57 protein-coding genes and 1 pseudogene (2 of these 58 cut by a window edge) are annotated in these 56269 nt (G+C 58.0%); 29 read left to right on the top strand and 29 right to left on the bottom strand.

The features are described 5' to 3' along the window. On the top strand, nucleotides 1–645 hold the 3' portion of the coding sequence (locus tag ACTRWH_RS09165; RefSeq protein WP_036209601.1) for an alpha/beta hydrolase. 249 nt of this gene lie to the left of the window's left edge; only the last 645 of its 894 coding nucleotides appear in the window; its start codon lies off the left edge, out of view; the stop codon is at nucleotides 643–645. Here ACTRWH_RS09165 and ACTRWH_RS09160 read toward each other — a convergent pair. Genes ACTRWH_RS09160 through ACTRWH_RS09145 form a run of 4 tightly spaced genes read right to left on the bottom strand, consistent with a single transcriptional unit; the run spans nucleotide 620 to nucleotide 4682 of the window. After that, nucleotides 620–910: a GIY-YIG nuclease family protein gene (locus ACTRWH_RS09160; RefSeq protein ID WP_126811949.1), complete on the bottom strand. Its 291-nt coding sequence runs from the start codon at nucleotides 908–910 to the stop codon at nucleotides 620–622. The genes ACTRWH_RS09165 and ACTRWH_RS09160 overlap by 26 nt on opposite strands. Next, nucleotides 907–1812: an EamA family transporter gene (locus ACTRWH_RS09155; RefSeq protein WP_462826303.1), complete on the bottom strand. Its 906-nt coding sequence runs from the start codon at nucleotides 1810–1812 to the stop codon at nucleotides 907–909. Before ACTRWH_RS09155 ends, ACTRWH_RS09160 begins: the two co-directional genes overlap by 4 nt. Continuing rightward, a complete protein-coding gene (locus tag ACTRWH_RS09150) occupies nucleotides 1805–3190 on the bottom strand; it encodes a sigma-54-dependent transcriptional regulator (protein ID WP_091640904.1) in 1386 nt (461 codons plus the stop codon). The genes ACTRWH_RS09155 and ACTRWH_RS09150 overlap by 8 nt, the downstream gene beginning before the upstream one ends. Then, complete coding sequence (locus ACTRWH_RS09145; RefSeq protein WP_226909943.1) at nucleotides 3180–4682, bottom strand: ATP-binding protein; 1503 nt, start codon at nucleotides 4680–4682, stop codon at nucleotides 3180–3182. Before ACTRWH_RS09145 ends, ACTRWH_RS09150 begins: the two co-directional genes overlap by 11 nt. A 241-nt stretch (nucleotides 4683–4923) precedes the next feature. Here ACTRWH_RS09145 and ACTRWH_RS09140 point away from each other — a divergent pair, with 241 nt between their 5' ends. Next, nucleotides 4924–5322, top strand: coding sequence for a DUF4168 domain-containing protein (locus ACTRWH_RS09140; RefSeq protein ID WP_036209594.1), 399 nt, complete (start codon nucleotides 4924–4926; stop codon nucleotides 5320–5322). Nucleotides 5323–5463: 141 nt separating this feature from the next. Then, nucleotides 5464–6555 carry a TRAP transporter substrate-binding protein gene (locus ACTRWH_RS09135; RefSeq protein WP_075197067.1) on the top strand — a complete coding sequence of 364 codons (1092 nt, stop codon included), beginning with the start codon at nucleotides 5464–5466 and terminating at the stop codon, nucleotides 6553–6555. Nucleotides 6556–6557: 2 nt separating this feature from the next. Here ACTRWH_RS09135 and ACTRWH_RS09130 read toward each other — a convergent pair whose 3' ends face one another. After that, complete coding sequence (locus ACTRWH_RS09130; protein WP_136633733.1) at nucleotides 6558–7400, bottom strand: 23S rRNA (adenine(2030)-N(6))-methyltransferase RlmJ; 843 nt, start codon at nucleotides 7398–7400, stop codon at nucleotides 6558–6560. A 187-nt stretch (nucleotides 7401–7587) separates the two neighbouring features. Here ACTRWH_RS09130 and ACTRWH_RS09125 point away from each other — a divergent pair, with 187 nt between their 5' ends. From ACTRWH_RS09125 to ACTRWH_RS09105, 5 genes are all read left to right on the top strand, one after another. Beyond that, nucleotides 7588–8916 (top strand): imelysin family protein, encoded by a 1329-nt coding sequence (locus tag ACTRWH_RS09125; RefSeq protein WP_462826302.1) that lies wholly within the window; start codon nucleotides 7588–7590, stop codon nucleotides 8914–8916. Nucleotides 8917–8971: 55 nt separating this feature from the next. After that, the gene (locus ACTRWH_RS09120; RefSeq protein WP_075197064.1) at nucleotides 8972–10390 is read left to right on the top strand and encodes a di-heme oxidoreductase family protein; all 1419 of its coding nucleotides are present in this window, start codon (nucleotides 8972–8974) and stop codon (nucleotides 10388–10390) included. A gap of 9 nt (nucleotides 10391–10399) precedes the next feature. Then, nucleotides 10400–11443, top strand: a complete 1044-nt coding sequence (locus ACTRWH_RS09115) for an imelysin family protein (RefSeq protein WP_075197063.1) — start codon at nucleotides 10400–10402, stop codon at nucleotides 11441–11443. After that, entirely contained in the window at nucleotides 11443–12564 is a 1122-nt protein-coding gene (locus ACTRWH_RS09110; protein WP_075197062.1) for a DUF1513 domain-containing protein, read from the top strand. Before ACTRWH_RS09115 ends, ACTRWH_RS09110 begins: the two co-directional genes overlap by 1 nt. An 85-nt stretch (nucleotides 12565–12649) precedes the next feature. Next, nucleotides 12650–13966 carry an MFS transporter gene (locus ACTRWH_RS09105; protein ID WP_075197061.1) on the top strand — a complete coding sequence of 439 codons (1317 nt, stop codon included), beginning with the start codon at nucleotides 12650–12652 and terminating at the stop codon, nucleotides 13964–13966. On the opposite strand, the gene ACTRWH_RS09100 is transcribed toward ACTRWH_RS09105, so the two are convergent. From ACTRWH_RS09100 to ACTRWH_RS09075, 6 genes are all read right to left on the bottom strand, one after another. After that, nucleotides 13960–14331 carry a DUF4870 family protein gene (locus ACTRWH_RS09100; RefSeq protein ID WP_075197060.1) on the bottom strand — a complete coding sequence of 124 codons (372 nt, stop codon included), beginning with the start codon at nucleotides 14329–14331 and terminating at the stop codon, nucleotides 13960–13962. The genes ACTRWH_RS09105 and ACTRWH_RS09100 overlap by 7 nt on opposite strands. 65 nt (nucleotides 14332–14396) lie before the next feature. Beyond that, nucleotides 14397–16037, bottom strand: a complete 1641-nt coding sequence (locus ACTRWH_RS09095) for a methyl-accepting chemotaxis protein (protein WP_085679710.1) — start codon at nucleotides 16035–16037, stop codon at nucleotides 14397–14399. A 234-nt stretch (nucleotides 16038–16271) separates the two neighbouring features. After that, the gene (locus ACTRWH_RS09090; protein WP_462826301.1) at nucleotides 16272–18302 is read right to left on the bottom strand and encodes an alkaline phosphatase PhoX; all 2031 of its coding nucleotides are present in this window, start codon (nucleotides 18300–18302) and stop codon (nucleotides 16272–16274) included. A gap of 152 nt (nucleotides 18303–18454) precedes the next feature. Then, a complete protein-coding gene (locus ACTRWH_RS09085) occupies nucleotides 18455–18757 on the bottom strand; it encodes a hypothetical protein (protein WP_007154470.1) in 303 nt (100 codons plus the stop codon). Nucleotides 18758–18891: 134 nt separating this feature from the next. Then, complete coding sequence (locus tag ACTRWH_RS09080) at nucleotides 18892–19152, bottom strand: hypothetical protein (RefSeq protein ID WP_041332374.1); 261 nt, start codon at nucleotides 19150–19152, stop codon at nucleotides 18892–18894. A 111-nt stretch (nucleotides 19153–19263) separates the two neighbouring features. Then, a complete protein-coding gene (locus tag ACTRWH_RS09075; RefSeq protein WP_036209548.1) occupies nucleotides 19264–21066 on the bottom strand; it encodes an acyl-CoA dehydrogenase in 1803 nt (600 codons plus the stop codon). A 193-nt stretch (nucleotides 21067–21259) separates the two neighbouring features. Between ACTRWH_RS09075 and ACTRWH_RS09070 the strand changes: the two genes are divergently transcribed. Then, entirely contained in the window at nucleotides 21260–22255 is a 996-nt protein-coding gene (locus tag ACTRWH_RS09070) for a helix-turn-helix domain-containing protein (RefSeq protein WP_462826300.1), read from the top strand. A gap of 114 nt (nucleotides 22256–22369) precedes the next feature. Continuing rightward, on the top strand, nucleotides 22370–22534 hold the full coding sequence (locus tag ACTRWH_RS09065; RefSeq protein WP_007154474.1) for a hypothetical protein: 165 nt from the start codon (nucleotides 22370–22372) through the stop codon (nucleotides 22532–22534). Between the two features lie 89 nt (nucleotides 22535–22623). Here the strand turns inward: ACTRWH_RS09065 and ACTRWH_RS09060 are convergent, their stop codons facing one another. Beyond that, nucleotides 22624–24678, bottom strand: coding sequence for an FAD-dependent oxidoreductase (locus ACTRWH_RS09060; protein ID WP_462826299.1), 2055 nt, complete (start codon nucleotides 24676–24678; stop codon nucleotides 22624–22626). 114 nt (nucleotides 24679–24792) lie between these two features. Here ACTRWH_RS09060 and ACTRWH_RS09055 point away from each other — a divergent pair, with 114 nt between their 5' ends. The 9 genes from ACTRWH_RS09055 (at nucleotide 24793) to ACTRWH_RS09015 (ending at nucleotide 33922) form a co-directional block, all read left to right on the top strand. Further along, nucleotides 24793–25605, top strand: coding sequence for a crotonase/enoyl-CoA hydratase family protein (locus ACTRWH_RS09055; RefSeq protein ID WP_075197056.1), 813 nt, complete (start codon nucleotides 24793–24795; stop codon nucleotides 25603–25605). Nucleotides 25606–25914: 309 nt separating this feature from the next. After that, nucleotides 25915–28722: a monovalent cation/H+ antiporter subunit A gene (locus tag ACTRWH_RS09050; protein WP_085679695.1), complete on the top strand. Its 2808-nt coding sequence runs from the start codon at nucleotides 25915–25917 to the stop codon at nucleotides 28720–28722. After that, nucleotides 28722–29093, top strand: a complete 372-nt coding sequence (locus ACTRWH_RS09045; protein WP_075197054.1) for a Na+/H+ antiporter subunit C — start codon at nucleotides 28722–28724, stop codon at nucleotides 29091–29093. Before ACTRWH_RS09050 ends, ACTRWH_RS09045 begins: the two co-directional genes overlap by 1 nt. Continuing rightward, complete coding sequence (locus ACTRWH_RS09040; RefSeq protein WP_075197053.1) at nucleotides 29090–30607, top strand: monovalent cation/H+ antiporter subunit D; 1518 nt, start codon at nucleotides 29090–29092, stop codon at nucleotides 30605–30607. Before ACTRWH_RS09045 ends, ACTRWH_RS09040 begins: the two co-directional genes overlap by 4 nt. Further along, entirely contained in the window at nucleotides 30607–31095 is a 489-nt protein-coding gene (locus ACTRWH_RS09035) for a Na+/H+ antiporter subunit E (protein WP_075197052.1), read from the top strand. The genes ACTRWH_RS09040 and ACTRWH_RS09035 overlap by 1 nt, the downstream gene beginning before the upstream one ends. Further along, on the top strand, nucleotides 31092–31361 hold the full coding sequence (locus tag ACTRWH_RS09030) for a K+/H+ antiporter subunit F (RefSeq protein WP_075197051.1): 270 nt from the start codon (nucleotides 31092–31094) through the stop codon (nucleotides 31359–31361). The genes ACTRWH_RS09035 and ACTRWH_RS09030 overlap by 4 nt, the downstream gene beginning before the upstream one ends. 39 nt (nucleotides 31362–31400) lie before the next feature. After that, entirely contained in the window at nucleotides 31401–31733 is a 333-nt protein-coding gene (locus ACTRWH_RS09025; RefSeq protein WP_075197050.1) for a Na+/H+ antiporter subunit G, read from the top strand. 72 nt (nucleotides 31734–31805) lie between these two features. Beyond that, entirely contained in the window at nucleotides 31806–32087 is a 282-nt protein-coding gene (gene ppnP, locus ACTRWH_RS09020; protein ID WP_007154483.1) for a pyrimidine/purine nucleoside phosphorylase, read from the top strand. A 185-nt stretch (nucleotides 32088–32272) separates the two neighbouring features. Next, nucleotides 32273–33922, top strand: coding sequence for a fatty acid--CoA ligase (locus tag ACTRWH_RS09015; RefSeq protein ID WP_075197049.1), 1650 nt, complete (start codon nucleotides 32273–32275; stop codon nucleotides 33920–33922). Here ACTRWH_RS09015 and ACTRWH_RS09010 read toward each other — a convergent pair. The 6 genes from ACTRWH_RS09010 to ACTRWH_RS08985 form a co-directional block, all read right to left on the bottom strand. Beyond that, nucleotides 33919–35172: a D-amino acid dehydrogenase gene (locus tag ACTRWH_RS09010; RefSeq protein WP_075197048.1), complete on the bottom strand. Its 1254-nt coding sequence runs from the start codon at nucleotides 35170–35172 to the stop codon at nucleotides 33919–33921. The genes ACTRWH_RS09015 and ACTRWH_RS09010 overlap by 4 nt on opposite strands. A 60-nt stretch (nucleotides 35173–35232) precedes the next feature. Continuing rightward, a complete protein-coding gene (locus ACTRWH_RS09005) occupies nucleotides 35233–35586 on the bottom strand; it encodes a translation initiation factor Sui1 (protein ID WP_036209515.1) in 354 nt (117 codons plus the stop codon). 37 nt (nucleotides 35587–35623) lie between these two features. Further along, nucleotides 35624–36148 carry a DUF4136 domain-containing protein gene (locus ACTRWH_RS09000; protein ID WP_075197047.1) on the bottom strand — a complete coding sequence of 175 codons (525 nt, stop codon included), beginning with the start codon at nucleotides 36146–36148 and terminating at the stop codon, nucleotides 35624–35626. A 78-nt stretch (nucleotides 36149–36226) separates the two neighbouring features. After that, nucleotides 36227–36832 (bottom strand): YigZ family protein, encoded by a 606-nt coding sequence (locus tag ACTRWH_RS08995; protein WP_075197046.1) that lies wholly within the window; start codon nucleotides 36830–36832, stop codon nucleotides 36227–36229. Between the two features lie 58 nt (nucleotides 36833–36890). Beyond that, nucleotides 36891–38213, bottom strand: a complete 1323-nt coding sequence (locus ACTRWH_RS08990; RefSeq protein ID WP_075197045.1) for a sensor histidine kinase — start codon at nucleotides 38211–38213, stop codon at nucleotides 36891–36893. After that, nucleotides 38210–38896, bottom strand: a complete 687-nt coding sequence (locus ACTRWH_RS08985; RefSeq protein ID WP_075197044.1) for a response regulator transcription factor — start codon at nucleotides 38894–38896, stop codon at nucleotides 38210–38212. Before ACTRWH_RS08985 ends, ACTRWH_RS08990 begins: the two co-directional genes overlap by 4 nt. Nucleotides 38897–39085: 189 nt before the next feature. Between ACTRWH_RS08985 and ACTRWH_RS08980 the strand changes: the two genes are divergently transcribed. Genes ACTRWH_RS08980 through ACTRWH_RS08970 form a run of 3 tightly spaced genes read left to right on the top strand, consistent with a single transcriptional unit; the run spans nucleotide 39086 to nucleotide 41365 of the window. After that, complete coding sequence (locus ACTRWH_RS08980; protein WP_075197043.1) at nucleotides 39086–39445, top strand: hypothetical protein; 360 nt, start codon at nucleotides 39086–39088, stop codon at nucleotides 39443–39445. Between the two features lie 55 nt (nucleotides 39446–39500). Continuing rightward, the gene (locus ACTRWH_RS08975; protein ID WP_075197042.1) at nucleotides 39501–40670 is read left to right on the top strand and encodes a GNAT family N-acetyltransferase; all 1170 of its coding nucleotides are present in this window, start codon (nucleotides 39501–39503) and stop codon (nucleotides 40668–40670) included. 41 nt (nucleotides 40671–40711) lie between these two features. Then, nucleotides 40712–41365 carry a hypothetical protein gene (locus ACTRWH_RS08970; RefSeq protein ID WP_036209499.1) on the top strand — a complete coding sequence of 218 codons (654 nt, stop codon included), beginning with the start codon at nucleotides 40712–40714 and terminating at the stop codon, nucleotides 41363–41365. Between the two features lie 38 nt (nucleotides 41366–41403). Here ACTRWH_RS08970 and ACTRWH_RS08965 read toward each other — a convergent pair whose 3' ends face one another. The 3 genes from ACTRWH_RS08965 to ACTRWH_RS08955 are packed head-to-tail and all read right to left on the bottom strand — an operon-like array spanning nucleotide 41404 to nucleotide 43566. Beyond that, the gene (locus ACTRWH_RS08965) at nucleotides 41404–42759 is read right to left on the bottom strand and encodes a nicotinate phosphoribosyltransferase (RefSeq protein ID WP_075197041.1); all 1356 of its coding nucleotides are present in this window, start codon (nucleotides 42757–42759) and stop codon (nucleotides 41404–41406) included. Beyond that, nucleotides 42753–43301 carry an isochorismatase family protein gene (locus tag ACTRWH_RS08960; protein ID WP_462826298.1) on the bottom strand — a complete coding sequence of 183 codons (549 nt, stop codon included), beginning with the start codon at nucleotides 43299–43301 and terminating at the stop codon, nucleotides 42753–42755. Before ACTRWH_RS08960 ends, ACTRWH_RS08965 begins: the two co-directional genes overlap by 7 nt. 49 nt (nucleotides 43302–43350) lie before the next feature. Continuing rightward, nucleotides 43351–43566: a dodecin gene (locus tag ACTRWH_RS08955; RefSeq protein ID WP_007154494.1), complete on the bottom strand. Its 216-nt coding sequence runs from the start codon at nucleotides 43564–43566 to the stop codon at nucleotides 43351–43353. Between the two features lie 193 nt (nucleotides 43567–43759). Here ACTRWH_RS08955 and ACTRWH_RS08950 point away from each other — a divergent pair, with 193 nt between their 5' ends. After that, complete coding sequence (locus ACTRWH_RS08950) at nucleotides 43760–44617, top strand: DUF3750 domain-containing protein (protein ID WP_075197075.1); 858 nt, start codon at nucleotides 43760–43762, stop codon at nucleotides 44615–44617. An 89-nt stretch (nucleotides 44618–44706) separates the two neighbouring features. On the opposite strand, the gene ACTRWH_RS08945 is transcribed toward ACTRWH_RS08950, so the two are convergent. From ACTRWH_RS08945 to ACTRWH_RS08935, 3 genes are read right to left on the bottom strand one after another with little or no spacing between them, the layout of a single operon-like run. Continuing rightward, entirely contained in the window at nucleotides 44707–45030 is a 324-nt protein-coding gene (locus ACTRWH_RS08945; protein WP_075197039.1) for an AzlD family protein, read from the bottom strand. After that, nucleotides 45027–45770, bottom strand: coding sequence for an AzlC family ABC transporter permease (locus ACTRWH_RS08940; protein ID WP_075197038.1), 744 nt, complete (start codon nucleotides 45768–45770; stop codon nucleotides 45027–45029). Before ACTRWH_RS08940 ends, ACTRWH_RS08945 begins: the two co-directional genes overlap by 4 nt. A 53-nt stretch (nucleotides 45771–45823) precedes the next feature. Continuing rightward, entirely contained in the window at nucleotides 45824–46678 is an 855-nt protein-coding gene (locus ACTRWH_RS08935) for an NAD-dependent protein deacetylase (protein WP_087148971.1), read from the bottom strand. 235 nt (nucleotides 46679–46913) lie between these two features. Between ACTRWH_RS08935 and ACTRWH_RS08930 the strand changes: the two genes are divergently transcribed. Continuing rightward, nucleotides 46914–47342 carry an organic hydroperoxide resistance protein gene (locus ACTRWH_RS08930; RefSeq protein WP_075197036.1) on the top strand — a complete coding sequence of 143 codons (429 nt, stop codon included), beginning with the start codon at nucleotides 46914–46916 and terminating at the stop codon, nucleotides 47340–47342. A gap of 61 nt (nucleotides 47343–47403) precedes the next feature. Here the strand turns inward: ACTRWH_RS08930 and ACTRWH_RS08925 are convergent, their stop codons facing one another. Together ACTRWH_RS08925 and ACTRWH_RS08920 are read right to left on the bottom strand one after the other, a co-directional pair. Beyond that, on the bottom strand, nucleotides 47404–48018 hold the full coding sequence (locus ACTRWH_RS08925; RefSeq protein WP_041332348.1) for a LysE family translocator: 615 nt from the start codon (nucleotides 48016–48018) through the stop codon (nucleotides 47404–47406). Nucleotides 48019–48148: 130 nt separating this feature from the next. After that, a complete protein-coding gene (locus ACTRWH_RS08920) occupies nucleotides 48149–48697 on the bottom strand; it encodes a DUF1415 domain-containing protein (RefSeq protein ID WP_428397622.1) in 549 nt (182 codons plus the stop codon). Nucleotides 48698–48862: 165 nt separating this feature from the next. On the opposite strand from ACTRWH_RS08920, the gene ACTRWH_RS08915 reads away from it, so the two are divergent. Beyond that, on the top strand, nucleotides 48863–49768 hold the full coding sequence (locus ACTRWH_RS08915; protein ID WP_428397620.1) for a haloalkane dehalogenase: 906 nt from the start codon (nucleotides 48863–48865) through the stop codon (nucleotides 49766–49768). Here ACTRWH_RS08915 and ACTRWH_RS08910 read toward each other — a convergent pair. Then, entirely contained in the window at nucleotides 49759–51345 is a 1587-nt protein-coding gene (locus ACTRWH_RS08910; RefSeq protein WP_036209478.1) for an ABC-F family ATPase, read from the bottom strand. The genes ACTRWH_RS08915 and ACTRWH_RS08910 overlap by 10 nt on opposite strands. A 186-nt stretch (nucleotides 51346–51531) precedes the next feature. Here ACTRWH_RS08910 and ACTRWH_RS08905 point away from each other — a divergent pair. From ACTRWH_RS08905 to ACTRWH_RS08895, 3 genes and pseudogenes are all read left to right on the top strand, one after another. Further along, nucleotides 51532–51816 (top strand): annotated as a pseudogene (locus ACTRWH_RS08905) (peptidylprolyl isomerase); the annotation flags it as partial. After that, nucleotides 51816–52772, top strand: coding sequence for a succinyl-CoA synthetase subunit beta (locus ACTRWH_RS08900; RefSeq protein ID WP_136633546.1), 957 nt, complete (start codon nucleotides 51816–51818; stop codon nucleotides 52770–52772). The pseudogene ACTRWH_RS08905 and the gene ACTRWH_RS08900, both read left to right, overlap by 1 nt. A gap of 91 nt (nucleotides 52773–52863) precedes the next feature. Further along, entirely contained in the window at nucleotides 52864–53643 is a 780-nt protein-coding gene (locus ACTRWH_RS08895) for a substrate-binding periplasmic protein (RefSeq protein WP_075197033.1), read from the top strand. Nucleotides 53644–53656: 13 nt separating this feature from the next. Here ACTRWH_RS08895 and ACTRWH_RS08890 read toward each other — a convergent pair whose 3' ends face one another. Both ACTRWH_RS08890 and ACTRWH_RS08885 read right to left on the bottom strand, forming a co-directional pair. Further along, nucleotides 53657–54835 carry a M24 family metallopeptidase gene (locus ACTRWH_RS08890; protein WP_136633336.1) on the bottom strand — a complete coding sequence of 393 codons (1179 nt, stop codon included), beginning with the start codon at nucleotides 54833–54835 and terminating at the stop codon, nucleotides 53657–53659. Nucleotides 54836–54909: 74 nt separating this feature from the next. After that, nucleotides 54910–55728 (bottom strand): DUF2059 domain-containing protein, encoded by an 819-nt coding sequence (locus tag ACTRWH_RS08885; protein ID WP_136633335.1) that lies wholly within the window; start codon nucleotides 55726–55728, stop codon nucleotides 54910–54912. 213 nt (nucleotides 55729–55941) lie between these two features. Between ACTRWH_RS08885 and ACTRWH_RS08880 the strand changes: the two genes are divergently transcribed. Further along, nucleotides 55942–56269 carry the 5' portion of a transglycosylase SLT domain-containing protein gene (locus tag ACTRWH_RS08880; RefSeq protein WP_075197031.1) on the top strand. It continues 326 nt past the right edge of the window, so 328 of the gene's 654 nt are visible here — the first part of the coding sequence; it begins with the start codon at nucleotides 55942–55944; its stop codon lies off the right edge, out of view.

Below are 56269 nucleotides of genomic sequence, written 5' to 3'. Positions count from 1 at the left end.
GGCTCGCCAAAAACACACAAGGGAATTACCGGCCACCTGTCGAAATTCAGTGGCGCGATGGTGGTTACTCCCGATTACCGATTGGCACCGGAGAACCCCTTCCCCGCGGCACTGGACGATGCTGAAATGGTTTACCGCGCCTTGCTGGACGAAGGGCATCCGCCTGCAACCCTATGCCTCGCGGGCGACTCAGCCGGCGGCGGACTCGCCGTAGCCCTGGCCATGCGCCTACGCGACAAAGGCCTGCCCTTGCCCTCGTCGCTGATGGTGCTGTCGCCCTGGACTGATCTTTCCCACCAGCACCTTTACGCGCCTGAATGCGAGCCGGTTCTACAGAAGCCGTGGATCGACAAGTCCGCGCGCCTGTACTGCGGCAACACACCACCGTCCGAGCCTCTCGTTTCACCCGTATTTGGCGACCTTTCCGGCCTTCCGCCGTTGCTGATACAGGTGGGCAGCCAGGAAATCCTGCTGAATGATGCCCGGCGCCTGGCGAACGCGGCCAGCCGTGACAGTGTCGATACACGCCTGGAAATCTATAACGGTCTCTGGCACGTTTTCCAGGTCCACGCGGGGCAACTGGACCGCGCCACCGAGGCCCTGCAAACCGCTGGCGCGTTTATACGCCAGCATCTGTCGAGTTGACCGGGAGGATAACCTCCCCACGAATCAGCGCTTCCTTCTGCCTGCGCGGCCATTGTTTGATCTGCCACTCAAGTTTCGACGCCGTCGCCCTGTCTGTCGTCTCGGCGGAAAATGCGAGCTCAAGGGGCCCTTTGCCCCTCAGGCTACGGGCCCCTTTTGGTGCACCGGCCTGGTGTTCGGCAAAGCGCCGCGCCACATCGGTTGTGATCCCCGTGTAAAGAGCCCCTTTGGCGGTCCGTACCATGTAGATGAACCACTGGCTCATACCGATGAAACCCTCGCCATTGTCTCCCGGGTTTTACGTTGCTGAATCCACAGCCCCGCAACGATCAACACCAGGCCAACGTATGTGGATGGCAGAATGATCTCGCCAAGAATGAAATAGATGAACACCAGCGACAGGAACGGTGAGATAAAGATGAGGTTACTCACCCTGGCGGTATTTTCCGCCTTCTTCATGGCGTAGGACCAGAGCACAAAGGCAATTCCCATTTCGAACACACCCACGTAGGTGGCCGCCAACAGGCCTGTTGTGGGGTTGAAATCGAAACCGTCCGTCACCCCGCAAATCACCATGATCACCGGAAGACCGCAGAGAAAATTCAGGAACAGACCGACCACCGGATCCCGGGTATCCCGAGTCGCGATAATCCAGTAGGACGCCCAGACCAGGGTGCTGCCGATGGCAAGGCCCACACCAAGAGGGTCGGAGAACGTTAACGACAACACATCGCCACGGGTTGCGATAACGACGACCCCGCTGTAGCAAATCAATCCGGCGATGATATCGGCACGCCGCAATCGCTGTCCCAGGAAGGGCACCGACAGGTAGGCCAACACCAGCGCCCAGGTGTAGTTCAGGGGTTGCGCCTCCTGGGCAGGCAGCCGGTCGAACGCACCAAACAGCAGGAAGTAGTACAGGCAGGGATTGATAAGCCCCATACCGAAAGACTGCAGATATTGGCGGCGCGACAGTTCAAAGACCAGGTGCCACCGTCGTTGTGCGACCAGAATAAGCGCCATCACTATTACCGACGCGGAACAGGCGACCACCAGCATCTGGACCGGGGTCAATTCCCGCAATGACAACTTGAACGCAGTGGCCACTGTTGACCAGAGCAATACCGTTCCAAGGCCGTAAAGCAGTGCCTGTTTCTGGTTAGTCATGAGCAGTGTCCTTTTCCGCATCAAGCCAGCGATAGAGCGTACGCCGGTTTACCCCGAGTATCTGGGCCGCACGGCGTTTATTGCCTTCCACCGCATCAATAACACGCACAACATAGTCCTGCTGGACCTGCTCCAACGTGGGCCAATCCGCCAGGTTTCCTGATGGCAGCACCGGCCGGCCCTCAGCAGACTCTGTCTGGCGCTTGCGGATACGGGCCGGCAGATGTTCCGGCAACACCACATCACCGTCGCAAAAGGTCACGGCCCGTTCAATCGCGCTGGCCAGTTCCCGGACATTGCCGGGAAACGGATAATCCGCCAACATTCGCGCAGCCACTTCGCCCAGCTGCAGGAATCCGCGCTGGTGACGCCGGGCGGAATCCCGCAGGAAATGCATGGCAAGCAGATCCACATCGTCATCCCGCTCCCTTAATGGCGGCACCATCAAGGTCAGGGTTTCCAGGCGATAGTAAAGGTCCTCGCGGAAGCCACCCTGTTCCACGGCCCTGACCAGGTCCTGATGGGTAGCCGCAATAACACGCACATTGACGGCCTCTTCGTGGTCAGAACCCACCGGCTTAATCGTGCCTTCCTGCAGCACACGCAACAATTTCGCCTGAAGAGCGAGCGGCATCTCGCCAATTTCGTCCAGCAGCAGCGTGCCTCCATCCGCTTCGGCAAACAGCCCCCTGCGGGCGGATTTTGCGCCGGTAAAAGCACCGGCTTCGTGGCCGAAAAACTCGCTTTCCATCAGCTCATGGGGTATGCCCGCGCAATTGACTGGTATAAACGGTCCTTGCCGGCGCTCGCTCTCGTCGTGAATGGCCCTGGCGACCAGTTCCTTGCCGGTGCCGCTCTCGCCACTGACCAGGACGGCCGCCTGGCTACGGGCCACCTGTCGTATTTCGTTCCTCAAACGCTCCATCGCCCGGCTCTCGCCCACCAGCCCCAGCGCACTGTCGCTTTCACTCTGGGATTTGTAACGTGCGAGTTCACTGGTCACCGCCGCATGGGCCAGCAGGCGCTTGATCTTCAAGCGAAGATGGTCGGTGGACAGTGGTTTGGTGAGGAAGTCATCGGCACCGGCCTTAAGCGCCTCTACCGCCTGGTCAACCGTGCCGAAGGCTGTGATGATGATAAAGGGAACCGAATGGCCTTCCGCCTGCAGCTTCCGTAGTATTGCCAGGCCGTCGCCGTCTGGCAATCGAAGGTCCGACACAATCAGGTCCGGGCGCCATTCCCGCAACCCATTGCAGCCTTCCTCAACGGTTGCAGCACTGCGTACCGCATAACCATCCACCTCAAGCTCCTCTGACAGAAGCGTCCGCAAACTGGCGTCGTCTTCCACCAGCATGATCAAAGCGGGCCTAGCTTTCATGATGGGCCTCCGTCGAGTCCACTCGTTTCTCATACACTGGCCAGAACGTTGACATCCGGCACCCGCCGTTCGCGTTCGTGCCAACCTCAATCCGACCACCATGTTCCTTGATTACACTGCCGACCACCGCAAGCCCCAGACCGGTTCCCTCACCCGCCGCACGGGTACTGAAAAAAGGCTCGAAAATCCGCTCCCGCAGCGAATCATCGATACCCGGGCCATCATCATCCACCCGCAACTCCCAGTATCCGTCGAGGGGAATAACAGACACGATCACCCGCGAGCGAGCCGCTTGGCACGCGTTGCGGACCAGGTTCAGGCAGGCCATTTCGAGACGGGTTGGCTCGGCCAGAACGCCGGCGCTGGCCTCCGGAATATCGGTACAGATCTCAACGCCATGGCACTTGGGCTCGTCGCATACCCGCGCGGTCAGATCGCGAGCCGTCGCCGCCAGGTCGGTTTCCCGGCGGGAGTCCGGCACATGGCGAAAACAATCGAGCAACTGCTGGATAATCAATGTCATCCGCTCGACCTGATGTTCGATATCCTTCAGGTGTCGTCGGTCGCTATCTGCCAGGTCGCCCCGCCCAAGGATATTGGCGCGACCCTGGATGACATTCAGCGGCGCACCCAGCTCATGGGCAACGCCACCGGCAACCCGCCCGATCATGGCGACCTTTTCCTGATACTTCAGCTTCTCTGACAGTTCCCGCTCGCGTTCAACGCTCTCCCGGATTTCATTTTCCGCAACCGCCATACGGGCGCCCATGTCTTGCAACCCCTCGTGGATCTGTCTCAGCTCCCTCGGCCCCGCGGGAGGTCCATCAATCTGCCAGCGGCCGGGGGCCATCCGCTCCATCAATTCCAACAGCCGGCTGACATGGCGACCGACGGCACCATAGTGCCCCAGAACAACCACCAGAATGACCATCAACGACACCACCGACCAGATACTGACGGCCCAGATTCGGCTTGATGCCACCAACTCATGGAAATCGCTACGCTTTCGGGTTACCTGAAGCAACCCCTGAATTCGACCGTCCGGGGCAACCAGCGGCGTGAATTGTGAGAAGACTGACACCCCGTCGACCCTACGAAACGCTCCGTCCAGCTTGCCACTGGCTATCGCGCGTTCGGCACTGTCGCTCCGCGTAACATCACTGTCCGCCACACCGAGGCTGGCGATCTGCTGCCCGTCTTCATCAAACACTGAGGCACCAAACACCCGGCCGATGCGGAAGATGGATTTCAGCGACTCCCCCAGAACAATTTCATCGCCATCGGACATGGCCTGGGACAATGGACCACTGACCGCCCGGGCCACAAGCTCCAGATCTTCCCGCAAACGGTCATTCAGATTACGCTCGACCGCACCGAGCCCCACATAAATGGCGACGCCGCTGAATACCATCAACGGTACAACCATGCTCAGCACCAAGGTCAGGCGCAGCGAGCGAAACATGTCCCGCGCTCTTGATACAGGCGTTTTCATAACGTGCTCCGACAAAGTGTCACACAGGTATGCCACATGTGACATTTAGCCACAACGCACATTACGCATAGGTAACGCTCATACATATCCAAATCACTGTTTTTTCTAGCTTTTCATAAAAATAAAAAGCTGGCACAGAGCTTGATTAAGCAACACCAACGTTCGAGGAATCGCATTCCTTTCAACGTCAGACTGCATTCGATGACACCGTGCAGTCCCTTCAACGCAAAAGGAGAACGCCATGAATAAACTTCTCATTTCACTGACCGCATCCCTGGCACTGCTGGCAGCAGGCCCCGTACTGGCACAGGAAAACCAGCAAAGTCCTGAAGCCACCAATCCCAACGGCGGATACAGTGATCCCGCCTCCGCCGGCACCCAGAAAACCAACTTTACCGACGCGGAACTGAAGCAGTTCGTTGAGGCCCAGGAAGGTATCAACAATATCCGTGATGAATACATGGAAAAAATCGAAGCGGCTGATTCCCAGAAAAAGGCCCAGGAACTGCAGATGGAAGCCAACGATGAAATGGTCACAGTGATTGAGGATTCCGGCATGGATATCCCCACCTACAATTCCATCGCCACCGCTTACAACAGTGAACCTCAGGTTCGGAATCGCGTTGATGCACTGATGTAAGCGGCTTCCCCACATTGGTTGCTTCAGGCCCTGCTATTGCAGGGCCTTTTTGATTCTGCAAACGAGGTCGCGATGGCCATAATCAACGTTGATTGTGGTATCTTGTCGGCATGATTTTGTAGAGACCAATGGAGACAAACCATGCGAAGATTCTGCCGCGGGCTAACCCCATTGCTCTTGACGGTTATGCTTGTCCTGGCAGGATGTTCAGACAGCCCCGCACCGGTGTCCAGCGGTGACAATGATGAGAAGCCATCCTACCCCGTTACCTGGCGCTTTGCCCTTGAGGAAATTGAAGGCAGCGTCCAACACCGTTATGCCCTTGAATTCAAGGACCGTATCGAGCGTATCTCTGATGGCAACATCCTCGTTGATGTTTTTCCCTATGGCTCTATTGGCACGTCACTCCAACTGACGGATCTGGCCCGGGAAGGCTCCGTCCATCTCGCTTTCGCCTCCCCCGGCCACCTGGCCAACGTTATTCCCGAGGTGGGCGTGTTCACCCTCCATTATCTGTTGTCTGATGACGAAGAGGTGAATCGTGGCGTCCTTGCCAGCGATGATTTGAAGCAACTGTTCCACGAGCCTTACGAGGAGCAGGGCCTCAAGCTTCATGGTTTCGTACCTGAGGGTTGGATGGTCTGGACCGCCAACAAGCCCTTGCGGAGCCCCGCGGACTTCGACGGACTCACTATCCGCACCATGACGTCGGACATCGCTGAAGAGACCTATAAAACCTATGGCGCGACAACCAGCCAGGTTCCTTTTTCGCAGGTCTACAGCGACCTTCAGTTACGCCGCATTGACGGGCAGGCCAACCCTGTTTTCGCCATTGAAGAGATGGGATTCTATGAAGTCCAGGGTGTGATGACGTTTGCCAGACCTGCCCAATTTGTCACCTCCGTGGTTTCCAATACGTCGTGGTTTGACGCCCTTCCCGAAGACCAGAAACTCTGGCTGGAAGATGCTATGGATGAGATCGCACCGCTGGCTTACGAGGTACAGGCTGAACTCAATGCAAGCCGTCTCGATACCATCAAGGAAAACAGCAGCATCCGTGTGGTTGAATTGACCGAGGAGGAGCGGGACCGCTTCCGTGAGGCCAGCCGGCCGGCCCGCAAGGCCTATATACGTATGGCTGGTGAGCGTGGAGCAGCCATCCTGGACCAACTCCTGACAATGGTCAGCACAACAGAGTCCGCAATACCAGCAACGGATACGACCGCCCAATAGCGCTATTCAGGCACCAGCCAGCTGCTGTTCGATGACAGGCCCAGACAGCGATCACCGGAAACCGTATCCATCATCTCCGCAAGCCGGGTGTCGAATCCCCAGGGCGGGTTCACCACCAGCACTCCGGACCCGGACATTCCACGTTGCGGGGCCCGGTTGAGTGCAACTTCGCTGCACAACACCTTGCGCACGGGCCCATCAGACACCGCATCCTTTAATCGCTTGTGGGGGAAACCCGCCAGAATCGGATACCAGATCAGATACACGCCATGACGGCATTTCTGCCACGCTCGCGCCAAGGTGTTCGCCACTTCTTCATAGTCGCTTTTGATCTCGTATGAAGGGTCCGTCAGCACCAGCAACCTTGGTTGCCTGGGCGGCAGATGGCGAAGCAACCCCTTTAATCCATCCTCCTGAAAGACCTTGACCCGGGAATGCCCGGCAGCCCACTGCCCCAGGGTTTCGCCTTCGGCGGGGTGCAACTCGAAGGCGGTCAGGGTGTCCTGCTCCCGCAGGTAACGGAGGAACCAGCGCGGCGACCCCGGATAGCTCGCCAATTGCCCGTCCTTCCCCTCCCCCGAGGCCAACCCAGCCAGGACGGCCTGCCAGTCGTCGGAATGCAGCTCGGCTCGAAGTGGCCAAACCTTCTGGATCCCTGCAGCGGCTTCACCGGTTTTAAGCGCCCTATCTCCCGCAAGATCGTAGCTGGCACTACCGGCATGAGTATCGAAGCAGGCGATAGCAGACGATTTGGCCTGCATCATCCTGACCGCAAGCGTTAAGGCAGCGTGCTTGTGAACATCGGCAAAATTACCGGCATGAAACGCGTGGAGGTAACTCAGCATTACGGACTCCTGACGAAAGGGGCACCATTAGGCTACAGCAGGAGCAGAGTTGGCAAACATTTCTAACTATCCCCAGCCAAGTCAACAAAATTGAAAATCATTCTCACATTCGTTGCAACCGCCCACCCGCTCTCTATAATGCGAATAACAATACGTTTTATTTAATTAACAGCGAAAGGACATCGAAATGGCCCTGCTCTCAAACGCATCACGCATTCCCCTGGCGTTCGCTATCTCCGCGACGCTACTGACGGCCTGCAGTAGCGGCGACGAAACCGCATCCACATCCTCGGCAGCCGAAGAGCCGGCGGCAGCAGAAGCCATCAGCAAATCCGATGTCGTGGAACACTACGCCGACCTGGCCCATGCAAACTTTGAAGACGCACTGACCGCCGCACAGTCCCTCGACAGCACAATAGACACCTTCCTGGAAAGCCCGACCGAAGAAAATCTGCAAAAGGCAAAACAGGCCTGGCTGGCTTCCCGGGTGCACTATCAGCAGACTGAGGTGTTCCGCTTTGGTAACGCCGTGGTTGATGACTGGGAAGGGCAACTGAATGCCTGGCCGCTGGACGAAGGCCTGATCGATTACGTAAAGGAAGACGGCTACCAGTACGAATTGGGCAACGAGGGCGCTACGGCAAACATTGTTGCCAGCACGGAAATCAATATTGGTGGCACGACGGTCGACGCTTCCAGCCTGACACCAGACCTGCTGGCGGAGCTGAACGAAATCGGAGGCTCGGAGGCCAACGTGGCCACCGGATACCATGCCATTGAATTCCTGCTGTGGGGCCAGGACCTGCACGGCTTCGATCGCGGCGCCGGACAGCGTCCTGCGACGGACTACGCCCAGGGCGAGGAGTGCACCCATGGCAATTGCGACCGCCGCGCCGCCTACCTGGATGCCGCGACCGATCTGTTGATCACCGATCTCGAATGGATGGTTGCACAATGGGCACCCGGCCAGGAAGACAACTACCGCTCCCAGCTGCTCGCCGAAGCACCGGACGCCGCCATCCAGAAAATGTTCTTCGGCATGGGCTCCCTGTCTCTGGGTGAGCTTGCCGGTGAGCGCATGAAAGTCGCCCTGGAAGCCAATTCCTACGAGGATGAGCACGACTGCTTCAGCGACAACACCCACAACTCCCATTACTACAACGGCCAGGGCGTGGCCAACATCTACTCCGGCAGCTACACCCGGATTGACGGTTCTGAACTGACCGGTCCTTCCCTGTCCGATCTGGTTGCCGAGCTCAACCCGGAACTGAACGAGACACTGAGCCAGCAGTTCGAAGAGTCGATGAGGGCGCTGCAAACCATGAAATCCAGTGCCGAAGCCGAGTCAGAGCCGATGAAATTCGATATGATGATCGCGCCAGGCAATGAGAAAGGCGCGGAGATCGTAAACGGCGCGATTATGGCGCTGGTGGCACAAACCGGTTCCATTGAACAGGCCGCCCGCGAACTGGGCATCGACTCGCTCAAGCCTGATGACGCCGGCCATACCTTCTAGCTTACCCACTAACTGGCTGACCCACTAAAAAGTAACGACATGTTGTAGAGAAACCATGCGCCAACGCCCCCTGCTACTGCTGACCTTGTTTTCGGGAGTGGCCGTAGCAGCGGCCTTCGCCATGGCTGCCGCCCAGGAACCTTATCCGATCCAGGCGACGGTCAAGACGGGGGGCGAAGGCACAGTGGATCAGTTCGATCACAATGCCTATTCCCTGCCCCAGGCTAACCTGTCCATGACCAGGCGCCTGGATTTCAGTGTCGGCAACAGTTTCTTCCGCAACCCCTGGGTCGAAGCCCCTGCCAGCACGGATGCCCGCGACGGACTGGGGCCACTGTTCAACACCAACTCCTGCCAGGGCTGTCACATAAAGGATGGCCGTGGACATCCTCCCGGCGCTGACGACAAACCTATATCGCTGTTCCTCCGCCTCGCCGTGCCAGCCGATCCCGAGCAGGATGCGGATATCCTGAAGACCCACGGATTCAAACCGGCCCCCGTGTACGGCAGCCAGTTGCAAACCGCCGCCCTGCCGGCCGCCAAACCTGAAGCCGATCTGGTGATCGACTGGGAATCGGTGACAGAGACGCTGTCGGACGGCACCGAAATAGAACTACGAAAACCGGTCTACCGGATCGAGAACCCTAACTATGGCCCACTCCCGGAAGACCTGTTGGTGTCTCCGCGGGTGGCTCCGCAGATGATCGGCATGGGTCTGCTGGAAGCCATACCGCTTGAAGACCTGCAAGCACTGGCGGATCCGGAGGATACGGACAACGACGGCCTCTCCGGCAAACTCAATCAAGTCTGGGACCTGGACAGCCAGCAAACCGTGCCGGGTCGATTCGGCTGGAAAGCTGCCGAACCAAACGTTCATCAGCAAAGCATGGGGGCGTTTGCTGGAGACATGGGGCTGACGTCCACCCTCAAACCGGCAACCGATTGTACGCCCGAGCAGAACTGTGGGCGCTTCGCCAACGGCGGCAGCCCCGAAGTGAGCGACAAGGTGAGCAACTTCGTGACCTTCTATGCCAAAAGCCTGGCAGTACCGGCACGCCGTGACCTGGACAATGTGTCCGTTCAACAAGGTGCGGAACTGTTCAATGAAACCGGCTGCGCCGGCTGTCATACACCAAGGCACACTACCGGCATCGCCCCGGACCGCCCGGACCTCAGCAACCAGACCATATGGCCCTATACCGATCTGCTCCTGCATGACATGGGTCCGGCGCTTGCCGATGGTCGGGATGAATTCCTGGCCAACGGCAACGAATGGCGGACACCCCCGCTCTGGGGAATCGGCCTGGCTCAACGGGTCAATCCGCAGTCCGGGTTCCTCCACGACGGGCGGGCGCGAACACTCGAAGAAGCCGTGCTCTGGCACGGGGGCGAGGCCGGGCCGGCAGCTGAACGTTACCGTCAGATGCCCGTCGAAGACCGGGAGGCACTCCTGGATTTCCTGAACTCTCTCTGAGGACACGCCATGCGACCATTAACGAAAGCCGTGGGTATTGCCGCGCTGATACTGGTTCCAATTGCTGGGATGGCTGCCAGCCAGACTGAAACGAACAGCAACGCGACACAACAATGGCACCAGGGAATTCTCGCAGGTTACCAGTCTCTGGCGGCCGAAGCGGGCGACTTGTCCGTTGCGGCTGTCGACTACTGCAGCGCGCCGGAACAGGCGGCACGCGATACCCTTGAGCAAGCCTGGCTGGACACCTTCCTGGCGTGGCAGCTTGTCCGTTTTGTGGATTTTGGCCCGGTGGAGAACGACAACCTTGCCTGGCAGTTCCAGTTCTGGCCCGACCCGAAAAACCTCATTGCCCGCAAAGCCAGCTACCTGCTGAACTCGGAAGACCCGATATCGGGTGAGGTCATCGCCGAGTCCGGCGTGGCCGTACAGGGTTTTCCCATGCTGGAGTACCTGTTGTACGACGAACCATTGAACGCCAGCGACAATGCCCTACCCGCGGAAAAGACCTGCGGCCTGCTGAGAGCGGTTGCCGGCCACATCGAAACCAATAGCCAGCAACTCCGTGATCAATGGCAGACGTTCCGCAAGGATTACCTGGCCACGGAACAATACCGCGACACCACCATCCGGGCCGGCATGGCGGCCCTGGAGATTCTGGAGGATCGCCGGCTTGCCCAGCCAATGGGGCTCCGTGGGAATGGCAAACGTTCTGTCTACGCCGCCGATGCCTGGCGTAGCGGCCGTAGCCTGAAGACCATGGAAGCAACCATCCATGGCCTGGAGCAGTCTTTCCTGCCGGGCCTGACACAGCTGCTAAAGGAAAGCGAACAACCGCAACTGGGTCCACGAATTGAAAACCAGTTCAAGGACGTTCTGGAGCACTTCCCGGAACTCCATCGCCCCATGACTGAGCTGCTTTCCAATGACGATGCCTTTTCCCTGCTCCAGGGCTTCTACGTTGACGTTTCCCAGTTAACCACTCTGATCAATGACCAGGCAGCGGTTGAACTCGGCGTCATTCGCGGCTTCAATTCCAGCGACGGCGACTGATGAGCAGCAACAGGCAACCCGGAGGTGCACTTATCAACCGCAGACAACTACTGAAAGCGGGGATGGCCGGAGGACTGGCAGCCACCCTGTCCGGCTGCAGTCTGCTGCCTCGAAAAGCGGATTACGCGCCAGATCAGTACGTCGGCGCCGTGGGACTGCCCGGGGGTAAGTTCGGCATTAGTGCCATCAACCGCAAAGGTCACCTCATATGGGAGTCACCGGTCGACACCCGTTGCCACAGCGGATGTGCACGCCCGGATGGCTCTCAGGTCATCTTCTTCGAACGCCGGCCCGGCTGGGCGTTTTACGGGTTCGACGCCCACAGCGGCAACAGGACACATCGCGTCAAAGCCGCTTCCGGGGAACACTTTGTCGGTCACGGAGTGTTCTCCCCCGACGGCCGCTGGCTCTATGTCACCGCCAGCCGCTACGAGCCGGGGCAAGGCATTATTGCCGTCTATGACGCGGAGCAGAATTATCAGCGGGTCGATACCTTTGAGCTTCAGGGCATTGGCCCCCATGAGCTGACACTGCATCCAGATGGGGAAACCCTGGTGATTGGCCTGGGCGGCATACTGACCCACCCGGACTACGATCGCCTCAAGCTGAACCTCGACACCATGGAACCCGCGCTGATCCTGATGAACCGCCGCAGCGGTCGGATTATTGGGCGGTTCAACCCTGCCCATCACCAGCAAAGCGCCCGTCATGTCAGTACCGGTTCGAACGGCCGGGTGTACGTTGCCTACCAGTACCAGGGGCCCCTTCACGAGTCCCCCGCCCTCATCGCGCGGCTGGAAGGCGGTGAGCTTCAGGAAATCCGATTCGAAGAGGATACCCAGGCAGCACTGGCCAACTACATCGCCAGCGTTGTTGCCCATCCCGAGAACGACCTTGTCGCTGCCGCGTCGCCAGTGGGCGGCACCGCCGTGGTGTTCAATGGCATCACTGGCGAACTGCTGGCCAGGGCGTCCATACCCGACTGCGCTGGCGTCCAGGCTTTGGCAGGAGGCGATTTCCTGATCTCCTCCGGACGCGGAAAACTGGTGCGCCTGGGGCAGGACAATCAGTCACGGCAAATCGCCGATCTGCCGGTCCAGTGGGACCACCACCTGGTCTGAATCACCCGCAACGCGGCCCTCCTGCCTTAAGGCAACTCGCCTTAGCTGGTATCCTTATGAGCCATTTGTTCAGGAGGACGGCAACTTGCCCGCCAGAAACAAGGACACCCTCGACCAGGTTTACAGCCTGATTGCCAACGAAGAAGACGCCCGGGTCTGCACGGACATCCCCGATGAAGCCTGCCGGGAGGTGCCACGCAACTTCTTCCTGATCCTCGGCAGCAATGTGCTGACCAAACTTGGTGACTTGCTGATCAGCCCCAAGACCGTGCTGGCCTGGCTTTTGAGCGCTATCGGAGCGCCTGCCCTGGTGGCCTGGCTGGTTCCGATCCGGGAGTCCGGCTCAATGATTCCGCAAATGGTGATCGGTGCCTGGGTCCGGCGCAAGCCTGTACGCAAATGGTTCTGGACCCTGGGAAGCTTTGGCCAGGCGGCCAGTGTTCTGGGCATGGCGGCGAGCGTCTGGTTCCTGGAGGGCTACGCCGCGGGCGCCGGCGTGGTGGGCGCATTGGTGCTGTTTTCCCTGGCCCGGGGGTTCTGCTCGGTGTCCATGAAGGACGTGCAGGGGAAATGCATCCCGAAGAAACGCCGAGGGCGGCTGTCTGGCCTGGCCTCCACCATCGGTGGGACCGCAACAGTCATCCTCACCGCCTTGCTGTTCTGGAACCGGGGTGACCCTGGCGTACTTTTCTACACCCTCCTGCTCCTGTTGGCTGCCTGCCTCTGGGTTATTGCCGGCTTTCTATTCGCCTCTGTTGATGAATACGAGGGCGAAACCGGCGGTGGCGGCAATGCGCTTGGGGACGCGTTCAAAAGCCTGTCCCTTCTCAGGGATGACGTGCCCTTCCGGCACTTCGTGATTACCCGCGCCCTGCTGTTGTGCTCAGCGCTGGCGTCGCCTTACTTTGTCGTGCTCGCCCAGAAAAACTCTGATACCGGGTGGCTTCTGGGCGTCTTTCTGCTGGCGAGCAGCCTCGCCAGTTCCATCAGCGCCAGCGTGTGGGGTTGGATGGCGGACGAGTCCAGCCGGCGGGTAATGATTCGCGGTGCCATTGTCGCCAGTGGCGCTTGCCTGACGGTGGGCCTGACCGCTTTGTTTGCCGGCGAAGCAACCTCCAGCATCTGGTTCTATCCCGCCGGGTTCTTCGTGCTGAGCATTGCGCATGCGGGGGTTCGACTGGGACGTAAAACGTATCTGGTCGATATGGCAGGCGGCAACAAACGCACCGACTATACCTCCGTGAGCAATACCGTTATTGGGGTGCTGTTACTGGCAACGGGCGGGCTGACAGCGCTGGTATCGATGATATCCGACGTGGCGGTGATACTGACGCTGGGCGCCATGGGGCTGGCCGGCGCCATCAGCGCCACCCGGTTAAGGGAAGTGACCGAGGATCAGTGAGGTTCCGGTGGCTTCCCGTCGTTCAACGCCAGGGCGCCTTTCACAATGCGGTAGATGATCCAGATGGAGATGCCCAGTAACACAAACCAGCCAATGATCAGTGGCGTCGTCACGATGCCAATCACCGTCCATAACAGCCCGATCCAGAAGGTTCGTATCTGCCAACGGAAATGAGGCTCTATCCAGGTGCTCTTTACGTCATCGAGCTTGACGTAATTGATGATCACACCCACCAGGCCGGTAATGCCACCGACAAAGAACGACAGCGCCTGCAGGATATAAACCAGCACCGCCAGGTTGCGGCCTGGCTCTTCACGTCGTGCTATGGGGTCTGCATTGGCGGGGATGTATTCGTGCTCGGACAAGTCACTCTCCTCTGGCTCCACACCCGCAGTGTATCACAGCAACAGGAGCCGGAAACCGCTGGAACTTAGCGGTTGTCCGGTTTGTAACCCAGGCGGAAGCCACCCCAGTGCTTGCCATTCACGTAGATCGGCACTGACAGGTCATGCATAACCTCGCCAGTATCCCGGCGGTAGGTCTGTAGCAGCATATTCTGGGTATGGCTGCCACACCGAGCACCGGTGCGGTCGTTAAACAGCCGTTTGCTGCGACTCTTTACCAGATCCACTTTCGGGTCGCCCGTTGGCGCATGGGCGAAATCACGGTTGTGGGTCGGCACATAGCCATCCGGCGCGGCGGCAATCGCGAAGACCATCGACGGGTGGGCCCCTTTCACCGCTTCCTGAACGGTGGGCAGTTGCTGATCGGTGAACCGATCAAAGCTGCTGGAATACTTCTGTGGATCGGTCTTGGGAATGGGGGTTCTTTGCTTATCAAACAGGGCGCTTTCTGCCAGTTGCCCATCGCGAACCGCTTTTTCAAAGAGCTTTCCAATCCGGTCCGCACCCTGCCGGGCCTGGTCGTAGAAGAAGCGGTGATAGCTTTCATCGCTGTTCAACGCAAATGCCGCGTTGGCCTCTTCCGCCAGTTCCATCAGTGTCGCTGCCTGCTGGGCAAGCGACGCAACGCTGGTATCGCTCTCGGTAATCTGATCCCGAACCGTTTCAATGGCCGACGATACCTGCTGCAGGCTCTGCTCGTTGTTCTGGTCAATCTCGGCAATGCGCGCCACCTGCTGCTGCACACGGTCAGACTGATCACGAATCTGATCAAGGCGCTCGCCAACGCTTTCAACTGACTCCAAGCCGGATTCAACGCTCTTGGCCAGGTCCTCGATCCGCGAAACAATCAGGGAGGTATCGGAACGTATTTCCTGCAGCGTTTCGGCCACCTCACCGGTTGCCTGCGCGGTTCGCCCGGCCAATTGCCTGACCTCGTCGGCAACCACCGCAAAGCCCCGCCCCTGGTCGCCGGCACGAGCGGCTTCAATTGCCGCGTTCAAGGCCAGCAGGTTGGTTTGTTCCGCGATGCCCTGAATGGTGGTGGTGACACCCTGGATCTTGTTGGATTTCTCGTTCAGTTCCTGAATTAATCTGAGGTTCTCGCTGGACTGCTCGTGCACGGCTCGCACGCTATTGATGGCAGAGGTCAGCGCATCACGGCCCTCAACGCTCACCTGACGGTTCTGCAGAGCCATGGTCGCAGCATCGGTGGCCTGCTGGGCGGATTCACGCACACTCTCGGTAATCTGACCCGCGTACTCCGCCATCTGTGCAGTTTCACTGACCTGTCGATCCAGGCGGTTTTTTAGTTGGTCGGCCGCGTGGGACACCTGGGCCGCAGAAATGGCACTTTTATCGGCACTGCCGGACAGGGTTTCCACCAGTGCCCGCCCTGCTTTGGCGTCCGCAAGGAGGCTTGCACACTGTTTGCCCAGCGGACTATCCGCTGGCAGCTTACCGGCGTTGAGCTGCTTGATGGAACGTTCAACCGGTTCCAGAACGCGTAACACCAGATACGCGGTGGCGACGACCAGGCCAATAACCACGCCCGCCACCAGCGACGCGCTATCCAACCCTATCAACGGCGCCACCAGGAAAGCCCCAAAGGCGACGACAACGGCGACTGACACCCCCACAACCAGAACAGGCCGACTGAGCAAACCCATATCCACCTCTTTATTTTCATTATTAGTGAATGCATCTTTTTTGACGATTACTCGTGAGAGTAAAGAATTGACCTTTACTTATAACTGCTACTTTAGTTGACCAATACTGGTTTTACGGCAGATCGATGAAAAACTGAAACAAAAAAGCCGTAACGCCGGAGACGTCCTGTTGGAAGAATCCGGCGTTACGGCTGGCTCTTGTCGGTGTGCGCCCGTGGCGCCTCTATCAGGCGATCAGGCGCCGATCACACCGCCATCGTCTTTGGTTACGATAACAGTGGCGTCGCGGGGACGGGACTCGGCCGCGTTCGGCCAGTTACCATCCGGGTGCTGGATGTTCACGAACATGGTCTTAACGTCCGGTGTGCTGACAACGCCAGTTACTTCACAACCTTGGGGCCCGACGAAGAAGCGCTTGATTTCGCGTGTCTCCGGATTGGCGGCCAGCATCATGTTGTTGAAGTACGGGTCAGCATCAGAGCCATCGGTCTGGATCCACAGCCGGCCATTGTAGTCAAACCAGAGGCCATCCGGGCTGTTGAAAATATTATCATCGTTCAGGGAGACGACGGCCTCACCATCGACAACAGTTTCCGTACCCTGCTCGCCGGCGAAGACAAAGATGTCCCAGTCAAAGCTGGTAGCCGTGTGATCGCTACCTTCTTCAGTCCAGCGAATGATGTGGCCGGTGGCATTGGGAGAGTTCGGGTTGGCGGCGTTGACGTCGTCGAACCCTGGCTGGCCCCGGTTCGAGTTGTTTGTCAGGGTGAAATAGACCTCGCCAGAGTTGGGATCAACAGCGCCCCATTCCGGGCGGTCCATCGTTGTAGCACCAGCGATATCGGCCGCGAGTCGCGTATTTAGCAAAACGTCAGCCTGATTCTCAAAACCATCAAACTGGATATCGCCGACCATGCTGCCTTCGACCGCAGCAACCTTGCTGGCGAAATCCGCGTCGTCCAGATCCAGCGCCAGCCAGTCACCAGAGCCATCCGCGTTAAAGCGGGCTACGTACAAGGTTCCCTCATCCAGCAGGTAGCCACCGGCCGTCGAGGCGTAGTATGGCTGAGACGACACAAACTTGTAGATATACTCGAAACGGGAGTCGTCACCGGAGTAGCACACCACCGGCTCACCTTCCTTCGCCGGCGCAAAGATGACGCCTTCGTGACCAAAGCGTCCCAACGCAGTACGTTTCTGGGGCTTGCTTTCCGGCGTAAACGGATCAATTTCAACCATGAAGCCGTAGGTGTTGGCTTCGTTGCGGTAGTCGTCAGTCGCAGCCGTTCCGGTCGTACTCACATTAAACCGTACATATTGGTCAGCCGCACTGTCTGCCAATTCCCAGTCGTACCGGCTGGAGCTGCCAACACCATGTCTGATCTGCTCGCGAGGTTGAGTTGCGTCGCTATTGGCAAAGTAGCCGTGCCAGTTCTCTTCCGCGGTCAGGTAGGTGCCCCAGGGCGTTAGGCCCATCGCGCAATTGTTCAGGGTACCGCGAGTTTCCGTCGCATTGGGGCTGTATGTTGTGACCAGCTTGCTATACCCACGTAACGGGCCACGGATGTCCATCTCGGTGCTGCCGGTAATACGACGATTGAATGGACTGCCGAAGACAACGTCCCAGGTACCGTTGGCGTCACGCTTGATGTGGACTAAAGACACACCATGGGCGGCAATTTCCTTGCGAACCTCATCGGCGGGGCGCACGCCACCATTATCACCGGCGTTGGTCGGCCCATTGGCATGGAGTGCAGACTGATTGATGTACTCATGGTTCATCACCAACAGGCCTTCCGTTGAGCTGTTGCCACCGGCCTTCTGGTCTATCGGGAAGAAATGGAGACCGTCGTGGTGCATTCCAACCTGCTGTTCCTGATCGGCACCGGTATTGGTGCCATCGGCTTTATACTCAGGATAAGAACCAGTGATCGGGGTTCCCCAGGGCAGAAAAGTGACCGAGGAATAACCCTCTGGAACAACTACTTCGTTAGCGCTCGATACGGCAACCGCATTGAAACCAAGATCCGTGTTGGCGGAACTTCCTCCTGTGGAGGAGCCGTTGTTATCGTCATCATCGCTGCCACAGCCGGCCAGGCCCAAGCCCATTACGCTGGCCAACGCGGCGCCAACAGAACCTTTCATAACAGTACGGCGCTGCATACGGGCCGCGAGGACCTGATGAAAGGGCGTGTTGCTTGAATGGTTGACTACGGGCTCGTAATTGGGATCCAGGTAGTTGGAATCCAGATCATGCTTTGCCATGGTCCTGCTCTCTCTCGGGTGGGTTATTGGTTTTCGAGAGAACAGTGTCGGTGGGTTAAGTGACAGATTTCAGACAGTAAAAAGACAGTTTCTTTAACAATTTCTTACAACCAAAAAAGCCTGCCCATAAAGGGCAGGCCACAGACGCAATCTTATTGCATGGAGTCGCCGGCTTCCTCAGCGGCTTCGCCCATTTCCTCACCGGTCTCTTCCATTGCTTCGCCAGTTTCTTCGGCGGCATCTCCAGCAGCGTCCTTGGTTTCGTCCCAGGCGCTGTCATTCTGGCCGGTGGCATCTTCGTAGGTCTCTTCGACCGCATCGCCAGCGTCATCCGCCATTTCCTCAACGTTGTCGCCGGCTTCCTCGAGATCGACGCCTTCGTTGTCATCCTGGCTGCAGGCCGCAAGGCCCAGCGTCATCAGCAGTGCCAGTGCGCTCAGTGTCAGCTTGTTCATAACTGTGTCCTTTCTTTGGCGTGTGAAAACAACAGCGACAAGTCTACGGCCGTGACGGAGCGGGCACAATTACTTGGGAATTACGTTTTTGTTAGCAGCGACAATAAGTTAGCGAAAGCAATAACCTGTAGCCATTAATTGGCTCCGGCTACGACCTTACCGTCCAGTGTCAGCACGTGATCAAGGCGAACCATGTGCCCCCGCCCAAGAAAAACAAACTCCTGGCCAGCGCGACTGAAGAGATCGCGGATGACATCGTGGGTCGTACAGATCTGACCGGCATCGTCGCGATAGACAATCTCGGCCAGTTTTGAAGAGGTCAGATACTCCCGGAGCAAACTGTGAATTTCACAGCGTACCGGGCGATAGGCATTGGAGGCGTGTCCCGACGTCATGGCAGCTTCTTCCCTGTGGATGCAGCAGGATAGGAAAGCGCCCCGGTACGCTGAAACCTGCGTTCCGGGGCCAGCCTACAGTCTGGTTTAGATTGTGTCAGTCCGCCAGTTTCAGAACCACTCCGACTTCATGTTCATGCAGGTGTCGTCCTGGTTGCGGAGCAGCACCAGATCCTGTGCCACAGTAGGCAACTCCCAATGGAAGAAGTACTGGGCGGCCTGCAGCTTGCCCTGGTAGAAGTTCCTTTCTTCGTCGCTGTTGGCAGAACCGAGGGCCTTGGCGGCGGCGTTGGCCTGACGCAGCCACATCCAGGATACGATGATATGTCCGAACAAGTGCAGGTAGCAGGACGCGTTGGCCAACACCCGGTCGGGATCCTCCGACATCAGGGATTTACCCAGACTCTGGGTCACTTTCACTGCTTGCTGCAGGGTTTCACTGAGGGACAGCGCCCATTGCTGGCACCGATCGGTGGTGGCGGCTTCCAGGTCCACCTGCATTTCCTGCATCAGCAACTGCAGGCCGTGGCTCTGATCCTGCCAGATCTTGCGCCCCAGCAGGTCCAGCGCCTGGATGCCGTTGGTGCCTTCGTGAATCGGGTTCAGGCGATTATCCCGCCAGCACTGCTCCACCGGGTATTCCCGGGTGTAACCGGCACCGCCATAGACCTGGATTGCCAGGTCGTTGGCCTTCGGGCCGAACTCGGATGGCCAGGCCTTGATGACTGGCGTTAGCAGGTCCAGCAACTTGCCGGCTTCCATCCGCTTCTGCTCGTCCGGATGGGTGTGCTGGTCGTCCATCAGGCGTGCGCCGTATAGGCACAGCGCCAGGCCACCTTCACTGTAGGCTTTCTGGGCCAGCAGCATGCGTCGCACATCGGCATGCTCAATGATGGGAACCTGGGGTGCCTCCGGGTTCTTTTCTGACGGCTTGCGGCCCTGCAGGCGGTCCTTGGCGTATTCCAGACTGTGCATGTAGCCACGATAACCAATCACGGCGGCGCCGAAGCCGACGCCCACACGGGCTTCGTTCATCATCTGGAACATGTACTTCAGGCCCTGGTGGGGCTCGCCCACCAGATAGCCATGGCAGGGTGCGTCGTCACCAAAACTGAGCGCCGTTGACGTGGTCCCGCGGTAGCCCAGCTTGTGAATCAGGCCGGCCAGGTTCACGCCGTTACGTTCAGTCGCGTTGCCTTCTTCATCCACGATGAATTTCGGCACGATAAACAGGGAGATGCCTTTTACGCCTGCCGGGGCGCCTTTGACCTTCGCCAGCACCATGTGAACGATGTTTTCGGTGAGGGACTGTTCGCCGCCGGAGATGTAGATCTTGGCGCCTTTGATCAGGTAATGACCGTCGTCAGTCGGCGTGGCCGAGGTGCGGATATCAGCCAGTGACGAGCCGGCGTGGGGCTCGGTCAGGGCCATTGTGCCGGTGAAGCGGCCGCTGAGCATGTGTGGCAGGAAGGTGCTTTTCTGCTGGTCGTTGCCGAACACGCGGATCAGGTTGGCGGCAGCGGTGGTGAGGAACGGGTAACCCGCAGTGCCCGGGTTAGCGGCGGTGAAGAAGCCGTTACACGCTGCCATGACAGATTCGGGGAGTTGCATGCCACCCAGTTCGTAGTCGTAGCGCCCGGCAATGAAGCCGGCATCGGCGTAGGCGTCAAAGGCTTCTTTGACCTGAGGCAGCATTTCCACCTGGCCGTCGACGAATTTTGGCTCGTCTTTGTCGGCGGCGCTGTTGTGGGTAGCGAATTTGTCACGGGCGATTTTGTCGGCGGTTTCGATGACGGCGTCGAAGGTGTCGCGGCTGTGTTCGCTAAAGCGCTCGCGTTCGCTGAGGCTTTCGGTGTCGAGTACTTCGTAGAGTTGGAACGCCAGGTCGCGGCGGTCAATCAGGGTGTCGGTCATTTCGGGTCTCCTGTTTATGGCGTATAGCCTCTCATACGGTTGTTTTTGTTGAAACCGGCGTTAATGACATAATCATGGTTAAAATTGCCACTTTTATTCCAGGTCTCCTTTTGTGAATGCGCGGCTTGTGGTGCTCGGCAGACGGGCACCAACCGGGAGACCCTCCCGGCTGGCACCCTGATTTGGAGGTGGTATGCGAACGGTTTCTGTTATTGGGTTTGATGGGGCGCTTGCCAGTGCGATTACGGGGGTTATCGACCTGTTTCGACTGGCGGGGGTAACCTGGGCACGCATCAACGATACGCCTCCGGATCAGCAGTTCACCACTCAATTGCTGACCAAGGGTGGTCGGCCCTGTCGGTGTATCAATGGGATAACATTGATGGCCGATGGGGACTGGCAGGACATTCCCACCGGTAATTCGCAGGCAGACCTGGTCATTGTACCCACGATTGGCGCGCCGATTGCGCAGGTTCTGGAGGCCAATCCCGGGTTGGTTGACTGGCTCGGCGGCTTTCGGGAGGCGCCAACCGGACAGGTCCGCTTGGCCAGTAACTGCACGGGGGCGTTTCTGCTGGCGGAGGCCGGGTTGCTGGACGGGCGGCAGGCAACGACGCACTGGGGGTTCAGCAACCAGTTCAGAAAACGCTTTCCCGGGGTAGACCTGCAGCCGGAAAAGCTGATTACAGTGGATGGGCACATTGCCTGTGCCGGCGGTGGTATGGCGTGGTGGGATCTGGGGGTGTATCTGGTGGAACGCTACGCCGGGGCGAAGGTGGCGCGTGAACTGGCGAAGGCGTTTGTTATTGATGCGGGGCGGACCAGCCAGGCGCCTTATGGAGCGCTACAGGCCCGGCGCTATCATTCCGATGCCGCGATTCTGAAACTGCAGGACTGGCTGGATGTGAACTACACCCGACCGGTGACGCTGCAAGCCCTTGCCGCATTCGCCGATCTAACGGAGCGTTCGCTGATTCGTCGGTTCAAAGCGGCAACCGGGGACACCCCCACCAGTTACCTGCAGATTCTGAGAATAGAGGCGGCCCGGCAGCATCTGGAGAATTCGCGGGTGGCGGTTGAAGAAGTCACGCGGCTGGTCGGTTATGAAGATGTCAGTTCGTTCAGCCGTCTGTTCAGGAAGCATACCGGCCTGGCGCCCGGCATTTATCGGGCGAGATTCGGAAGGTAACCCGAGCCTGAGCGCTTTTGGCCCGGGTTATGCTTAGTTTTCAATACAAGGCCAAAAGCCGAGGCAAAACGTAAAAATAACTGACACAGGCTACTCCCTGTGGAGGGTAATACCATGAACGCACCGCAAAAAAACCAGCAATGCGCACTGCTCAGTCGCCTTTACGACATGAAGCAGAAACAGCTACTTCAGGCCAGCCAGCAGGCCGATAGCCTTCGCTATCGGGTTTTGTCCGCCGAGGCAGACGCCATCAGCGAGGCTCTGAAAGCCATTCGGTAACCCGGGTCAGTCACCGTAACGATGACTGACGCCCAAACGGGTCACAAATGATCAAGATGATCACTTTATGACCAAAATTGTCCACCCGGTCAGATCCGGGCAGCCACTTCCGTCCCCTGCCGAATAGCACGCTTGGCGTCCAGCTCTTCGGCCACGTCCGCACCACCTATCAGGTGGGTCTGAATACCCCGATTGACCAAATCATCAAACAACGCCCTGAACGGTTCCTGACCTGCGCATATGATGACGTTGTCTACCGCCAGAACCTTACTCTCGGTGACCTTACCGTCCTTGTCGGACAGCGTGATATGCAGACCGTCATCATCAATTTTCTCGTAACTACACCCTCTCAGCATCTCAACGTCACGGTGCTTGAGGCTGTTGCGATGTACCCAGCCAGAGGTCTTGCCCAGACCACCGCCGACTTTGCTGGTTTTCCGCTGCATCAGGTAGATCTTGCGGGGTGACGATGTCGGCTTGCGCTCAGCCAGGCCGCCCGGCCCGTCGAATTGCGGATCAACGCCCCACTCAGCCTGCCAGTCTGCCATGCTGACCTGCTCTCCCTCGGGGTGATGACCGAATTCGTGAGTGAGGAACTCGCTGACATCGAAGCCGATACCACCGGCACCTATCACCGCTACTGACTGGCCTACGGCCTTGTTGTGGCGCAGAACATCGAGGTAACCGAGCACCTTCGGGTGGTCGATGCCATCAATTCTTGGCGTACGCGGTTTCACGCCCGTGGCGATGATCACGTCGTCAAAGCCCTGCCCTCCCAATACATCGGCATCCACGCGGGTATTGAGCTTCAGTTCAATACCCAGGATTTCGATCTGGCGCTGGTAGTAACGCAGCGTTTCATAGAACTCTTCCTTCCCGGGGATGCGCTTGGCGTAGTTGAACTGGCCGCCAACTTTGTCATCCGCTTCAAACAGCGTCACTTTGTGACCCCGCTTGGCGGCAGTGGTCGCGGCGGCCAAACCGGCAGGACCGGCTCCGACCACCGCCACGCGGCGGCTGACCGGAGCCACCGTCAGGACCAGTTCGGTTTCGTGACAGGCGCGCGGGTTCACCAGGCAGGACGCCCGTTTGAGCTGGAACACGTGATCCAGACAGGCCTGGTTGCAGGCAATACAGGTGTTAATTTCGTCGCTACGGTTCTGCTCGGCCTTGCGCACAAATTCCGAATCCGCCAGCAACGGTCGCGCCATGGACACCATATCGGCCTTGCCCGCCGCGAGGATTTCCTCGCCTTTCTCCGGGGTGTTGATGCGGTTGGTGGTGCACACGGGAATGTCCACTTCGCCGTAAAACTTGGCGGTCACATCCGCAAAACCGCCCCGTGGCACCGACGTCACGATCGTTGGCACTCGGGCTTCGTGCCAGCCGATACCGGTATTGATAATGGTGGCACCGGCTTTTTCGATGGCCTTGCCCAATTGCACCACCTGGTCCCAGGTCTGCCCGCCTTCTACAAGGTCCAGCATCGACAGGCGGTAAATGATAATGAACTCGGGGCCGACCGCTTCCCGCATGCGGCGAACGATCTCCACCGGCAACTGCATGCGGTTCTCGAACGGTCCGCCCCATTTGTCAGTACGCTTATTGGTTCTCTCACACAGGAACTGGTTAATGAAATACCCTTCCGACCCCATAACCTCAACGCCGTCATAACGGGCCAGTTTCGCCAGTTTCGCGGCGCTGACGAAGTCATCAATCTGCTTATCGACCCCCTTGGTGGAGAGCGCGCGAGCTTTGAACGGCGTAATCGGCGCCTTGGTGGCCGAGGCGGATACGCTGAACGGCTGGTAGCCATAGCGACCGGCATGAAGCAGTTGCAGGCAAATCTTGCCGCCAGCGTCATGAACTTCACTGGTGACATGACGGTGAAGCATGGCGGTGCCACGATGGTTCATGGTGGACGCCAGGGGCGAAAGCTGGCCGACAAAGTTGGGTGAAAAGCCCCCGGTAACCATCAACCCCACTCCGCCTTCCGCACGCTCGGCAAAATAACGGGCAAGCTTGTGGATGTTCCAGAACCGGTCTTCCAGGCCAGTATGCATGGAGCCCATAAGCACGCGGTTTTTCAACTCGGTGAAACCCAGGTCGAGGGGTTTCAGCAGGTTCGGGTAGGCTGCGGTCATGTTGTTTCTCTTTGATTGGTCGTCTGGTCGTCTCGTCTCATGCGGACGTTTTCATCAGGAGGCAACATGGTAGCATAGCGGCCTACGACTAACGTATGACATGGAACCCACACTATGAGCACACGCGATTCTGAACGGGTACTGATCACGATTGAGGACGGTATCGCCATCGTGACCCTGAACCGGCCGGATAAATACAACGGTCTGGACATGCCCATGTTCGAGGCGATCACCAGGGCGGCCAAAACCCTGAAGAAAGACCGCAGTGTGCGCGCCATCATACTGAACGGTGCCGGAGACGCTTTCTGCTCCGGGCTGGATGTGAAGACCGTGTCGAAGAATCCGGTGAATTTCCTCAAGCTGCTGGTCAAACCTGGCCGCAGGATCAGCAACCTTGCCCAGAATGTCGGTTATTTATGGCGGGATGTGCCGGCACCGGTAATTGCGGTTACCCATGGCTACTGTTTCGGTGGTGGTTTCCAGATTGCGCTGGGTGCCGACTTTCGGTTTTCCACCAGCGACTGCGAATTCTCCATCATGGAGAGCAAGTGGGGGCTGATCCCAGACATGAGCCTGACGGTGACCCTGCGGGAACTGGTGCCCATTGATCTGGCCAAGGAACTGACCATGACCGCGCGACGATTCGACGGCACGGAAGCAAAAGCCATGGGCCTGGTCAGCCGCGTTAGCGACGATCCCATGGCAGAAGCAATGAACTTCGCCCGCGAGCTGGCCGAGCGCTCGCCAGACGCCGTCGCCGCCAGCAAGCTGTTGTTCAACCGCAGCTGGAACGCCACCGACAGAACCGCACTGGACTGGGAAACAAAGCTGCAGAAGAAGGTACTCGGGCGGGCTAACCAGCGCATTGCCGTTGCCCGGAATTCCGGCTCTCCCGACAAACCCTACCAGGACCGCCGTGATTTCTGAACGCGGATAAATGGTCAGCGTACTTGACCTGCGTAGACGGCCACGTATCATCAGCCAGGGTAACTGATTATCGGAGCAACCATGACGACCGCAAGGTCCCTGGCTAATACACATCCCGGCTTTTCACCGGTCGCTGCTGATGCAAAGAAGCATCGCGGCAGCTTGCCCTACTTCCCGGATCCACCCCATCACTGCTGATATCCTGGCCACCATTCATATGGTTGCCCGTGCAAGCACGGACACCGGGGGCTAAACTCAGGCAACATTTGCTTCTCCATCCATAAAGAAGAAAGCCAACAAGAGGTTGCGATGTCGCTACCGCTGGTCGTTTTACTGCCGTTTCTGGGAGCCCTGGCGGCTCCGCTGTTCGCCCAGGGCGGACGCACGGCAATTGCTGTCATTTCCTGTGTCCCTGCCATCATTGGATTGGCGGCACTATACCCCCATTGGGCAATCCTGGCCGACGGCGGCATCGTGCAGCACACCACCGAGTGGCTGCCAGCCATCGGGCTGTCTTTCAGCTTTCGCCTGGACGGCCTATCGCTGCTTTTTACCCTGCTGATCCTGATTATCGGGCTATTGATCATCCTGTACGCCCGCTACTACCTGAAGCCCCACGAGAACGTCGGTAAGTTCTACGCGCTTCTGCTGTGCTTCAAAGGCTCCATGCTTGGTATCGTGTTGTCGAGCAACCTGTTGCTGATGATGGTTTTCTGGGAGTTGACCAGCCTGACATCGTTCCTGTTAATCAGCTTCTGGACTCACAAGAAAGACGCCCGCCGCGGGGCAAGGATGGCGCTGGCCGTTACCGGCGGTGGCGGCCTGGCACTGCTGGCAGGCATTCTGCTGATTGGCAACATCGTGGGCAGCTATGAGCTGGAGGACGTTCTCGCCGCCGGGGATCTGATCAAGAACCACAGCATGTACCCGGTGGCACTGACGCTGGTACTGCTGGGCGCGTTCACCAAGTCCGCACAGTTCCCGTTCCACTTCTGGCTACCCCACGCCATGCAGGCGCCGACACCTGTTTCGGCCTATCTGCATTCAGCCACCATGGTGAAAGCCGGCATTTTCCTGATGGCCCGGCTTTACCCGGCCCTCGCCGGCACCGAACAGTGGTTCTACATGGTGAGCTTTACCGGCATGGCCACGCTGCTGATTGGCGCCTATGTCGCTATGTTCAAGCATGATCTGAAAGGCCTCCTCGCTCATTCAACGGTCAGTCATCTTGGCCTGATCACCCTGCTGTTCGGTATGGGGACCCAGCTGGCTGCCGTCGCCGCGGTCTTTCACGTGATCAACCACGCAATATTCAAGGCGTCCCTGTTTATGGCCGCCGGCATTATTGACCATGAGACCGGCACCCGGGACATGCGCAGGATCAATGGCCTCTGGCGCTACATGCCTCATACCGCCACGCTGGCCATGGTGGCGGCAGCGTCGATGGCGGGTGTGCCGCTGCTCAATGGTTTCCTGAGCAAGGAGATGTTCTTCGCCGAAGCCCTGGAACTGAATCTTCCCGGCCTGTGGGCCTATCTGCCTCCGCTTATTGCAACGCTGGCCGGCATATTTGCCGTTGCCTACTCGGCGCGGTTCATCCACGACGTGTTTTTCAACGGTCGGCCCGTCAACCTGCCTATCTTTCCGCCCCATGAGCCGCCAAGGTACATGAAGATACCGGTCGAGATCCTGGTCTTCGCCTGCCTGATGGTTGGCATGTTCCCGGCGTTCTCCGTCGGCCCACTGCTCTATGCTGCAGCGTCTGCCACTCTGGGTGGCGACGTTCCCGAGTATCACTTGACGGTTGTTCACGGCTTTAACCTGCCGCTGCTGATGAGTTTCGTGGCCTTCTTCGGGGGCCTGTTGATGTATACCCAGCGCCAGCGGTTTTTCGATTTCCACGCCCGTTTCAAGGAAATTGATGAAAAAGCGGTCTTCGAGGCCATCGTTAGCCGAATTTCGGACACTGCCCATACCGTTACTGCCTACATCGAGAACGGCTCACTGCAGCGCTACGCCATGTTGCTGATCGTCAGTGTGATTGCGGTTGCCGTGCTCCCTCTCTGGGACCTGGGGATTGCCATTGGCAGCAATGGGCTCAGCCCGGTGGACTGGCCCACGCTTATCGGTGTTGCCATCCTGGTGGTTGCGGCCCTGGGTACGGCGGCAGTGCATCGTGACCGGTTCTTTGCGCTGGTTTTGCTCAGCGTCGTCGGGCTTCTTGTTGCCCTCGGCTTTGCCCGCTTCTCAGCTCCGGATCTGGCGATGACGCAGTTGTCGGTTGAAGTGGTAACGATTGTCCTGCTGATGCTGGCGCTGTACTACATGCCGTCCTGGACGCCAATCGAGACGCCGAAAGGCCGCCGCATCAGGGATATTCTGATCGCTGGCGCGGCTGGTATCGGTATGACACTCATTACTCTGGCCATGCTGACACAGCCGTTTACGTCCATTTCGGAGTTTTTCCTCGAGAACAGCAAACCCGGCGGCGGTGGCACCAACGTGGTCAACGTCATTCTTGTGGACTTCCGTGGCTTCGATACCCTCGGTGAGATCACGGTTCTGGGCATTGCGGCACTGGGCATTTACGCAATGCTGCGCAATGTCGACCTGACCCCGCCTCCGGGTGACGGCCAGGGCCATCCCTGGACGCGGGATGCGTACCCGATGATGCTGCAGCAGATTGCCAGGCCGATGCTGCCATTGGCCCTGATGATCTCCGCCTATATATTCCTGCGCGGCCACAACATGCCGGGTGGCGGCTTCATCGCCGGATTGATCACTGCGGTGGCGTTGATCCTGCAATACATTGCCAGCGGGATGTCCTGGACCCAGGGCCGTATTTCAATCCGCTACCACAACGTCATCGGCCTGGGGCTGCTGTTTGCACTGATCGCCGGGGCTGGCAGTTTCGCATTCGGCTATCCGTTCCTCACATCCACGTTCGACTACGTTTACTGGCCTGTGGTTGGAAAGTTCGAGGTCGCCTCGGCGCTGATCTTCGATCTCGGCGTCTATCTGACCGTCATCGGAGCCACACTGCTGGCACTGACCAGCGTTGGTCGCCTGTCGCCCCATTCGGCCATCAAGAGTACCAACTATAAGGAGGGCTCATAATGGAGCTTGCATTCGCGGTGGTCATCGGGGCTTTGACTGCCTCCGGGGTTTACCTGATGCTCAGAGCCCGCACCTTTCCCGTTGTGGTGGGCCTGACCATGTTGTCTTATGGCGTTAACCTGTTCCTGTTCTCGTCAGGACGGCTGGCGACCGGTGGCCAGCCCATCATCGGCAGCGCGGAAACCTATTCCGACCCCCTGCCCCAGGCACTGGTGCTGACCGCCATTGTGATCGGTTTCGCCATGACCGCCTTCGTCGTTGTGCTGTCGTTGCGCAGTCTTGCCGACAACAACGACGACCATGTCAACGGCCGCGTTCCAGAACAGGACAGCACTGTGCAAAAGCAGGAGCAGGAGGGCGCCAACACATGAACCACTGGCTGACTGCTCCCATACTGATTCCGCTGATCGGCGGCATATTGCAGGCTTTTATGGGATACGCGCCCATCGCCTTGAGGCGGACGCTCGCCATTGCCACCACAGTGCTGATGCTCGTTGCTGCGATCGTCCTTCTTGTTCTCGCCGACGACGGTAGTTATCGCCTCTATGCCTTTGGTAACTGGCAACCACCATTCGGTATCGTTTTGGTGCTGGACCGGCTCGCGGCTCTGATGCTCGTCATGACCGCGGTGCTGGCGCTGTTTTGTCACATTTATGCCATCGGTGGTACCGACGAGAGCAGCCGTCAGTTCCACGGGCTGTTCCTTTTTCAGCTACTTGGCCTGAACATCGCCTTCCTCACGGGTGATCTGTTCAATCTCTTCGTTGCGTTCGAGGTTCTGCTGATTGCCTCCTATGGCTTACTGATGCATGGCGAAGGCACCAGCCGAACCGTTCCTGGCCTGCATTACGTGGTTCTGAATCTCGCGGGCTCTGCCGTCTTCCTGATCGCCGTCGGCATGATTTACAGCGTAACGGGAACGCTCAACATGGCAGACCTGGCGGTCAAGATTCCGCAGGTGGCCGAAGAGAACCTTCCCCTGGTGAAAGCCGGCGGCATGATGTTGCTGGTGGTTTTTGGCCTGAAAGCCGCCATCCTGCCGCTCTGCTTCTGGTTACCCGGCGCCTATTCCAACGCCACAGCGCCAGTCGCAGCCTTGTTTGCGGTCATGACCAAGGTGGGTATCTACGCCATTATCCGCGTCTTCACCCTGATCTTTGGCAACCAGGCAGGTGAGCTGTCGGGCCTGGGTATGGACTGGCTCTTCCCATTGGCGCTGATCACTCTGACCATGGGCGTCATCGGGGCCCTGGGTGCCGCGAGCCTGAGGAAACTGATTGCCTGGCAGGTGATTATCTCTGTCGGGACGCTGCTTGCCGCCATTTCGTTTGGCACGGTGGCCGGCACATCCGCTGCATTGTTCTACCTCCTCAACACCACCTGGGTGGCCGGTGGCCTGTTCCTGGTGGCCGATCTCGTTGATGGCCAACGTGGCAGCGCCCAGGACAAAATTGTCACTGCGCCACGGATCGCCAACCGCACCTTCCTGAGTGTGCTATTCCTGATGGGGGCGGTGGCTGCCGTGGGCCTGCCGCCCCTCAGTGGATTTTTTGCCAAGTTGCTGATTCTCAAGTCGGCAGTGACCGAGTCGGATGTTGCCTGGCTTTGGAGCGTGTTGCTGATTGGCAGCTTTTTCACGCTGATCGCCTACAGCCGCGCAGGCAGTATCGTGTTCTGGCGCAACGTGGAAGGTCATATTGAAGAACCTCAAAAGCTGACACCATCCCTGTCTGTATCGGCCAGCGCGTTGATTTCTCTGAGTATCGTGATGGTCATCCTGGCAGGGCCAATCAGCCGCTACGCCGAAGATACGGCGGCACAGCTCCATGACACCAGTGCCTACACAGAAATCCTGAGCAAACCCATGGTTGGGGAGGAAAAGTAATGCTTGACCGCCTGAGCTTTCCACAGCCATACCTCAGCCTCATCCTGTTTACCGTCTGGCAGTTCCTGAGTGACGGCGTTTCTGGCGCCAGTGTTGTCATGGGGCTGGTCCTGGCCTGGATGATTCCACAATTGACCCGCGGCTTCTGGCCGGACCCTCCCTTCTTCGCGCGTCCCTGGAAGCTGCCGCCGTATCTGGTCCTTGTCCTCTACGATATCCTGGTGTCCAGCGTTTCCGTCGCCCGCCTGATACTCAGCGGCCGCGAACCCAAACCGATACTGGTCTCCTATCCCCTGGAGTTGACGCACCCCCTGGCCATTTCCATGCTGGCCAGCACCATTTCCCTGACACCGGGAACAGTCAGCGCCGATGTCAGTGACGACAGAACGTTGCTGCTAATCCATGCTCTTGACGCCGAGAGCGACGACGAGGTGATCAACGCGATCCGCACCCGCTACGAGGCACGCCTGAAGGAGATGTTTCAATGATTACCATCGCGCTGTACGTCACCATTGCCATGGTTGTCCTGGCGGCGGTACTGAATGTCTATCGACTGATCAAAGGGCCAGATGCGCCGGATCGGGTACTGGCGCTGGACACCCTGTACATCAATGCTATCGCGCTGATTGTCCTGCTCGGAATAACGCTGGGTACACGCCTGTATCTTGAAGCCGCATTGCTGATCGCCGTGATGGGCTTCGTCGGTACCGTGGCGATGGCCAAATACCTGAAGCGCGGCAGCGTGATTGAATAACCTACAAGGCAAGCATCCTGTGACCAGAGGTTCCCCGTTATGAGTCCCATTGCCGAATACGCCATTGCACTGTTACTGATCGTCGGTGGTTTTTTCACCCTGGTCGGCGCCATTGGCCTGGCTCGACTACCTGACTTCTACACACGCCTGCATGGCCCAACGAAGGCCACCACCGTGGGCGTAGGCGCCATTGTGTTGGGCTCAGTCATCTACTTCAGCAGCAAAGGAGAAGGTATAGGCATTGCCGAAGTGCTCATCACCGTGTTCCTTTTCCTGACCGCTCCAGTGAGCGCCAACATTCTGGCAAAGGCGGCGATGCATATCGGCGTGTCCACAACCGACAACACACGTGGAAATACCTGGGACCAGTAACGGCAAATTTGTCATTGGAGTTGCACAAAATTCCCGTATAGTAGGCTCCCACAATTTTGAGGAGCGTATCCCATGCTGAAAGTTAACGAGTATTTCGACGGCAAGGCCAAATCCATCGCCTTCCAGACCTCCAGTCTTCCGGCTACCGTGGGGGTGATCAGCCCGGGCGAGTATGAGTTTGGTACCAGCAAGAAAGAAACCATGACGGTGATCAGTGGCGTATTGACCGTTCTCCTGCCTGGCATGGAAGAATGGATGACCTACGGTTCCGGCGAGTTTTTTGAAGTGGCGGGACAGGCCAGCTTCAAGGCCCGGACTGACATCGACACGGCCTACCTCTGCACTTACGAATAGTTTCTCGCGAATAACCTCTCGCGAACACCCCATCGAGAGCGCAGACCGGGACCAGCGGGCCATTTAAATCCCGCTGCACCGGATCTGCGCTTTTTTATCGCCTAAAGGTTTCCGTAAGCCAGAAACTGTGTCAGATTTACCCCTCTTCTCGTTATAAATTAAACAATTGAGAGAGGCACCGAACCATGGCACAGACCCGCATCCTGAAGCCGGCAGACAACGCTCACCAATACCCACTGCTGATCAAACAACTGCTTCTTTCCGGCCCCCGGTACTCTCCCGACCAGGAAATCGTCTACGCCAACCGCAGCAAGTACACCTATACCGACCTGGTTGAACGTATCAACCGACTGGCCAACGCCCTCACCGACGCGGGTGTCAAACCGGGCGATACCGTTGCTGTGATGGACTGGGATACGCCCCGGTACCTGGAATGCTTCTTTGCCATCCCGATGATTGGCGCCGTGCTGCATACGGTGAACGTACGCCTGTCGCCCGAGCAGATCGTCTACACCATGAACCATGCAGAAGACGACCTGGTGATGGTCCACGATGACTTCCTGCCCATCCTGGAAGGTGTGAAGGACGAGATTAAAACAGTCAAACACTACATCCAACTGAGTGACGAGGCACAAGCGAAAACCACATCACTGCCATCACTCGGCGAATACGAACAACTGCTTGCCAAGGCCGGTACAACGTTCGACTTCCCGGACTTCGACGAAAACAGCATTGCCACCACCTTCTACACCACCGGCACCACCGGGAATCCAAAGGGTGTTTTCTTCAGTCACCGCCAGCTCGTTCTCCATACGCTGGCCATGACCGGCTCTTTGTCTGCGTATGATGAGATGCCGCTACTGAGGTCCTCGTCCGTTTACATGCCCGTGACCCCCATGTTCCATGTACACGCCTGGGGCGTGCCCTACGCGGCCACCATGTTGGGCATAAAACAGGTCTACCCCGGACGCTATGAACCGGAACTGCTGGTAGACCTCCTCAAGGAGCACAAGGTGACCTTCTCCCACTGTGTGCCGACGGTCATGCAGATGATGATGGCAACCGAATCCATCAAGACGGCCGACCTCAGCAACTGGCACGTACTGATCGGTGGCAGCGCCCTTACGCGCGGCCTATGTGACGCCGGGGCGAAGCTGGGCGTATCCATGTACACGGGGTACGGCATGTCGGAAACCTGCCCGCTTCTCAGCACCACTCACCTGACAGCAGAGGATCTGGAACTGCCCCTGGAGCAGCAGACCTCCAAGCGCATCAAGACCGGTATTGCCGTGCCCATGGTGGAACTGGAAATCGTGAATCCGGAGGGCGAACCGGTCCCCCACGACGGCGAGGCCAAGGGCGAAGTGGTTGCCCGGGCACCGTGGCTGACCCAGAGTTACTTCAAGGAGCCGGAGAAAGGCGAGGAGCTCTGGCAAGGTGGCTGGCTGCACACGGGGGATGTGGCAAGCCTGGAAACAGACAACACACTGTTGATCAAGGACCGCATCAAAGATGTCATCAAAACCGGCGGTGAATGGCTGTCCTCCCTGGATCTGGAAAACCTGATCAGTCAGCATCCAGCCGTCGCCGGTGCAGCGGTGGTGGGTGTGCCCGACGAGAAATGGGGCGAACGGCCCCACGCACTGGTTACCCTGAAGCCGGGAGAGGAAGCGTCACTGGACGATATCCAGAACCACCTGAAGCAGTTCGTGGATTCCGGTGAGATCAATAAGTGGGCCATTCCGAACCAGATTGATTTCGTCGACGACATACCGAAAACCAGCGTTGGCAAGATCAACAAGAAACTGATTCGGGATCAGTTGCAGGAACACTAAAGCCCGGTAAACGCAAAATCCACATCGGGGGTGCGACCAGCCACAATGTCCGCCAAAGCGGCCGCGGAACCACAGGAATGTGTCCACCCCAACGTGCCGTGGCCGGTGTTCAGGTAGAGGTTGCCGAAGTGGCTCTTTCCGATGTAGGGCACATTGGAGGGGGTCGCCGGGCGCAATCCGGCCCAGAACTCGGCCCTTTCCCAGTGCCCCGCATCGGGCATCAACTCTGCGGTGCGCCGGACGATCGTTCGGCAGCGGGTCAGGTTCAGTGCCCGGTTGTAGCCGCTCAGTTCCGCGGTGCCTGCGACCCGTATGCGGTCGCCCAGTCTTGAGTACACCAGCTTGTATTCATCGTCGGTAAGGCTGACGTTGAAGGCAGCGGCCTCACTCTTCACCGGCACCGTAATGGAGTAGCCTTTCGCTGGGTAAATGTTCAGAGTCAGGCCCAGTTTTCGAGCAAGAATAGCGCTGAAGCTACCCAGGCACAGCACGTAGTTGTCGGCACGAAGGATCTGGTGGCGACCTTCACGTATAACATTGACTCCGAGAACACGATCCTGGGTGTTCTCGAACCCCAGGATCTCGCTGTTGTAGAGGAACTCCACACCGGCTTCCTCAGCCTTTTTCGCCAGGGACTGAGTGAATCGACGGGCATCACCGGATTCATCTTCCGCGGTGTACGTGGCGCCGGCAATCCGGTCTTTAACTGGAGCCAAGGCGGGTTCCAGTTCGACGGCCCTGTTGGTGTCAATCACCTGACGATCACACCCCAGTTCTCGCATCATGCGGGCCGGCCTCAGGGCCAATTCGAATTCCTCAGGATTGGTGTAGAAATGCAGGATGCCTCTCTCGAGGTGGTCGTATTCAATGCCGATGTCCTGGCGCAACGCTTGTAAATGAGCGCGGCTGTAGATCCCCAGATTCACGATCTGCCGAAGGTTGTAAGCCGCCCGGGAAGCAGTGCACTGCTTCAGGAAAGCCATCGCCCAGCGCCACTGGACCGGGTCCAGGCGGGGACGAAAAAGCAGCGGTGCATCGGACCGGACCAGCCATTTAAGTAGCTTCAAGGGGGCAGAAGGTTTGGCCCAGGGCTCGGCGTGGGATACCGATATCTGGCCGCCGTTGGCATAACTGGTTTCGGTGCCTGCCTGATTTTGCCGGTCCACTACCGTCACATCATATCCCTGCTGCCTCAGGAACCATGCGCTTGTAACACCAACAACACCTGCACCCAGCACCAGTACGTGCATCCATTTTCTCCGGTTGAACAAGTTCAGAACTCTACATAGTATACATGTGGGTATACAATGTCAGCCACCGGACCGTTTCACCGTCCAACCTTTTTCCTTCAAAAGGGGCACCAGCAGGTCTCGCTGATCACCCTGGATCTCCACGGTGCCTTCTTTCACCGTGCCGCCGGTTCCGCATCGGGCTTTCAACACCTTCGCGAACGCTTTCAGTTCCTTGTCGTCCATCGGAATACCGGTAATCAAGGTAACGCCCTTTCCTTTGCGCCCCTTGGTTTCCCGACTGACGCGCACAACGCCATCACCGGAGGGGCGAGCCGGTGCCCCGCAAACACATTCATCAACGGGGTGGCGACAGTCCGGGCACATACGCCCCTGTTCCGTGGAGAACACCAGTCCCCCAGAACGATTCTTCATAACGTCCTCATGTTGTTTAAGAGCCCTGTTGAGACACTCACGCCCCGGGAGGGTATTTTTCGAACATGTCCGCGACAATCTCGTCGATCAGCTCCCGCCGCGACTCGGTTGCCTGGTTCTCATTCAGATAGCGCCGGCTTGCTGCGCGCCAGACGACACGATCAGTCTCCGTGTCTACCAGCTCCACCACCAGCTTGCCTTCCTGGATTTCACGCACTGGTGGAGCCGACGACAGCCCCCAGCCAAAGTTACCACTGCCGAAACCGAAGCCGAGCCCAACACCGCTGCGCTCGAGACGCTCCTCCTCAACCACCTGCCAGGTGACAAGCAGATCCGCCTCGCTTTCGCCCACTTTACGCATGGCCTTTCGGTTCAGCTCTCGCTCAACCGCACTCTCTATCCGACCACCATCAAGCGAGGTGAAAGACTGGTCCTCGCCCTTCGGTGCAAATGCCCAGGAACTGTAGTTACCGAAGACCGCGTTGGAATCGTAGTCGGTGACTACGTTGCTGGCGCAGCCCGTCAGGGCCATCAAAAACAGGGACACAACGATAGCTTTCATAATCTTGGTTGCCTCTTTCCATACTTCATTTATTAAAGTATACGCACAGTCGACACGAAGCGTTTCGCAAATGGTTCCTTAGCTGTCAAAACGGTAACCCATACCCCGGCTCTCGCAAAACGCCGTAAATTCCTGATTCCGCTCTTCCACCAGGCTCACGTCAGCCGTTACACCGGCGCTGTACCCAACGTTGCCAATCTCGGCACCGTTTTGGTCACACCAATGCCTGAGTGGCTGCTCATCTGCGAAGGTCATCGTCACCGTTACTTGTGACATGGGTTGCTGAATCACCCTTTCAACCCCCGAAAGGACAGCTTCGGTTGCTCCTGCGTAGGCCCTGACGAGGCCGCCAGCCCCGAGTTTAATACCTCCAAAATACCGTATCACCATCACCAGCACGTCTCCCAGGTCCTTGTGCTGAATGACACTGAGAATGGGCTTACCGGCCGTTCCTGATGGTTCGCCATCGTCGTTCATGGCGGCTTCAGCGGCCGCGCCGGGCCGGCCTATCTGATAAGCCCAGCAGATATGACGAGCATCCGGGTGGTCGTTCCGGGCCTGTTCAAGCCAGGCCTTGACCTCATCCCGGGACGACACCGGCGCAACCCGGGCAATAAACCGACTCTTTTTGATCTCAGTCTCCCGCTCAAGAAAGCCAGCGGGTATCGGGTAATCCTTGGACATAAAACCAGTTCCTGACACACAGCCATCATGAGGCCAACATCAAGCCTTTCTATCCTCTTCACCCAGAGGTAAAGAGCGGAAATCTCAACACCACCATCAAACCGCCCGGCTCGCCATTGAGCGCTTCTATCCGGCCGTCATGGATGGCAACAATGTCCCTCGCAATAGCCAGACCAAGCCCCCACCCCTTGCCCCCGCGGGACTTGTCAGCCCTGTAGAAGGGCTCAAAGAGATGGGGCAGAACGTCTTCAGGCACACCTGGGCCTTCATCCCGTATTTCCACCAACAAGTGCCGTTGATCACAGCGCAGCGCGACATGCACATTCTTTCCCGGCGGCGTATGATCCAGGGCATTCTGAAGGACATTGTCCAGCGCACGCTGGATGAGCCCGCGATCCCCTAACAACGACGTGTTGCGGCAGCCCTCATCCACCAAAAGCTGGCAATCCACTCCCCGGTGCTCGGCGTAGTCCGCCGCATCCCTCAGAACGTCATTGATCACCACGACTGGCTGCACGGCTTCCCGCTCGATATCGCCTCCTTGCTCCGAGACCCGGTAGAGCGTCAGGATCTGGGAGGTCATCGTTTCCAGACGTTCGTTCTGCCGCAGGATCGAGGCCAGCAGATCCGCATCCACGCTACCGTCACTGGCCAGCTCAATGGCAATCCGTTGCCGCGTCAGGGGGGTTCGGAGGTCGTGAGATATATCACGCAACAGGTGTGTCTGGCGATCGAGCAAACTGCACAGTTGCTGGGTCATGGCATTGAAGGCTGTCGCCAAAGCACCCACCTCGTCCCGTCGACTCGCGATGCGATCACTGACCCGAAGCGCATTGTCCCCTCCAGCAATGGCACGAGCGGTGGATTCCATATGTTTAAGGGGGCGGGAAACCAGACGCGCAATCCACCAACAGGCAAGCGTGATGATAACGAACGCCAGCCCCAGTTCCAGGAGACGGAACAACTTGGGATCAAGCCAGCCCTCGCCATCCAGGCGGGGCCAGGCCACCAGGCGATGGTCCGCACCGACCTCAATAACTGCCGGTTTCTGCCGGTGCCACCCCCCGGACTTCATCCGCTCGCGGATGGATGAAGGCAGGTCTCCGTCGTTGCGATCTGCGTCTATCAGCGACAGGTGAAGGTCCAGGCTCCGCCCCTGCTCCTTAAGGAAGCGCCAAGCCGCTCCGCGGCCCTCGTTTTCCCTGACCACCAGAGCCTCCAGCGCCAGCTCCCGCAGACCGACCTGTCGTTCGATGGCCATTCGCTCCCGTTCCATCAGGGCACGGGTTGCCACATTACTCATCAGCACTGTGACAGCCATAGCCAGCCAGATCGACAGGAATATCCGCCAGAATAGAGGAAACCTGAGCCGCCGGGTCATACCGGCACCCGATAGCTATAGCCCAGCCCGCGTACGGTTTCGATTCGGGGCGGGTCGTCGTTGCCCAATTTTTTCCGGAGGTTGCTGATGTGCATATCCAGGGTACGATCATAGGCTTCCAGCCGACGGCCCAGAGCCCACTGCATAAGATCCGTCTTGCGTACCACACTGCCTGCGTGGGCCAGCAGTACCTGCAACACTTCGTATTCCGTAGCGGTCAGATCCAGTGCCACGTTGTTGTGGTAGATTCGACGATGAACCGGCTCGACCCGCAAGTCGCCGTATGCCCTTGATTCATCCGTTCCCACTTCCTGATCCCAGGCAACACGGCGAAGCAGCGCCTGTAGCCGAGCGATCAGTTCCCGGGGGTTGCAGGGTTTGGGTATGTAATCATCCGCGCCAACCTCAAAACCCACGATTCGATCCGTCTCATCGCCACGGGCCGTCAGCAGTACAACGGGAAGATGGGTTTTTGCCCTTAACTGACGCAGCACTTCCAGGCCGCTGATATCCGGCAACATGATATCGAGCACCACCAGGTCGCAGTGTTGCCCCAGCGCCAGTGACAATCCATCCTGACCGTTTGCGGCTTCTCTTACGGTGAAGCCCTGATTGGTCAGATAGCGGGACAGCAGTTCCCGCAACTCCTCGTCGTCTTCAACCAACAGCACCCGGTTCTGCATGGCAATCCTCCGTTGTGACTGAATGCAGTCTAACACGCTCCCACAAGCCCACTGATTTGCATCATTTTCCTTTGCATAACCTTTACAGTTCGCTGACGCCGCCTGACACCGTCCTCCGCTAGCATAGTCCCTGTGAGTTCAGACCGGGCCTGCTCGTGCAGGCTCATTTACAACACAGGAGAACACCCAATGAAACACATCACTTCCGGACGCATTGCCAGCGCGTTGATCGCAGCAACTCTTTTGACCTGCCCAATGGCGATGGCCTCGGACCACGGCGAACACCACCGCGGCAAACACGACAAAGCCGAGATGTGCGAGAACATGCGCGAGGGCAAAGGCTGGTTCAATGACGAAAAGCGCCAGGCAAAATGGGCAGAGCACCGCAACGACATGGCGGATCGCCTGAAACTGACCGACGAGCAACGCGAGATCTGGGACGAGATCCACGAGGAAAGGCGAGAGAAACACAGCGCCAAGATGGAAAAACGGCAAAAGAAAATGGAAAAGCGCTGCAAAGACATGGAAAACAGCACTTCCGAGCAGTGATCACAGGCCGGGTTCTGACGTATGGTACTGGGTAAACCACGGAGAAGCCCCGACCATGCCAGAACCCGGTACCGCAGAACTGACAATCCGCCCCGTCCAGTCGATTGATGACATCCATCCGCAAGACTGGAACGGGTTTGTCGGCCGTTATAACCCCTTTCTTCAACACGAGTTTCTGCTTGCACTGGAAGAGTCTGGCTGCACAAACACCGCGACAGGCTGGCAACCGGCCCATCTGGCGTTCTACCTGGACAACCGGCTTGCCGGAGTGGCTCCGGCCTACCTGAAAGCTCACTCCATGGGAGAATACGTCTTCGACTGGGCCTGGGCCGATGCCTATCAGCGCTATGGCATGGATTACTATCCCAAGCTGCTGATTGCCATCCCGTTCACACCCTGCCAGGGGCCACGGCTGTTGTTTTCGGAAACCCTTCGCCAGTGGATGACGCCCGCACGAATCCACGATGCGCTGGATGCCATCACCACACGCCTGGGGGCCCACTCCTGGCACCTGCTATTCCCGGATCGCCAGGACCAGGCACTGCTGGACAGGAACGATCAACTGCACAGGATCGGCTGCCAGTTCCACTGGCACAACCACGAGTACAACACCTTTGAGGATTTCCTCGCCCGGCTGACGTCGCGCAAGCGCAAATCAATCCGCAAGGAAAGAAGACAGGTTGCGGATCAGGGCATTTCATTCCGACATTTTTCGGGAGACGATATCCCGGATAACGTGCTCGCGGCCTTCCATGTATTTTACCAGGCCACCTACCTGAAACGGGGCCAGCGGCCATACCTGAACAAGGCCTTTTTCCGCCTGCTTAAAGACCGCCAAGCGGAGCATCTTCACCTTGTCATGGCGGTAAAAGAGGGTGAGATGATCGCCGGTGCGCTATTCCTGACGGGCGAGGATACGCTCTACGGGCGCTACTGGGGTTGCCTGGAGGAATTCGACCACCTGCATTTTGAAACCTGCTACTATCAAGGCATTGAACTGGCCATACAGCTGGGGTTGGCACGCTTCGATGCTGGCGCGCAGGGGGAGCACAAACTGGTTCGGGGGTTTGAGCCGGTGATCACCCATTCCTGGCATGGCGTTATGCACCCCGGTTTTCGCGACGCCATCGAAAGGTTTACCAGCGAAGAAGCGGAGCATGTCATGGCCTATACTGAAGATGCCCTGCAGGCGCTGCCATTCAGACAGACCGAGCAGAACCAGTAGCGAGCCAGGGGTCGTGCAGACACTTACCGGAGCGGGCAGCCATGGACATGGACTACCTTTTCGACTTTCTCGCGACAACACAGCTGACGTTCTTCATCGCAATTGCCGCACTCGTTGTGGCAATTGTCGCCCTGTTTTCGGCCTCCGCCGCCAGGCGGGCCGCGGCTGAACAGAGTGACACCGTGAAGCAGCGCGTCGAAAGCCTGTGGCATGACATGGACGAAATACGCGTGTCCCAGTTCAATGGCCCCGACTCCACGGAAGCCGGAAGAAACCCGATTGCCAGTGAGCAGTTCTCTGCTGAAAAGGCCGCTTACGAAGCCATCTGGCCTCTGGTCTGGCTATTGCACGACAAGCTGGGCATGTTCCTGCGTTCTGTGGAGTCTGATGAACCGGCCGGCGAATTACGTCTGGAAGCCCGCAAGGCGGCACTGGACGCACGCAGTACCCTCAATCGCGTACGCCCCTTTTGCCATGACGACGTCGATGGGCTCATTACGCAACTGATTGACAACCATATAAAAGCCCATCTGGCCGCCTGCCACTTCATGGATCTGCGCAAGGATTCCCTGTCGTCGAACACCAGCCATGAACGAGAGGTGCAGAAAGAAAAGTTTCACACGCTTTACGAGGGCCAATCCCGCGAACTGCTGAACCAGTTGGTTGGCGCCATCAGACGGCGCATGCTTCGGTAATCCCGGGCCACGCGGAATCTCGCACCTCTGCCTTTCAGTCAGCCCCGAACCTTTGCCAGCGTGTCCCGCTGCAATGCCCTGAGAAAGTCGCTGATCACAACCGGATTTTCATGTGCAGGCTCCAGCGAGCGAAACTGGCCCGGCAGGGCATCCAACGCCCGCTTCGCATTGTCCACCTGACTATCCAGTGTCGGAATGGCGCCTTCGATGATCAGGCCTCGCTTCATGACCGGCTTCAACAGCGGCTCGCCATCAAACACTTCGTCCCGGCCGGCAACGACGTCCTGCGCGAGGCGGCCGTTCGGATCAAGGCGACGGTAGACCTGCTTGCGGCCCGGGAACGACTGCTTGCCAGGGGAGTTTTTCATTCTTGGCAGGTCCGCGTACTCCGTAAGCTTGAAGGCAAGCTCCAATGCCGGCTCGTCGTTCGAGGCCCCGATGGCAGTGCCAACACCGAAGCCGTCGATGGGGGCGTTGTCGGAGACAAGTGTCGCGATCTTGTATTCATCCAGACCGCCGCTCGCCATGATTTTTACATCGCCAAGGCCCGCCTCATCCAGCATACGCCGGCATTCAGCAGCGTCCGAGGCAAGGTCGCCGGAATCCAGGCGGATACCACCAATGCGCACCTCCGGTTCTTCTTGCAGCCAATCGATGATCCTCGCCACCGCCGAGCGGGTGTCATAGGTATCAACCAGCAGTGTTGTGCCCGGGTAGAGCCGGGCATAGGTTCTGAACGCCTCCATCTCACCTGTACAGGCTTGAACGAAGCTGTGTGCCATGGTGCCGTATACCGGCATGTTGAAATCCAGGCCTGCCAGGACATTGCTGGTTCCGGCCAGGCCGGCGAATCGGTACGCGCGCACACCTCGGTGTGCCGCGTCCATACCATGGGTGCGGCGCATCCCGAAGTCGACGACCGGCCGGCCTTGCGCCGCGAATATCAGGCGGACCGCCTTGGAGGCCAGCACAGACTCCAGATGCACGTAGTTCATCACCAGGCTTTCCAGCAACTGAACCTCGGCAACAGGCCCCTCCACTTCCAGCAAGGGTTCCTGAGGGAATACCGGCGTTCCTTCCGCAATCGCATGTACAGAACCACTGAAGCGGAATTCCCGCAGCCAGTCCAGAAACCGGGGTTGGAACCTGCCCAGGGATTCCAGGCGCTTTATGTGTTCGTCGGTAAAGGCGAGAGATTCAATAATATGGGCCACGTGCTGCTGGCCACAGGCAAGAACGAAATTACGGTTCTCAGGAAGTGTGCGAAAGAAGAGACTGAAAACCCCGTTCTCGTTCATGCCTTCGGACCAGTACGCCTGGGCCATAGCCAGCTCATACAGATCCACCAGCAGAGGCAGGTCAGTCTCTTTTACAACCGGGGGGTGTTTCAGCACAGTTCCGCGCCCTCCTCTTCCAGTTGTTTGAAAACCGCTGGGGCGTTATCAGCCTGAACGGCCCGTGTTCCATCGGTAATGAGCTCAACCTCGAAGCCGAGCTTCAACGCATCCCTCACTGTCGCCTGGACACACACGTCCAGTGCAAGCCCGGCTACAAACAGCCGATGAATGCCGTGGCGGCGCAGGTAGCTGTCCAGCTGGGTAGCGTCGAACGCGGAATAGGCATCGGTATCGAATGCGGTGCCCTTGCTCAACCGGATGGCCGAGTCAGGCAGTGCCATGTTTCGATGAAACTCGGCCCCGGGGGTGTCCTGAACGCAATGGACGGGCCAGGGCCCACCGCGATCACTGAAACTTATGTGATCCACCGGATGCCAATCCCGGCTGGCAAGAATCGGCCATTCAGACGACTGGGCCTTGTCGATCCATCCGTTGATCGCCGGAAAAATGTCATCACTGCCAGGCACCGCCAGGCTGCCGCCTTCGCAGAAATCATTTTGAACATCAACCAGTAACAGAGCATTTGGTCCAGTGCCCATAAGAATACCTCCCATGGTTTTACCAAAAATTTGCTCAGATCACCGGATGTCAGCTTCCCTCAATCTTGAAGCCTATCTTGAGCACGACCTGATAGTGTCCGACTTTTCCGTCGACCACATGGCCGCGCGTCTCCTGCACCTCGAACCATTCGATGTTGCGAAGATTCTTGCTGCATTCGGCAATCGCATTCTCAATGGCATCCTCGATACTTTTCTTCGAAGAGCCAACCACTTCCACCTTCTTGTAAACATGATGGTCGGACATGACGCCTCCTGTTCCAAGGCTGTAAGTGTCAGGCAAGTGCTTCGAATGCCTGTATTTTCAGCGTATACCAGTAAACCGTGACCATCAAATGGCCAAGAGCACGGGCGACGGGAACTTTACGGCATGAATGAACTCTGAGTTTCTTTCGTCGTACCATCGCAAAACATGGGTCATTCAACGTTTCCGGATTCAGATGAAAACCTTCAAACGCTGTTTTATCGGTTTCACCCTGACACTGTCACTTCTGCTCGCCGGCCCGCTGTTCCTGGCCGCCTGCGCCGGCCTCCAGGACTCAGGGAGCTGGCGAACGGCAGACCGCTCCAGCGCGGGCATTGCCCCACGCCCGGAGCAGGAGCAGGCGGCTGTGGTTCAGGTCTACGGGGCCCGTGCCTATAACTGGCGGGGGTATTTTTCATTGCATACCTGGATCAGCACCAAAGAGGCGGGCGCCGATGGCTATTATGTCCATGAAGTCACGGGCTGGCGTCACTACGTGGTCCAGTCCCGGCCAGACGACCCGGATCGTGCCTGGTATGGCGCGCCGCCGACGTTGATTGCGGATATCCGCGGTGAGCAGGCCGAGCGGATTATTGATCAGCTGAATGAGGTGATTGACCGCTACCCATACCCAACGGAATACACCGCCTGGCCCGGCCCCAACAGCAACACCTTCGTCGCCTGGGTGATCCGTCAGATTCCGGAAATGGATGTGGCCCTGCCCAACCACGCGATTGGCAAGGATTATCTGGGAAATGGCGTTGTGTCCGAGGTACCTGGCGGCAGCGGTTATCAACTATCGCTCGGTGGTTATTTTGGTATTCTGGCCGGTGTTCGGGAAGGACTGGAATTGAACATTCTGGGGCTCTCGATGGGCATCAACCCGTTGGCGCTTGGCATCAAACTCCCCGGAGTCGGCGAATTGGCGTTCCGCAGCACCAATCCGATGCATGAACCGTCTGGCTCGAACTCTGAGCCTGAGACCGACGCTGTGCCTCAAACTGGTGCCGCTGAGTCGGCCGAGGCAGGGCAGGTCTCCCAAAAAACGCTGTGAATACGTCCTTGTACGCTTGGGCTCCACCATCCATGGCTCCGCACATTTTTGGGAGACCGTTCCTGCCCCGTCCTGATTGGCAAATCGTCTTACAGTGCTGTGATTCCTAGGTAACGGACCAACCCCGCACTGGCAATACCGGCTGCGATAGCGGGTAAGGGCTTCTTCGTTGCCAGCATAATAACAGCGGTGACAACCAGTGCTGCCAATGAGCCGGCATCGCCGCTTACCGCCATGGGGACGATGATCGCGATCAGCACCGAACTGGCCATGGTGTTGATGAAGCTTTCGATGCGCGGGTTGATCGTTACGAACGACATCAGGAACACACCGCCGAAGCGAGTCGCCAGGGTGACAAGCGTCATGATGGCGATCAGGGCCAGAGTGCCAGCAACCGTGGTTTCAACCGTCATGATGAACGTCCCTCTTCAACAGATTCCGGTGCTTCAGTCTTCTTTTCCATCCAGAAAAAACCAATAGCGCCACCTGCCAACGCACCGACAACCACATGGGTATTGGGCGGTAGCCATTTCCAGGCGGCCAGCGATGAGGTTGCCGCGACGGTCCAGGCCACCAGGGTTCGGGGGGATTTGTTGCCGCCGAGTGCCATGGCCAGCAGGAAGCAACCCAGCACCATATCCAGGCCCAGGGACTTGGGGTTCTGCAGCAGGCCACCGAAGTAAACCCCCAGCCAGGTTCCGATAATCCACGCCACCCACAGCACAAGACCACCGCCGAGGATAACCTCCAGGTTCCGTTTACCACTCTGGTATTCCTGCGCGGACACGGCCCAGTTGGCGTCGGTCAGGAGCAGCAGTAAGCCATAGCGCCGACCCGGGGACACATCCCTGAGCATGGGGTACAGGGAGGCCCCCATCAGCAGATGGCGGGAATTAATGGCGAACACGACGGCCATCAAAGGAATCAGCGACACCTCGCTACCCCACATATCGACAGCGGCAAACTGGGAAGCGCCCGCAAATACCGTGGTGCTCATGAGTATCGCTTGCAGTGGCTCCAATCCTTTCTGGATGGCCGCCAATCCGAAGGCAGCACCAAAGGCCACCACAAATAACGAGATGGGAAGAAGCCGGAAAAACTCCGCGCGGACTTTTTCGGGTTGAAGCTGGTAGGAATATGTATGAACGTTCATCTAAGCAAGCTAATGAAACCAGCTTCAGATGCGTATAGGTAGATGCCGAAGAGTCAGAGCTGGCCGAGGGTGTAGGCCAGGGTGTCACTGATACCCGCGTTAAGCTTCAGGTCCACCAGTGAATCGGCACGGGTACGCCCCAGGTTCAGTGTCGCCATGGGTTTACCCCATTCCTTGGCATAGCGACAAAATCGAAATCCAGAATAGACCATCAGCGAAGAGCCGATCACCAACAGGCCATCACACGTCTTGAGCGTGTCCAGTGTGGACGTCACCCGGTCTTTGGGCACGTAGTCGCCGAAAAACACCACATCCGGTTTCAGAATGCCGTCGCAACAGGGGCAGTCCGCGATGCGAAACTCAGAGAAGTCCACTTCCAGATCGGCATCACCATCCGGCGCGGCGCCGGCGGAATAGTGCCCAAAAGTCGGGTTCATGTCCGCGCAACGCTCGTGGACCTCGTCCCGCTTGCAGCGATATCCGCAATCCATGCAGACAACCTCGTCAGCCCTGCCGTGCAAGTCGGTTACCGAACGGCTACCCGCCTGCTGATGCAGGCGATCCACGTTCTGGGTGACAAGCAGGCGGCTGTAGCGGCGAAGCTCCAACTCGGCAACACGATGATGCGCGATGTTGGGCCTGGCGTTGCGAATGATTGGCCAACCAATGAGGCTTCGTCCCCAATAACGCTGGCGAACCATCGTGCTCGTCATAAAGTCCTGATGCTGGACCGGTTGTTTGCGCTTCCACGCGCCATCGCCATCCCGATAGTCAGGAATGCCGGAATCGGTACTGACGCCGGCTCCCGTCAATATCATCAGGCCAGGATGCCGGTGGATGAATTCCGCCAGCATGGCCCCCGCCTGCTCGGGAGAATGCAGCTCCAGTGGCTGATCAGCGGCCGGCATTGTTACGCCTTTAACAGGTTTTTGAATGACAGGCATCACACTCACACTCGTTGGGAACTCCTCTACTTTAGGGAGCAAATCCACCGCTGCCAATGGTAACAACCGGAAAAGATTCTGATTAGGGCACAATATTCTATTTGCATTGTGCAAAATTTAATTTTGTGCAACCATTAACAACGAAATAAAGTCATCAACACACGATGCGTTGTAATGCGCACGAAGGAGAGTCGAAAACATGTCTATTGAACAGGTTGTTTATCGCGCGTCAGCAGAAGCTACCGGCGGCCGTGACGGCCGTGCCATCTCCTCGGACGGCGTCCTCGATGTTGAGCTGACAACACCGAAAGAAATGGGTGGTGCCGGCGGCAAAGGCTCCAACCCGGAGCAGTTGTTCGCGGCCGGTTATTCTGCGTGCTTCATCGGTGCCATGAAATTCGTCGCTGGCCGTGACAAGCTTCCCATGCCAGAAGATGCGTCTATTGAGGGTGTAGTCGGCATTGGCCAGATTCCCGGAGGCTTCGGGATTGAGGTGGAACTGAAAATCTCTCTGCCGGGCATGGACGATCAACAGGCCAAGCAGCTGATTGATGCAGCTCACCAGGTGTGCCCCTACTCCAACGCCACCCGTGGCAACATCGATGTGACATTGACCCGGGTGGATTGATATCGACCTGGTCGATCACCGAAATCTGACAGCGGGCTACCTGCCCGCTGTCAGGAACCGGCTAGACCAGCTTTGCGGTTTCCACCGAGAGCATGGGAATTACCGACAGCGCAAGCAGCGCGCCCATGCTCCAGTTGAACATCCTTCGATATAACGGCTTGCGCAACAATTTCCGCAATCCTGCCCCCCCAAGCATCCAGCTACCGACACAGGGCACGCTGACCAGCAAAAAGGTCAGCCCGATCCAGAACGACTGCTGCAGCACCTCGCCACTACTGACCGTGGTGAACGTCGCCAAAGCGCCAACCGCCATGACCCAGGCTTTGGGATTCACCCACTGGAAGGCCGCCGCCTGAAGGAACGACAACGGCTTGCTGGTTTTCTCACCGTCGATCTCTGTGGCTGTGGTCGCGATTCGCCAGGCGAGATACAGCAAATAGGTTATACCAAGAACCTTGATCACCAGGTGTAACTGCGGAAATGCTTCAAACACTTTCCCCAGGCCCAGACTGATCGCTACCACCATAGCGGGAAAACCAAAGCAGATACCCAGGTAGTGAGGTAGCGTTCGCCACACCCCGAAATTGACGCCCGATGTCATGATCATGATGTTGTTCGGGCCTGGCGTTACCGTCGACACCAGCGCGAAGAGCAATACGCTTAATACGATTTCCATGTTCCCTGCCGAGCTCCCTGTTACCGATTCGTTACTCGTCAATCCTACAAAGCGGGCCGCCAGTGAAACAGATTCAGAAGTGTGGTTTTTTGACCATAACAGTTGAGCGATTCATTACCCGTCAGAGCTCTTATCCGGGGGACAAAGTCCGGATAAGCAGGTTGCGCATGTGGTCTGCACCCAATCGATTCATCAGCTCAACGTTCTGCTCCGGTATCGATTCTGTTCCGGGATAGCCGGCGATGGCGCGCTCAAGGCTGCGTTCCCTCAGCAGGTGCAGCATCGGGTAAGGAGAGCGATTGGTGTAATTTTCGGCGTCAGCCGCATTGGTGCCGCCAAACTGATAGTCGGGATGAAAACTGGCAATCTGATACTCCCCGTCCAGCTCGAGATGCACAAGAAGGCCGTCGGCTGCGTCGAGAAAATCGTTGTAGTCCATAAAGTCCGTCAGCACGTCGGGATGCACAAGCAGCGTTGTCTCAACCTCCGGATGTTGGTCCAGATGCATCATTTCTTCCTGCAATGCAGTTAACAGCCCCTCCTCCGAGTTGGCATCCGTCGCCACAAATCGAATGCGCTCATTCACCAACTCCCGACGGGCAAACGGGCACAAGTTGAGACCAATGACCACCTCTGACACCCACCGCCGCGTGGCGGCCAGAACGGTATTACACTCCAAGTTGAAACTCCCATACGTTAAAAGCGGGGAAAGGATGGCGAAAATGCTGCCCGAGCGCCGAACAAGACTGAAAAGGACCTGAAAGGACCGACACAGCCAGCGCAAGTCATGATACGTTAAGCAAGCTTACAATAATTCCGTGACCGATGGCTGCCGGAGAACACGATGAACGCGCTGCGAACACCTGACAAACGATTTGAACGCCTGCTGGATTATCCCTTCGCCCCTCATTACGTGGAGGTCGACGGACTGCGCATGCATTACGTCGATGAAGGCCCCTCGGACGCCAGCCCGGTGCTGATGATGCACGGCGAACCTTCCTGGTCGTACCTCTACCGCCACATGATTCCCATCTGTGCAGCGGCAGGGCACCGGGTGATCGCGCCAGACCTGATCGGTTTTGGCAAATCCGACAAACCCACGGATATCAACGCCTACAGTTACCAGAGCCATATGGACTGGATGCAGGCGTTTCTGGAACAGACTGACCTGCAGAACATCACCCTCGTATGCCAGGACTGGGGATCTCTTCTCGGCCTGAGACTGACGGCGGAAAATCCGGAGCGGTTCCGTGCCATCGTGGTGGGTAATGGCATGCTGCCTACCGGCGACCAGCCCGTGCCAAAAGCGTTCCAGTTGTGGAAGAACTTCGCCCTGTACAGCCCCTGGTTTCCCATTGCCCGCATTATCAATACCGGAAGCTTTCGCACCCTGGGGCCCGACGAGCGTCGAGCCTACGATGCGCCATTCCCCAACAAGAAGTACAAGGCGGGTGCTCGTGCTTTTCCGAAACTGGTGCCGGTGACACCCGACAACCCAGCCAGCGAAGCCAATCGCGAGGCATGGAAGGTTCTGGAGCAGTGGAAGAAGCCGTTCCTGACCACTTTCAGTAACGGCGACCCGATCACCCGGGGCGGCGACCGTTATATGCAGGAGAGAATTCCCGGCGCAAAGGGCCAGCCCCATACCACTCTCACCGGCGGACACTTCCTGCAGGAAGACTCACCGGTTGAGTTTGCGGGGGCGATCAATACCCTGTTGGCTCGCCTGGACGAAAGCGATCAGACATAACCCTGGCTTCGCAGGTAGTCATCGTAACTGCCGCTGAAGTCGGTTATGCCGTCGGCCTTCAGTTCAATAATTCGGGTGGCAAGGGATGACACGAACTCCCGGTCATGGCTGACAAACACCAGCGTGCCCGGGTAATTTTCCAGCGCCAGGTTCAGGGCCTCGATGGATTCCATGTCCAGGTGGTTGGTGGGCTCGTCCATCAGCATGACGTTGGGCTTTTCCAGGATCAGCTTACCGAACAGCATACGGCCCTGCTCTCCGCCCGAAATGACCTTCACCGATTTACCGATATCATCCCCTGAGAACAACATGCGGCCGAGGGTTCCCCGAACCAGTTGTTCTCCGCCGGTGGTCCATTGCGACATCCACTCGGTCAGATCCATGTCCTCATCAAAGTCGGCGCCGTGATCCTGGGCGTAGTAGCCGACCTGGGCACTGTCGGTCCACTTAACATCGCCGCTGTCAGGCGTCATGGCGCCGGCCATACACTGCATCAGTGTGGTTTTGCCAATGCCGTTGGGCCCGATGATGGCCACTCGCTCACCCGCTTCGATCTGCAGGTTCATTTTGTCGAACAGGGGCTTGCCATCGAAGCCCTTGGTAAATTCCTTCAGCGTTACCGCCTGTCGATGCAGCTTCTTGGTTTGCTCAAACCGGATGAACGGGCTTACCCGACTGGACGGTTTGACCTCCTCCAACTGGATCTTGTCGATCTGACGGGCGCGGGAGGTTGCCTGCTTGGCTTTGGAAGCGTTGGCGGAAAAGCGACTGACAAACTGCTGCAACTCGGCAATCTGGGCTTTTTTCTTGGCGTTATCCGACAGCATGCGCTCGCGGGCCTGGGTGGCAGCGGTCATGTATTCGTCGTAATTGCCAGGGAACAGCCGAAGCTCGCCATAATCCAGATCCGCCATGTGGGTGCACACGCTGTTCAGGAAGTGGCGGTCGTGGGAAATAATGATCATGGTGCTGTTGCGAGCCACCAGGATGTTTTCCAGCCAACGTATGGTATTGATGTCCAGATGGTTGGTGGGCTCGTCCAGAAGCAGGATATCAGGATCAGAGAACAACGCCTGGGCCAGCAGAACACGCAGTTTCCAGCCCGGCGCAACAGCGCTCATGGGGCCGTTGTGCTGTTCCAGGGGAATATCCAGGCCCAGCAGTAGTTCGCCAGCGCGGGCATCGGCGGTATAGCCGTCCATCTCGGCGAATTGCACTTCCAGGTCCGCCACGGCCATGCCGTCTTCCTCGCTCATTTCAGCGAGCGAGTAGATACGATCACGCTCGGCTTTTACACGCCAGAGCTCTTCGTGGCCCATAATGACCGTATCAATCACCGAGCAGTCCTCGTAGGCAAACTGGTCCTGGCGCAGCTTACCCAGCCGCTGATTCTGGTCCACCATGACCTGGCCGGCCGACGGTTCCAGGTCGCCGCCAAGGATTTTCATGAACGTGGACTTGCCGCAGCCATTGGCGCCGATCAGACCGTAGCGGTTGCCATTGCCGAATTTGACGGACACATTTTCGAAAAGGGGTTTGGCCCCGAACTGCATGGTAATGTTCGCGGTGGATATCAAGAATAGACCTGCTGAGAGTGAAGACCGGGCACGGGCCGGCGAAGGAAAAGCCGGCATTGTACAGGTTTGTGGCCAAAACCGTGAGACAGCAAAAACACGGATAAAAAGCGCTTGCCTCAACGGCCCAGTGCGGGCAGCATTTCACCCTCGGTGATCGCAACATGATCCTCATTCGAAAAAAGGAAACACACCATGACACAGGCAACCGCGCGTCACATCCTTGTAGACAGCGAAGCAAAATGTGAAGAACTGAAGAAAGCCATTGAAGGCGGCCAGGACTTCGCGGAAGTGGCGAAGCAACATTCATCCTGCCCCTCAGGCCGCAACGGCGGCGACTTGGGCGCTTTCGGCCCGGGCCAGATGGTTCCGGAATTCGACAAGGTGGTTTTCAGTGGTGAAGTGAACAAGGTGCTCGGCCCGGTGAAAACCCAGTTCGGCTACCACCTGCTGGAAGTGACCAGCCGGAGCTGATGGCTTTAAACCTGCCAGCGTACCGGCCCGCCCGCAATACCCAGATACTCCGGTATCTGGCTTTTGCGGGCATGATTCTGATTGCCCCTCTGTTTTTTGTCGGCGGCCCCGGTTGGTCCGACGGGCCGCTGTTCAAATCAGCCTGGAATCTCGGGCATATTCTGTTCTTTGCTCTGCTGACCCTCGCCATTCAGCCCTGGCGGATCTGGACGGGCTGGACTCTCTGGGGCATCAGCACACTTGCCGTACTCCTGCTTGGCACCGGTATCGAACTGCTACAACACGGAACCAGCCGCCAGATGGACTGGCAGGATATCCTACGCAACCAGGTGGGCGTATGGACCATCCTGGCCCTGCGGCCACGGGCCTCACTCACCCGGAAGTCACGGCCGGTGGTCTGGCCACTGAGGCTCATTGTGGCTGCGCTACTGGCCGCCGAAATCGGTGCCACGGCAAGGGTCGCCATTCAGCAGTACCACGTCAGCCAACTACTGCCGGCACTCTACGACTTCCGCCAGCCAGATCCCTCACCATTCTGGGATGGCGTCATAGCGCCCGTAACCGACCATGCCATAGACGCCCATAAGCGCGCACTCAGGATATCCCTGTCCACAGCCCAATATTCCGGAGTTTCCCTACACAATTTACCCGAAGACTGGCGCGACTATGACCGCCTCGTCATCGACTTGTACAACCCTCAGGACCACCCATTGCCGATGATTTTGAGAATCAACGACATGGAGCATGACCTGGGCGACAACAACTACAATGACCGCTTCAACACCCGCCTTCCCCTGATTCCCGGACCCAACCAATTCAAAATGGACCTCGACAGAATCAAGGCAGCCCCCGAAAGCCGATCAATGAATATGCAGGCCATCAGACGGCTAATTCTGTTCGCGGTTGCGTTGCCGGAACCCAAAACCCTCTATCTGCGTGACATTCGGCTGGAATGACGGATCATCATCCCTGGTCTACTATAGAAAGTAGTAGCATCCTTGAAGCTGTCCCTTTCTCGTTTTTCAGCATCCATGTTTGGGCGATTGCATGAAGGTTTTAAAAGCGCAGCTCGTTGCGCTGGCAGTATTGTGGTCGACTCTGGCATTAGCGGATGATGGTGGGCGACAATTGAGTATCAGCGTTGGCGACTGGCCTCCCTTTTTCGTGGAAAGCGAGCCTGGTCAGGGCACGGTTGCCCGGCTGGTCAGGGACATCTTCGCGGCAGAGGGTTACAAGGTCGAGTTCCACTTCCTGCCCTGGAAACGCGCCTACCGTGAAGCCGCTAATGGCAAGCACGACGCCACTGCAATCTGGATGCACACCGCCGACCGACAGAAAGATTTTATCTACAGTGAACCGGTGATGAACGAACGCTTCGTGCTGTTCTACCGCAAGGACACGCCCATTGAATGGAACCAGATGCAGGACCTTGCCAACCTTAAGCTTGGAGGAAGCATCGGGTACAGCTACGGCCCTGAGTTTGATAGTGCAATCGAGAACGGTATTCTGAACGTGGAATGGGTCGCCTCCACGGAACTTAATTTCCGCCGCCTGCTGTTTGGCCGGATTGATGCTTTCCCGGAAGAAATCAACGTCGGCTACTACATTCTTCGCCGGGAAACAGACCCACAGGAAGCCCGCCGGATTACCCACCACCCGGAGCCCATTCTGGAGAATCAAAGCTTCCTGCTGTTTCCAGCCAACGAACCGCGGACACAAGCCCTGCTAGAGGTATTCAACAGGCGCCTGCAGATATTCCGTGAAAATGGCCGCTACGACACCTATTTTGAAACCAGGCCCCAGGCATCATTGAACAAAGTGAGATAACAGCGGGCTGAACTCAGTCGAGCCGCCAGGGGTTGGCCGTCAGCGGTTCACCACCATGCTCTCCCACCAGTACCGTATCGCTGCAACCCATGCCCCATTGCCCCGGAATCCTGAGGCATATGGGCAGGTGGAACACCATTCCCGGCTGGAACACCGTCGACTCTCCCCGGGCTATAAAACCGGAGCCCTCCACCCATGAAGGAGGAAACTGCGCCCCCACCGTGTAGCCAAACACCCCGGAGAAAAACACCTCACTGGCCAGTGGAGCCATAACCTGCTCCGCAGCCCTGGCGGCGGAATCGAAGGTTCGGCCTGGCACCATGGATGCCTTGAGGACATCCACCACGCGACGGCAGCCGTCAAAAACGGCCCGCATCCTCGCCGAGGGATGACCTGCCACCAGCGTACGCATCATCGGTGCCGTGTAACGTTGCCAGGCAGCACCAAATTCGAGGAACACCGTATCGCCGCCTTCGATCCTGCACCGCTTGTGATTGGTATGGATGACACTGCTGCGCAGCCCCACCGTTACGATAGGCTGCATACTCATGAATTCACTGCCGCCCGCCAGAAGGCTTTCTGCGCCGATGGCCGCTATGTCGTTGTCGGTCATCCCGGGGCGGATGGCCGCTGCTGCGGCTTCGATGCCCTGCCCCGTTATGCGGGCGCTGTGCCGCAGGCAATCAATTTCGGCCGCTGATTTCACAATACGGATGCTTTTCAACAGGCCTGAAGCATCCACAAACTGTGTGTCCGGGAGTCGCTGTTTGAGCCCTTCCAGGACCCCCTGGCGGAGCGAGCCATGCCAGTAGTCAACGCCGACCTTTCCGCCATGCCCTATCAGCGCGTGTGCCAGGGGATCCAACACATCGCCCACACCTTCCCAACGGTAACCGATAACGTGATCGACCCGTGTGGTAACCATGGCGGGACCGGTTTCGATGGAGGGCACTTGAAGGGTAAGCGTATCGGCGGTGACCACCAGTGCGACGTGAACGGAGACTTCAAAGGTACTGTAACCGGTCAGATAAAACAGATCGGACGGGTCGGTTAACAGAACAGCTCCGAGACCGTCCGCATGCATCCTGGAGCGAAGGTGTTTGAGACGCTGCTGGTACTCCGCCTCAGGAAAGGGGCATTCCCGGCCCCTGAGTTCGGTGGCCAGGGTTTGCTGGTAGGCATTGAAATCCATGGGGCCGTCTCCGTTACGGAAAGTGACTACTGGAGACTGGACCCAAAACAGGGGCTTTTCAATCTTTCGCGGTGTCACCGCCGATTAAAAAAGCGCCCCAACTGGTTCCCTATGGACTCCACAGGGTCCGTGATCGAGCGCTGAACGCTGTTGGTGACCACGCGGGTGAATGCCGAGCCGGCATCACTTTCGAGGAACTCAATGTACTTCTTCAACTCGGAAGAGCTGAGATCCTGATAGGTGTAGAGGTAGCCATCGTAGACCTGCTGGGCAACCATGCCCCGCAACATGCCACGCTGGTTCTCGATCTGTTGCTGAAGCTGTTCGAAGGTTGGGCCTTTGCTACCGTTGAACGCTGCCATGGCAGAGGCTAAACCCAATTGGACAGCGACGGTGGTATCCACGGCACTCTCCGTTGCACGGGCAGCCCGGTCAAAGCGGGTAAACAGTTTGGCCCTTTCGCTGCCCTTGTATTCCTCCTGCAACGCCGCGGCATTGGCTTCCACCTGCTTCCAGGAGTCGGGGTTGGAGGCGGCCACCTCGGCCTTGGAAATTTTCTCCGCCAGCGGCGTTTCATACCAGGCCAGTACCGAGTTCAACTGCCCCTCGCTGAGCCCCTGGTCCAGGTCTTCTATCAGCCGCGCGCGAATCTCGGCAACACTGAACGCATTACTCACAACACTGCTGATGGTGTTGGCAACAAACGGCTCAACCCGCCCGCTTTGTTTCAGGCCCTGGCGGATGCCCTGGCTCATCATCGCCGGGTACTGGGCGACAACCTCATCAATGGGCGACACCCGGAGCACCGAGTCCGCCAAAGGGCTTGCGGTGGCAGAACCACAGACCAGCAAAAGAAAAAGTAATGCCGGTTTAACTTGGGATAGTGTGCGCATGAACCTAGTATCCTCTGATAACGAGGGTCTGTTATGCCATGGAGCTGGCGAGAGCTGCAAGCAAAGCCGGCCAGTAACAGATGACCATTTTGTAGTATGGAGTGACAGGGCCCGGTCCCGCCCATGAAGAAACGCCGTAATCGACCGAAAAACAGACGACCTGGACGACTTGGACGACTTAAAAGCAACCGGGTGAAAATCTGGAAGTCCCGAATGCGGTGGTATGGCCTGCCAACACTGGGCTTGGGGCTGGCAATCGCCATTGTCGCCATCATGCGTTTCAGCCTGCTGGAGCCAGACCCACCGGCAAACCCGGACGACGTCTGTGAGATCTTCCGTGAGCATCCAGTATGGTACGACTATGCCAGCCGTTCACGGGAGCGCTGGGGCACCCCGATTGCAACGCAGATGGCTTTTGTTTACTACGAATCGTCGTTTCGCAGTCATGCCCGTCCACCACGGACCCGCCTGCTGGGGTTCATTCCCTGGCGCCGGCCAACATCCGCCTACGGCTACGCCCAGGCGCTCGACCCGGCGTGGG

The sequence above is a fragment of the Marinobacter sp. G5_S1_61_S3 genome (genome assembly GCF_054968585.1).
This window is presented reverse-complemented; position numbering and strand designations above follow the sequence as displayed.

Coding starts and splice junctions, on each gene's coding strand:
- ppnP (WP_007154483.1), top strand. CDS start 31,806: ATGCTGAAAGTTAACGAGTATTTCGACGGCAAGGCCAAATCCATCGCC.
- ACTRWH_RS08940 (WP_075197038.1), bottom strand. CDS start 45,770: ATGAACGTTCATACATATTCCTACCAGCTTCAACCCGAAAAAGTCCGC.
- ACTRWH_RS09150 (WP_091640904.1), bottom strand. CDS start 3,190: ATGAAAGCTAGGCCCGCTTTGATCATGCTGGTGGAAGACGACGCCAGT.
- ACTRWH_RS09080 (WP_041332374.1), bottom strand. CDS start 19,152: ATGACGTCGGGACACGCCTCCAATGCCTATCGCCCGGTACGCTGTGAA.
- ACTRWH_RS09075 (WP_036209548.1), bottom strand. CDS start 21,066: ATGACCGACACCCTGATTGACCGCCGCGACCTGGCGTTCCAACTCTAC.
- ACTRWH_RS08915 (WP_428397620.1), top strand. CDS start 48,863: ATGAACGCGCTGCGAACACCTGACAAACGATTTGAACGCCTGCTGGAT.
- ACTRWH_RS08890 (WP_136633336.1), bottom strand. CDS start 54,835: ATGGATTTCAATGCCTACCAGCAAACCCTGGCCACCGAACTCAGGGGC.
- ACTRWH_RS09155 (WP_462826303.1), bottom strand. CDS start 1,812: ATGACTAACCAGAAACAGGCACTGCTTTACGGCCTTGGAACGGTATTG.
- ACTRWH_RS09140 (WP_036209594.1), top strand. CDS start 4,924: ATGAATAAACTTCTCATTTCACTGACCGCATCCCTGGCACTGCTGGCA.
- ACTRWH_RS09110 (WP_075197062.1), top strand. CDS start 11,443: ATGAGCAGCAACAGGCAACCCGGAGGTGCACTTATCAACCGCAGACAA.
- ACTRWH_RS08975 (WP_075197042.1), top strand. CDS start 39,501: ATGCCAGAACCCGGTACCGCAGAACTGACAATCCGCCCCGTCCAGTCG.
- ACTRWH_RS08935 (WP_087148971.1), bottom strand. CDS start 46,678: ATGCCGGCCGCTGATCAGCCACTGGAGCTGCATTCTCCCGAGCAGGCG.
- ACTRWH_RS09035 (WP_075197052.1), top strand. CDS start 30,607: ATGCTTGACCGCCTGAGCTTTCCACAGCCATACCTCAGCCTCATCCTG.
- ACTRWH_RS09135 (WP_075197067.1), top strand. CDS start 5,464: ATGCGAAGATTCTGCCGCGGGCTAACCCCATTGCTCTTGACGGTTATG.
- ACTRWH_RS08930 (WP_075197036.1), top strand. CDS start 46,914: ATGTCTATTGAACAGGTTGTTTATCGCGCGTCAGCAGAAGCTACCGGC.
- ACTRWH_RS09160 (WP_126811949.1), bottom strand. CDS start 910: ATGAGCCAGTGGTTCATCTACATGGTACGGACCGCCAAAGGGGCTCTT.
- ACTRWH_RS09120 (WP_075197064.1), top strand. CDS start 8,972: ATGCGCCAACGCCCCCTGCTACTGCTGACCTTGTTTTCGGGAGTGGCC.
- ACTRWH_RS09085 (WP_007154470.1), bottom strand. CDS start 18,757: ATGAACAAGCTGACACTGAGCGCACTGGCACTGCTGATGACGCTGGGC.
- ACTRWH_RS08885 (WP_136633335.1), bottom strand. CDS start 55,728: ATGCGCACACTATCCCAAGTTAAACCGGCATTACTTTTTCTTTTGCTG.
- ACTRWH_RS08955 (WP_007154494.1), bottom strand. CDS start 43,566: ATGTCCGACCATCATGTTTACAAGAAGGTGGAAGTGGTTGGCTCTTCG.
- ACTRWH_RS09025 (WP_075197050.1), top strand. CDS start 31,401: ATGAGTCCCATTGCCGAATACGCCATTGCACTGTTACTGATCGTCGGT.
- ACTRWH_RS09030 (WP_075197051.1), top strand. CDS start 31,092: ATGATTACCATCGCGCTGTACGTCACCATTGCCATGGTTGTCCTGGCG.
- ACTRWH_RS09130 (WP_136633733.1), bottom strand. CDS start 7,400: ATGCTGAGTTACCTCCACGCGTTTCATGCCGGTAATTTTGCCGATGTT.
- ACTRWH_RS09040 (WP_075197053.1), top strand. CDS start 29,090: ATGAACCACTGGCTGACTGCTCCCATACTGATTCCGCTGATCGGCGGC.
- ACTRWH_RS08980 (WP_075197043.1), top strand. CDS start 39,086: ATGAAACACATCACTTCCGGACGCATTGCCAGCGCGTTGATCGCAGCA.
- ACTRWH_RS08995 (WP_075197046.1), bottom strand. CDS start 36,832: ATGTCCAAGGATTACCCGATACCCGCTGGCTTTCTTGAGCGGGAGACT.
- ACTRWH_RS09000 (WP_075197047.1), bottom strand. CDS start 36,148: ATGAAAGCTATCGTTGTGTCCCTGTTTTTGATGGCCCTGACGGGCTGC.
- ACTRWH_RS09010 (WP_075197048.1), bottom strand. CDS start 35,172: ATGCACGTACTGGTGCTGGGTGCAGGTGTTGTTGGTGTTACAAGCGCA.
- ACTRWH_RS09095 (WP_085679710.1), bottom strand. CDS start 16,037: ATGGGTTTGCTCAGTCGGCCTGTTCTGGTTGTGGGGGTGTCAGTCGCC.
- ACTRWH_RS09015 (WP_075197049.1), top strand. CDS start 32,273: ATGGCACAGACCCGCATCCTGAAGCCGGCAGACAACGCTCACCAATAC.
- ACTRWH_RS08950 (WP_075197075.1), top strand. CDS start 43,760: ATGAAAACCTTCAAACGCTGTTTTATCGGTTTCACCCTGACACTGTCA.
- ACTRWH_RS09090 (WP_462826301.1), bottom strand. CDS start 18,302: ATGGCAAAGCATGATCTGGATTCCAACTACCTGGATCCCAATTACGAG.
- ACTRWH_RS08900 (WP_136633546.1), top strand. CDS start 51,816: ATGGCTTTAAACCTGCCAGCGTACCGGCCCGCCCGCAATACCCAGATA.
- ACTRWH_RS08925 (WP_041332348.1), bottom strand. CDS start 48,018: ATGGAAATCGTATTAAGCGTATTGCTCTTCGCGCTGGTGTCGACGGTA.
- ACTRWH_RS09070 (WP_462826300.1), top strand. CDS start 21,260: ATGCGAACGGTTTCTGTTATTGGGTTTGATGGGGCGCTTGCCAGTGCG.
- ACTRWH_RS09145 (WP_226909943.1), bottom strand. CDS start 4,682: ATGAAAACGCCTGTATCAAGAGCGCGGGACATGTTTCGCTCGCTGCGC.
- ACTRWH_RS09115 (WP_075197063.1), top strand. CDS start 10,400: ATGCGACCATTAACGAAAGCCGTGGGTATTGCCGCGCTGATACTGGTT.
- ACTRWH_RS09065 (WP_007154474.1), top strand. CDS start 22,370: ATGAACGCACCGCAAAAAAACCAGCAATGCGCACTGCTCAGTCGCCTT.
- ACTRWH_RS09005 (WP_036209515.1), bottom strand. CDS start 35,586: ATGAAGAATCGTTCTGGGGGACTGGTGTTCTCCACGGAACAGGGGCGT.
- ACTRWH_RS09055 (WP_075197056.1), top strand. CDS start 24,793: ATGAGCACACGCGATTCTGAACGGGTACTGATCACGATTGAGGACGGT.
- ACTRWH_RS08970 (WP_036209499.1), top strand. CDS start 40,712: ATGGACATGGACTACCTTTTCGACTTTCTCGCGACAACACAGCTGACG.
- ACTRWH_RS09045 (WP_075197054.1), top strand. CDS start 28,722: ATGGAGCTTGCATTCGCGGTGGTCATCGGGGCTTTGACTGCCTCCGGG.
- ACTRWH_RS08990 (WP_075197045.1), bottom strand. CDS start 38,213: ATGACCCGGCGGCTCAGGTTTCCTCTATTCTGGCGGATATTCCTGTCG.
- ACTRWH_RS09125 (WP_462826302.1), top strand. CDS start 7,588: ATGGCCCTGCTCTCAAACGCATCACGCATTCCCCTGGCGTTCGCTATC.
- ACTRWH_RS09060 (WP_462826299.1), bottom strand. CDS start 24,678: ATGACCGCAGCCTACCCGAACCTGCTGAAACCCCTCGACCTGGGTTTC.
- ACTRWH_RS08985 (WP_075197044.1), bottom strand. CDS start 38,896: ATGCAGAACCGGGTGCTGTTGGTTGAAGACGACGAGGAGTTGCGGGAA.
- ACTRWH_RS08960 (WP_462826298.1), bottom strand. CDS start 43,301: ATGGGCACTGGACCAAATGCTCTGTTACTGGTTGATGTTCAAAATGAT.
- ACTRWH_RS09050 (WP_085679695.1), top strand. CDS start 25,915: ATGTCGCTACCGCTGGTCGTTTTACTGCCGTTTCTGGGAGCCCTGGCG.
- ACTRWH_RS08945 (WP_075197039.1), bottom strand. CDS start 45,030: ATGACGGTTGAAACCACGGTTGCTGGCACTCTGGCCCTGATCGCCATC.
- ACTRWH_RS08895 (WP_075197033.1), top strand. CDS start 52,864: ATGAAGGTTTTAAAAGCGCAGCTCGTTGCGCTGGCAGTATTGTGGTCG.